This is a genomic window from Nocardioides sp. NPDC101246 (assembly GCF_044767415.1).
Lineage (GTDB): Bacteria > Actinomycetota > Actinomycetes > Propionibacteriales > Nocardioidaceae > Nocardioides.
In genome coordinates this window covers 198,273-253,337 of the sequence record NZ_JBIWNX010000005.1, presented here as the reverse complement: position 1 = coordinate 253,337, position 55,065 = coordinate 198,273, and the positions used below count along the sequence as shown (strand labels likewise).

General features: G+C 69.9%; 59 protein-coding genes (1 of these 59 cut by a window edge). 38 read left to right on the top strand and 21 right to left on the bottom strand.

The window, feature by feature from the left end:
* From ACIRON_RS11290 to ACIRON_RS11265, 6 genes are all read left to right on the top strand, one after another.
* Positions 1-618 carry the 3' portion of a YegS/Rv2252/BmrU family lipid kinase gene (locus tag ACIRON_RS11290; RefSeq protein WP_402992408.1) on the top strand. It extends 312 nt beyond the left edge of the window, so only the last 618 of its 930 coding nucleotides appear in the window; the start codon falls outside the window, past its left edge; the stop codon is at positions 616-618.
* Positions 619-648: 30 nt separating this feature from the next.
* Complete coding sequence (locus ACIRON_RS11285) at positions 649-3,429, top strand: DEAD/DEAH box helicase (protein WP_402992407.1); 2,781 nt, start codon at positions 649-651, stop codon at positions 3,427-3,429.
* Between the two features lie 57 nt (positions 3,430-3,486).
* Complete coding sequence (locus ACIRON_RS11280) at positions 3,487-3,939, top strand: PH domain-containing protein (protein WP_402992406.1); 453 nt, start codon at positions 3,487-3,489, stop codon at positions 3,937-3,939.
* Between the two features lie 33 nt (positions 3,940-3,972).
* Entirely contained in the window at positions 3,973-5,079 is a 1,107-nt protein-coding gene (locus ACIRON_RS11275) for a ferrochelatase (RefSeq protein ID WP_402992405.1), read from the top strand.
* Between the two features lie 25 nt (positions 5,080-5,104).
* Positions 5,105-5,965 carry an inositol monophosphatase family protein gene (locus ACIRON_RS11270; protein WP_402992404.1) on the top strand — a complete coding sequence of 287 codons (861 nt, stop codon included), beginning with the start codon at positions 5,105-5,107 and terminating at the stop codon, positions 5,963-5,965.
* A 266-nt stretch (positions 5,966-6,231) separates the two neighbouring features.
* Positions 6,232-6,522: a DUF4193 domain-containing protein gene (locus tag ACIRON_RS11265; RefSeq protein ID WP_040755057.1), complete on the top strand. Its 291-nt coding sequence runs from the start codon at positions 6,232-6,234 to the stop codon at positions 6,520-6,522.
* A gap of 145 nt (positions 6,523-6,667) precedes the next feature.
* Here the strand turns inward: ACIRON_RS11265 and ACIRON_RS11260 are convergent, their stop codons facing one another.
* Both ACIRON_RS11260 and ACIRON_RS11255 read right to left on the bottom strand, forming a co-directional pair.
* Complete coding sequence (locus ACIRON_RS11260) at positions 6,668-6,982, bottom strand: DUF4235 domain-containing protein (protein ID WP_160023040.1); 315 nt, start codon at positions 6,980-6,982, stop codon at positions 6,668-6,670.
* Between the two features lie 36 nt (positions 6,983-7,018).
* Positions 7,019-7,477, bottom strand: coding sequence for a DUF3093 domain-containing protein (locus tag ACIRON_RS11255; protein WP_402992403.1), 459 nt, complete (start codon positions 7,475-7,477; stop codon positions 7,019-7,021).
* A 73-nt stretch (positions 7,478-7,550) separates the two neighbouring features.
* Here ACIRON_RS11255 and dut point away from each other — a divergent pair, with 73 nt between their 5' ends.
* The 7 genes from dut to ACIRON_RS11220 all read left to right on the top strand — a co-directional run bounded on the left by dut (position 7,551) and on the right by ACIRON_RS11220 (position 12,955).
* Positions 7,551-8,003, top strand: coding sequence for a dUTP diphosphatase (dut, locus tag ACIRON_RS11250; RefSeq protein ID WP_402992402.1), 453 nt, complete (start codon positions 7,551-7,553; stop codon positions 8,001-8,003).
* A 127-nt stretch (positions 8,004-8,130) separates the two neighbouring features.
* On the top strand, positions 8,131-8,718 hold the full coding sequence (locus tag ACIRON_RS11245) for a DUF3710 domain-containing protein (protein ID WP_402992401.1): 588 nt from the start codon (positions 8,131-8,133) through the stop codon (positions 8,716-8,718).
* A 7-nt stretch (positions 8,719-8,725) separates the two neighbouring features.
* A complete protein-coding gene (locus tag ACIRON_RS11240) occupies positions 8,726-9,097 on the top strand; it encodes an OB-fold nucleic acid binding domain-containing protein (RefSeq protein ID WP_402992400.1) in 372 nt (123 codons plus the stop codon).
* Positions 9,098-9,108: 11 nt separating this feature from the next.
* Positions 9,109-9,852 carry a DUF3159 domain-containing protein gene (locus ACIRON_RS11235; protein ID WP_402992399.1) on the top strand — a complete coding sequence of 248 codons (744 nt, stop codon included), beginning with the start codon at positions 9,109-9,111 and terminating at the stop codon, positions 9,850-9,852.
* Positions 9,849-10,886 (top strand): hypothetical protein, encoded by a 1,038-nt coding sequence (locus ACIRON_RS11230; RefSeq protein WP_402992398.1) that lies wholly within the window; start codon positions 9,849-9,851, stop codon positions 10,884-10,886. Before ACIRON_RS11235 ends, ACIRON_RS11230 begins: the two co-directional genes overlap by 4 nt.
* Before the next feature lie 26 nt (positions 10,887-10,912).
* The gene (locus tag ACIRON_RS11225; protein ID WP_402992397.1) at positions 10,913-11,452 is read left to right on the top strand and encodes a cell division protein FtsQ; all 540 of its coding nucleotides are present in this window, start codon (positions 10,913-10,915) and stop codon (positions 11,450-11,452) included.
* 81 nt (positions 11,453-11,533) lie between these two features.
* On the top strand, positions 11,534-12,955 hold the full coding sequence (locus tag ACIRON_RS11220; protein ID WP_402992396.1) for a PepSY-associated TM helix domain-containing protein: 1,422 nt from the start codon (positions 11,534-11,536) through the stop codon (positions 12,953-12,955).
* A gap of 1 nt (position 12,956) precedes the next feature.
* Here the strand turns inward: ACIRON_RS11220 and ACIRON_RS11215 are convergent, their stop codons facing one another.
* Entirely contained in the window at positions 12,957-13,370 is a 414-nt protein-coding gene (locus tag ACIRON_RS11215) for a Fur family transcriptional regulator (RefSeq protein ID WP_378725894.1), read from the bottom strand.
* A 130-nt stretch (positions 13,371-13,500) separates the two neighbouring features.
* On the opposite strand from ACIRON_RS11215, the gene rpmB reads away from it, so the two are divergent.
* The 5 genes from rpmB to ACIRON_RS11190 all read left to right on the top strand — a co-directional run bounded on the left by rpmB (position 13,501) and on the right by ACIRON_RS11190 (position 16,361).
* Positions 13,501-13,737: a 50S ribosomal protein L28 gene (gene rpmB, locus ACIRON_RS11210; protein ID WP_402992395.1), complete on the top strand. Its 237-nt coding sequence runs from the start codon at positions 13,501-13,503 to the stop codon at positions 13,735-13,737.
* Entirely contained in the window at positions 13,737-14,042 is a 306-nt protein-coding gene (gene rpsN, locus ACIRON_RS11205) for a 30S ribosomal protein S14 (protein ID WP_402992394.1), read from the top strand. The genes rpmB and rpsN overlap by 1 nt, the downstream gene beginning before the upstream one ends.
* 74 nt (positions 14,043-14,116) lie before the next feature.
* Positions 14,117-15,103 carry a permease gene (locus ACIRON_RS11200; protein WP_402992393.1) on the top strand — a complete coding sequence of 329 codons (987 nt, stop codon included), beginning with the start codon at positions 14,117-14,119 and terminating at the stop codon, positions 15,101-15,103.
* The gene (locus ACIRON_RS11195; protein WP_402992392.1) at positions 15,100-15,810 is read left to right on the top strand and encodes a TIGR03943 family putative permease subunit; all 711 of its coding nucleotides are present in this window, start codon (positions 15,100-15,102) and stop codon (positions 15,808-15,810) included. The genes ACIRON_RS11200 and ACIRON_RS11195 overlap by 4 nt, the downstream gene beginning before the upstream one ends.
* A gap of 8 nt (positions 15,811-15,818) precedes the next feature.
* Positions 15,819-16,361: a hypothetical protein gene (locus ACIRON_RS11190; protein ID WP_402992391.1), complete on the top strand. Its 543-nt coding sequence runs from the start codon at positions 15,819-15,821 to the stop codon at positions 16,359-16,361.
* A gap of 176 nt (positions 16,362-16,537) precedes the next feature.
* Here ACIRON_RS11190 and ACIRON_RS11185 read toward each other — a convergent pair whose 3' ends face one another.
* A complete protein-coding gene (locus ACIRON_RS11185) occupies positions 16,538-18,091 on the bottom strand; it encodes an FAD-dependent oxidoreductase (protein WP_402992390.1) in 1,554 nt (517 codons plus the stop codon).
* A 72-nt stretch (positions 18,092-18,163) separates the two neighbouring features.
* On the opposite strand from ACIRON_RS11185, the gene ACIRON_RS11180 reads away from it, so the two are divergent.
* From ACIRON_RS11180 to ykgO, 6 genes are all read left to right on the top strand, one after another.
* Positions 18,164-18,721: a helix-turn-helix domain-containing protein gene (locus tag ACIRON_RS11180; RefSeq protein ID WP_378725872.1), complete on the top strand. Its 558-nt coding sequence runs from the start codon at positions 18,164-18,166 to the stop codon at positions 18,719-18,721.
* Positions 18,722-18,799: 78 nt separating this feature from the next.
* On the top strand, positions 18,800-19,060 hold the full coding sequence (locus ACIRON_RS11175) for a type B 50S ribosomal protein L31 (RefSeq protein WP_402992389.1): 261 nt from the start codon (positions 18,800-18,802) through the stop codon (positions 19,058-19,060).
* Entirely contained in the window at positions 19,060-20,178 is a 1,119-nt protein-coding gene (locus ACIRON_RS11170; RefSeq protein ID WP_402992388.1) for a GTP-binding protein, read from the top strand. Before ACIRON_RS11175 ends, ACIRON_RS11170 begins: the two co-directional genes overlap by 1 nt.
* 29 nt (positions 20,179-20,207) lie before the next feature.
* The gene (gene rpmF, locus ACIRON_RS11165; RefSeq protein ID WP_350658697.1) at positions 20,208-20,384 is read left to right on the top strand and encodes a 50S ribosomal protein L32; all 177 of its coding nucleotides are present in this window, start codon (positions 20,208-20,210) and stop codon (positions 20,382-20,384) included.
* Between the two features lie 14 nt (positions 20,385-20,398).
* A complete protein-coding gene (gene rpsR / locus ACIRON_RS11160; protein ID WP_091041405.1) occupies positions 20,399-20,635 on the top strand; it encodes a 30S ribosomal protein S18 in 237 nt (78 codons plus the stop codon).
* Positions 20,636-20,641: 6 nt separating this feature from the next.
* Positions 20,642-20,764: a type B 50S ribosomal protein L36 gene (ykgO, locus tag ACIRON_RS11155; RefSeq protein ID WP_045547214.1), complete on the top strand. Its 123-nt coding sequence runs from the start codon at positions 20,642-20,644 to the stop codon at positions 20,762-20,764.
* A gap of 57 nt (positions 20,765-20,821) precedes the next feature.
* Here ykgO and ACIRON_RS11150 read toward each other — a convergent pair whose 3' ends face one another.
* From ACIRON_RS11150 to ACIRON_RS11130, 5 genes are read right to left on the bottom strand one after another with little or no spacing between them, the layout of a single operon-like run.
* A complete protein-coding gene (locus ACIRON_RS11150; RefSeq protein ID WP_402992387.1) occupies positions 20,822-21,133 on the bottom strand; it encodes an HU family DNA-binding protein in 312 nt (103 codons plus the stop codon).
* Positions 21,134-21,190: 57 nt separating this feature from the next.
* Entirely contained in the window at positions 21,191-22,966 is a 1,776-nt protein-coding gene (locus ACIRON_RS11145) for an ABC transporter ATP-binding protein (protein WP_402992386.1), read from the bottom strand.
* Complete coding sequence (locus ACIRON_RS11140) at positions 22,963-24,858, bottom strand: ABC transporter ATP-binding protein (protein ID WP_402992385.1); 1,896 nt, start codon at positions 24,856-24,858, stop codon at positions 22,963-22,965. The genes ACIRON_RS11145 and ACIRON_RS11140 overlap by 4 nt, the downstream gene beginning before the upstream one ends.
* 41 nt (positions 24,859-24,899) lie before the next feature.
* On the bottom strand, positions 24,900-25,571 hold the full coding sequence (locus tag ACIRON_RS11135) for a TrkA family potassium uptake protein (protein WP_091041412.1): 672 nt from the start codon (positions 25,569-25,571) through the stop codon (positions 24,900-24,902).
* A gap of 2 nt (positions 25,572-25,573) precedes the next feature.
* Positions 25,574-26,236 (bottom strand): TrkA family potassium uptake protein, encoded by a 663-nt coding sequence (locus ACIRON_RS11130; protein ID WP_091041413.1) that lies wholly within the window; start codon positions 26,234-26,236, stop codon positions 25,574-25,576.
* Positions 26,237-26,357: 121 nt separating this feature from the next.
* Here ACIRON_RS11130 and ACIRON_RS11125 point away from each other — a divergent pair, with 121 nt between their 5' ends.
* From ACIRON_RS11125 to ACIRON_RS11115, 3 genes are read left to right on the top strand one after another with little or no spacing between them, the layout of a single operon-like run.
* Complete coding sequence (locus tag ACIRON_RS11125; protein WP_402992384.1) at positions 26,358-28,373, top strand: APC family permease; 2,016 nt, start codon at positions 26,358-26,360, stop codon at positions 28,371-28,373.
* Positions 28,370-29,566, top strand: a complete 1,197-nt coding sequence (locus ACIRON_RS11120) for a class I SAM-dependent RNA methyltransferase (RefSeq protein ID WP_402992383.1) — start codon at positions 28,370-28,372, stop codon at positions 29,564-29,566. Before ACIRON_RS11125 ends, ACIRON_RS11120 begins: the two co-directional genes overlap by 4 nt.
* A gap of 41 nt (positions 29,567-29,607) precedes the next feature.
* Positions 29,608-30,423, top strand: a complete 816-nt coding sequence (locus tag ACIRON_RS11115) for an arylamine N-acetyltransferase (RefSeq protein ID WP_402992382.1) — start codon at positions 29,608-29,610, stop codon at positions 30,421-30,423.
* Here ACIRON_RS11115 and ACIRON_RS11110 read toward each other — a convergent pair.
* Together ACIRON_RS11110 and ACIRON_RS11105 are read right to left on the bottom strand one after the other, a co-directional pair.
* Positions 30,420-30,851 (bottom strand): hypothetical protein, encoded by a 432-nt coding sequence (locus ACIRON_RS11110; protein WP_402992381.1) that lies wholly within the window; start codon positions 30,849-30,851, stop codon positions 30,420-30,422. The two genes, ACIRON_RS11115 and ACIRON_RS11110, sit on opposite strands and share 4 nt — an antisense overlap.
* The gene (locus ACIRON_RS11105; RefSeq protein WP_141804792.1) at positions 30,838-31,209 is read right to left on the bottom strand and encodes a hypothetical protein; all 372 of its coding nucleotides are present in this window, start codon (positions 31,207-31,209) and stop codon (positions 30,838-30,840) included. Before ACIRON_RS11105 ends, ACIRON_RS11110 begins: the two co-directional genes overlap by 14 nt.
* Before the next feature lie 254 nt (positions 31,210-31,463).
* Between ACIRON_RS11105 and acnA the strand changes: the two genes are divergently transcribed.
* Both acnA and ACIRON_RS11095 read left to right on the top strand, forming a co-directional pair.
* Positions 31,464-34,151: an aconitate hydratase AcnA gene (gene acnA / locus ACIRON_RS11100; RefSeq protein WP_402992380.1), complete on the top strand. Its 2,688-nt coding sequence runs from the start codon at positions 31,464-31,466 to the stop codon at positions 34,149-34,151.
* 251 nt (positions 34,152-34,402) lie between these two features.
* Positions 34,403-35,440, top strand: a complete 1,038-nt coding sequence (locus ACIRON_RS11095) for a hypothetical protein (RefSeq protein ID WP_402992379.1) — start codon at positions 34,403-34,405, stop codon at positions 35,438-35,440.
* Positions 35,441-35,540: 100 nt separating this feature from the next.
* Here ACIRON_RS11095 and ACIRON_RS11090 read toward each other — a convergent pair whose 3' ends face one another.
* Positions 35,541-36,227 carry a hypothetical protein gene (locus tag ACIRON_RS11090; RefSeq protein WP_402992378.1) on the bottom strand — a complete coding sequence of 229 codons (687 nt, stop codon included), beginning with the start codon at positions 36,225-36,227 and terminating at the stop codon, positions 35,541-35,543.
* Positions 36,224-36,451 carry a hypothetical protein gene (locus ACIRON_RS11085; RefSeq protein ID WP_091041446.1) on the bottom strand — a complete coding sequence of 76 codons (228 nt, stop codon included), beginning with the start codon at positions 36,449-36,451 and terminating at the stop codon, positions 36,224-36,226. Before ACIRON_RS11085 ends, ACIRON_RS11090 begins: the two co-directional genes overlap by 4 nt.
* A gap of 88 nt (positions 36,452-36,539) precedes the next feature.
* Between ACIRON_RS11085 and ACIRON_RS11080 the strand changes: the two genes are divergently transcribed.
* Entirely contained in the window at positions 36,540-36,845 is a 306-nt protein-coding gene (locus ACIRON_RS11080) for an MTH1187 family thiamine-binding protein (protein WP_402992377.1), read from the top strand.
* Positions 36,846-36,851: 6 nt separating this feature from the next.
* On the opposite strand, the gene ACIRON_RS11075 is transcribed toward ACIRON_RS11080, so the two are convergent.
* The 4 genes from ACIRON_RS11075 to ACIRON_RS11060 form a co-directional block, all read right to left on the bottom strand.
* Positions 36,852-37,343 carry a (2Fe-2S)-binding protein gene (locus ACIRON_RS11075; RefSeq protein ID WP_402992376.1) on the bottom strand — a complete coding sequence of 164 codons (492 nt, stop codon included), beginning with the start codon at positions 37,341-37,343 and terminating at the stop codon, positions 36,852-36,854.
* 9 nt (positions 37,344-37,352) lie between these two features.
* A complete protein-coding gene (locus tag ACIRON_RS11070; RefSeq protein ID WP_402992375.1) occupies positions 37,353-39,674 on the bottom strand; it encodes a molybdopterin cofactor-binding domain-containing protein in 2,322 nt (773 codons plus the stop codon).
* A 179-nt stretch (positions 39,675-39,853) separates the two neighbouring features.
* Positions 39,854-41,344 carry a long-chain fatty acid--CoA ligase gene (locus ACIRON_RS11065; protein ID WP_402992374.1) on the bottom strand — a complete coding sequence of 497 codons (1,491 nt, stop codon included), beginning with the start codon at positions 41,342-41,344 and terminating at the stop codon, positions 39,854-39,856.
* Entirely contained in the window at positions 41,341-42,660 is a 1,320-nt protein-coding gene (locus tag ACIRON_RS11060; RefSeq protein ID WP_402992373.1) for an MFS transporter, read from the bottom strand. The genes ACIRON_RS11065 and ACIRON_RS11060 overlap by 4 nt, the downstream gene beginning before the upstream one ends.
* Positions 42,661-42,809: 149 nt before the next feature.
* On the opposite strand from ACIRON_RS11060, the gene ACIRON_RS11055 reads away from it, so the two are divergent.
* The gene (locus tag ACIRON_RS11055) at positions 42,810-44,039 is read left to right on the top strand and encodes a PucR family transcriptional regulator (RefSeq protein ID WP_402992372.1); all 1,230 of its coding nucleotides are present in this window, start codon (positions 42,810-42,812) and stop codon (positions 44,037-44,039) included.
* Between the two features lie 10 nt (positions 44,040-44,049).
* On the opposite strand, the gene ACIRON_RS11050 is transcribed toward ACIRON_RS11055, so the two are convergent.
* Positions 44,050-44,259 (bottom strand): hypothetical protein, encoded by a 210-nt coding sequence (locus ACIRON_RS11050; protein ID WP_091041458.1) that lies wholly within the window; start codon positions 44,257-44,259, stop codon positions 44,050-44,052.
* Positions 44,260-44,439: 180 nt separating this feature from the next.
* Between ACIRON_RS11050 and ACIRON_RS11045 the strand changes: the two genes are divergently transcribed.
* The 4 genes from ACIRON_RS11045 to ACIRON_RS11030 all read left to right on the top strand — a co-directional run bounded on the left by ACIRON_RS11045 (position 44,440) and on the right by ACIRON_RS11030 (position 47,546).
* A complete protein-coding gene (locus ACIRON_RS11045; protein WP_402992371.1) occupies positions 44,440-44,784 on the top strand; it encodes a type II toxin-antitoxin system PemK/MazF family toxin in 345 nt (114 codons plus the stop codon).
* Between the two features lie 32 nt (positions 44,785-44,816).
* A complete protein-coding gene (locus ACIRON_RS11040) occupies positions 44,817-45,269 on the top strand; it encodes an NUDIX hydrolase (protein WP_402992370.1) in 453 nt (150 codons plus the stop codon).
* An 11-nt stretch (positions 45,270-45,280) separates the two neighbouring features.
* On the top strand, positions 45,281-47,179 hold the full coding sequence (dxs, locus tag ACIRON_RS11035; RefSeq protein ID WP_402992369.1) for a 1-deoxy-D-xylulose-5-phosphate synthase: 1,899 nt from the start codon (positions 45,281-45,283) through the stop codon (positions 47,177-47,179).
* Positions 47,180-47,324: 145 nt separating this feature from the next.
* A complete protein-coding gene (locus tag ACIRON_RS11030; RefSeq protein ID WP_402992368.1) occupies positions 47,325-47,546 on the top strand; it encodes a hypothetical protein in 222 nt (73 codons plus the stop codon).
* A gap of 90 nt (positions 47,547-47,636) precedes the next feature.
* Here ACIRON_RS11030 and ACIRON_RS11025 read toward each other — a convergent pair whose 3' ends face one another.
* Positions 47,637-49,730: a 3-hydroxyacyl-CoA dehydrogenase NAD-binding domain-containing protein gene (locus ACIRON_RS11025; protein ID WP_402992367.1), complete on the bottom strand. Its 2,094-nt coding sequence runs from the start codon at positions 49,728-49,730 to the stop codon at positions 47,637-47,639.
* Positions 49,727-50,926 carry an acetyl-CoA C-acyltransferase gene (locus ACIRON_RS11020; protein WP_141804773.1) on the bottom strand — a complete coding sequence of 400 codons (1,200 nt, stop codon included), beginning with the start codon at positions 50,924-50,926 and terminating at the stop codon, positions 49,727-49,729. The genes ACIRON_RS11025 and ACIRON_RS11020 overlap by 4 nt, the downstream gene beginning before the upstream one ends.
* 309 nt (positions 50,927-51,235) lie before the next feature.
* Here ACIRON_RS11020 and ACIRON_RS11015 point away from each other — a divergent pair, with 309 nt between their 5' ends.
* From ACIRON_RS11015 to ACIRON_RS11005, 3 genes are all read left to right on the top strand, one after another.
* Positions 51,236-52,195, top strand: a complete 960-nt coding sequence (locus ACIRON_RS11015) for a proteasome assembly chaperone family protein (protein WP_402992366.1) — start codon at positions 51,236-51,238, stop codon at positions 52,193-52,195.
* A gap of 15 nt (positions 52,196-52,210) precedes the next feature.
* Complete coding sequence (locus ACIRON_RS11010; RefSeq protein ID WP_402992365.1) at positions 52,211-53,089, top strand: acyl-CoA thioesterase; 879 nt, start codon at positions 52,211-52,213, stop codon at positions 53,087-53,089.
* A 150-nt stretch (positions 53,090-53,239) separates the two neighbouring features.
* On the top strand, positions 53,240-53,590 hold the full coding sequence (locus ACIRON_RS11005; protein ID WP_402992364.1) for an arsenate reductase family protein: 351 nt from the start codon (positions 53,240-53,242) through the stop codon (positions 53,588-53,590).
* On the opposite strand, the gene ACIRON_RS11000 is transcribed toward ACIRON_RS11005, so the two are convergent.
* Positions 53,532-54,827 carry a hypothetical protein gene (locus ACIRON_RS11000; RefSeq protein WP_402992363.1) on the bottom strand — a complete coding sequence of 432 codons (1,296 nt, stop codon included), beginning with the start codon at positions 54,825-54,827 and terminating at the stop codon, positions 53,532-53,534. The two genes, ACIRON_RS11005 and ACIRON_RS11000, sit on opposite strands and share 59 nt — an antisense overlap.
* Positions 54,828-55,065 lie beyond the last annotated feature (238 nt).

Below are 55,065 nucleotides of genomic sequence, written 5' to 3'. Positions count from 1 at the left end.
GGCGACCCGCTGGCGGCCGCCGACGTGGTCGTACGCAACCACTCGCGTCGCATCGATCTCGGCCGGGCTGCACGCACCGCCTCGGGTTCTGCTTCGGCGGGGGACACATGGTTCGCGACCGTCCTGGCCGCCGGGTTCGACGCAGCGGTCAACGAGCGGGCCAACGCGATGAGGTGGCCCCACGGCGACCTTCGCTACACGCTTGCCGCGCTCTCGGTGATCCGCAGCTGGAAGCCCGTGCCCTACCGGCTCGAGATCGAGGACGCGACCGGCGCGACGACCGTCCGCGAGCAGGAGGCGATGCTGCTCGCGATCGCCAACACCGAGTCCTACGGGGGAGGTCTGCGGATCGCGGCGGAGTGCGACCCCGCCGACGGCCTGCTGGACGCCATCCTCATCAAGCCGGTCTCGCGGCTGGAGTTCCTGCGCGTCTTCCCGGGCGTACGCCAGGCCAAGCACCTCACCCATCCTGCCTTCGAGCGCATCCGTGCCCGCCGGATCCAGGCCTCCGCTCCCGGCGTGATCGCCTACAGCGACGGGGAGCGCCTCGGGCCGCTGCCGCTCGATGTCGAGTGCGTGCCGTCCGCTCTCGGCGTACTCGTGCCGCCGCCATCTTGATTGTCGGTGTCGGTCGATAGGCTCGGCACCATGGACGCCTCGCCAGCGGAGAAGTACGCCGCGTATCAGCGTGACAAGGGCTATCCCGTCTACCGGGACTTCGCCTCGCTCTACGACTTCGGGCTCGACGACTTCCAGATCGAGGCGTGCAAGGAGATCGAGGAAGGCAAGGGCGTCCTGGTCGCCGCGCCGACCGGGTCGGGCAAGACGATCGTCGGTGAGTTCGCCATCCACCTGGCCCTCGCGACCGGTCGCAAGGCGTTCTACACGACGCCGATCAAGGCTCTCTCCAACCAGAAGTACAACGACCTGGTCAAGCGCTACGGCCCCGACCAGGTCGGCCTGCTGACCGGTGACAACGTCGTCAACGGCGAGGCGCCGGTCGTGGTGATGACCACCGAGGTGCTGCGCAACATGCTCTACGCGGGCTCACAGACCCTGATGGGCCTCGGATTCGTGGTGATGGACGAGGTCCACTACCTCGCCGACCGCTCCCGCGGCGCGGTCTGGGAGGAGGTCATCATCCACCTGCCCGAGTCGGTCTCGGTCGTCTCGCTGAGCGCCACCGTCTCCAACGCCGAGGAGTTCGGCGAGTGGCTCACCACGGTGCGTGGCGAGACCACCACGATCATCGAGGAGAAGCGGCCGGTGCCGCTCTACCAGCACGTGATGGCCGGCCGCCGGATCATGGACCTGTTCGCCTCCTCCGACGTCGACGCGGCGGCCGGGTTCGTCAAGGAGGGCGCCCCGGTCAACGGCGAGCTGATGAGGCTGGCGCGCGACGACTGGGCAGCCGGACGGATGACCGACCGGCGTACGCCCAAGGACAAGCGCAAGGGCAACGGGAACCGGCGCGTGGGCAACGGGCGCCGCGTCTGGATCCCCTCGCGGGTCGAGGTGATCACCGCGCTGCAGAGGGACAACCTCCTTCCGGCGATCAACTTCGTCTTCTCCCGGGTCGGCTGCGACGCCGCGGTCCAGCAGTGCATCCAGGCCAACCTGCGGCTGACCACGCCCGACGAGCGCGACGAGATCTTCGCCTACGTCGAGGAGGCCTGCGCCGACCTGCCCGACGAGGACCGCCACGTCCTGGGCTACCACGACTGGATCGACGGCTTGACCCGCGGCGTCGCCGCCCACCACGCCGGGCTGCTGCCGGCGTTCAAGCAGGTCGTCGAGGAGCTGTTCCTCCGAGGCCTGGTGAAGGCCGTCTTCGCCACCGAGACGCTCGCGCTGGGCATCAACATGCCCGCTCGGACGGTGGTGATCGAGAAGCTCTCGAAGTGGAACGGCGAGGCCCACGTCAACCTCTCCCCGGGGGAGTACACCCAGCTCGTCGGCCGCGCCGGCCGTCGCGGACTCGATGTCGAGGGCCACGGCGTCGTGCTCTGGCAGCAGGGGCTCAACCCGCGCGAGCTCGCCGGTCTCGCCTCGACGCGTACGTACCCGCTCCGGTCGAGCTTCAGGCCGTCCTACAACATGGCGGTCAACCTGGTGCACCAGTTCGGCCGGGCACGCTCGCGCGAGCTGCTGGAGCAGTCGTTCGCGCAGTTCCAGGCCGACAAGGCGGTCGTCGGGCTGGCGCGTCAGGTGCGCAAGGCCGAGGACGCCATGGAGGGCTACCAGGAGGCGGCGACCTGCGAGAAGGGCGACTTCATGGCGTACGCCGCGATCCGCCGCAAGATCTCCGACGTCGAGAAGTCCTCCTCCCGCGAGCGGCGTGCCGACCGGCGCGAGGAGATCATCGAGTCGCTCTCGAAGCTGAAGATCGGTGACGTGATCGACGTGCCGACCGGCAAGTTCGCCGGCTACGCCGTGATCGTCGACCCGGGCTTCGACCCGGACGGACCGCGCCCCTACGTCATCACCCAGGACCGGCAGGCACGCCGCCTGGCGATGATGGACTTCAACGTGCCGATCGCCGCCCAGACCCGGCTGCGGGTGCCGAAGTCGTTCAACGGCCGCAACCCGCAGATGCGCCGCGACATGGCCTCCCGGCTGCGGGAGAAGACCCAGGACCTGCGTCCGGTGCCCTACGAGGGGTCGCCGACCGCCCGCAAGGAGCGGAAGAGCTCGGCGGAGACCCAGATCTCCGAGCTGCGGCGCGAGCTGAAGATGCACCCCTGCCACGACTGCCCCGACCGCGAGGACCACGCCCGCTGGGCCGAGCGCTGGTTCAAGCTCTCGCGCGACACCGACACCCTGCGCCGTCGGGTGGAGGCGCGCACCAACACGGTCGCGCGCACCTTCGACCGGGTGTGCGAGGTGCTGGTCGCCCTCGACTACCTCGAGGGCGAGACCGTCACCGAGCGCGGCACTCACCTGATGCGGCTCTACTCCGAGATGGACCTGGTCGCCGCCGAGGCGCTCCGCGAGGGGCTGTGGGACGACCTGACCCCCTCCGAGCTCGCCGCCGCCCTCTCGGTGCTGGTCTACGAGGCCCGTCGCGCCGACGACGCCACCCCGCCCCGCCTCCCCGGCGGCCGGGTCAAGGACGTCATCGCCGAGACCGTGCGACTGTGGGGCCAGCTCGACGCACTCGAGCGCGACCACAAGCTCGACTTCCTCCGCCAGCCCGACCTCGGGTTCGCCTGGGCCGCCTACCGCTGGGCCGAGGGCGACGACCTCGACGACGTCCTCGAGGTCGTCGAGCTCGCCGCCGGAGACTTCGTACGCTGGATGAAGCAGCTCATCGACATGTGCGGCCAGGTCGCCGACGCCGCCGGCGACGTGCCTCTGCGGCGTACGGCCCGGCAGACCATCGATCTCCTCAAGCGCGGTGTCGTGGCGTACTCCTCCGTGGTCGAGTAGAGGGTTCGATCTCCACGTTTCGCGGACATGACTCGGGGGGATCGCTAGGGTCCGACCGTGCAGAAGCAGGAGACGGTGGTTGCGTTCGTCGGTCGGTCTTGGGCCGTCTTCATGGGAGCAGGGCTGGTGTGGGGGCTCCTGATCTGGACCGTGATGTTCCTGGACTTCCGAGGTGCGCTTCCGGTGCCGCTGGGGCTGTTCATGGGCATCCACATCGTGGCGGGAAGCGCAGTCTTCGGGGCTTGGTTCCTGCTCTGCCGTGGCCGCCTCGAGGTCAGGGACGAAGGGCTGGCGCTGTCTGGGCCGCTGGGGTCGCGAGTGGTTCCCTGGTCAGACCTCGCCAACGTCGAGCCGAGCTGGGCCTGGCAGTGGGTGCGCTGCCGTGACGCTGACGGCCGCATCACGCTCAGGCTCACGACATCGAGGTGGTATCCCCGTCTGCAGCACCACATCCGCGAGCACAACAAGAAGTTGGCCACTCAGCTCTGGTACTCCAGCCGGGTCGACTGAGGCTCGGTGGACCCGGTGAAATATGATGGCAAGGTGGATGTCTCTCCCTACGATGCTCTGCTGTTCGTCTCTTTCGGGGGGCCGGAGAAGACCGAGGACGTGGTGCCGTTCCTGGAGAACGTGACCCGGGGACGGGGGATCCCGCGGGAGCGGCTGGTCGAGGTCGGGCAGCACTACTTCGATCGGGGCGGGAAGTCGCCGATCAACGACCAGAACCGGGCCTTCCTGGCGGCTCTGCGCAGCGACCTGGCAGAGCACGGGATCGACCTTCCGGTCTACTGGGGCAACCGCAACTGGGACCCCTACCTGAGCGACACCCTCGCGCAGATGCGCGCCGACGGGATCGAGCGGGCGGCGGTCTTCGCGACCAGCGCCTACTCGTCCTACTCCTCGTGCCGGCAGTACCGCGAGAACCTCTTCGAGGCGTGCGAGAAGAGCGGCGACGTCGAGTCCGGCCCGGTGCTCGACAAGCTGCGGCGCTACTACAACCACCCCGGCTTCGTGGCGCCGGTCGTCGACGGCGTGCTCGCCTCTCTCGAGGACCTGCCCGAGGCCGAGCGCGATGGTGCGCGGATCCTCTTCGTGACCCACTCGATCCCGACCTCGATGAACGACAACGCCGGCCCCGACGGCAACGCGTACGTCGCCCAGCACCTCGACGTCGCCGCGGTGGTCGCCGAGCAGGTCGCGCAGCGGCGCGGGGTCACCCACGAGTGGGATCTCGTCTACTGCAGCCGCTCCGGGGCCCCGCACATCCCGTGGCTCGAGCCGGACGTGAACGACCACCTCGAGGCGCTGGCGGAGAAGGGCACCAACGCCGTGGTGATGTGCCCGGTCGGCTTCGTCTCCGACCACATGGAGGTCGTCTACGACCTCGACACGGAGGCGATGGACACCGCCGAGAAGCTCGGGATCCACGCCCGCCGCAGCGCGACGGCCGGCGAGGACCCGCGCTTCGTGGCTGCCGTACGCGAACTGCTCCTCGAGCGCGCCGCTGCAGAGCGTGGTGAGGTCCCTGAGCGGCCTACCGTCGGTGACCTGGGCCCCGGGCCCGACCGCTGTCCCGCGGGCTGCTGCTTCAACCAGCGCTCGCAGCTGCCGACGCTGTCGGGGGAGGACTCGCCCCAGTACTCCGAGTGATCAGCCGCGGCATAGGGTCGGCTTCATGACAGAGCATCCAGCGCCGGCTCAGCCCGCACCCAAGCCCGGAGACCTGCTCGCGCTCGCGGTGGCGACCGCTCGTGCGGCCGCCGATCTCGTCCGCGAGCGGGCCGCCGGCGTGGTCGAGGTCGCGGCCACAAAGTCCACCGCGACCGATGTGGTCACCGAGGCCGACCGGGACACCGAGGCGCTGATCCGGCGGCTGATCTCCCAGGAGCGTCCGGAGGACGCCTTCTTCGGCGAGGAGGGCGAGGAGACGATGGGCACCAGCGGCGTACGCTGGATCGTCGACCCGATCGACGGCACCGTCAACTTCCTCTACGGTCTTGCGAGCTACGCGGTCTCGATCGCGGCCGAGTACGACGGCGAGGTCGTCGCCGGAGCGGTCGTGGACGTGCCCCGCGGCACCCTCTACGCCGCCTTCCGGCAGCCGGACGGATCGGTCGCCGCGGTGAAGAACGGCGAGCCCATCGGCGTACGTCAGCCCGCCGAGCTGGGGCAGCGGCTGATCGCCACCGGATTCTCCTACGACGCCGAGCTCCGCCGGGTCCAGGCCGAAGCGCTGGTCCGCCTGCTGCCCGTCGTACGTGACGTTCGTCGCATCGGCTCGGCGGCCCTGGACATCTGCGGGGTGGCCGAGGGGACTCTCGACGGCTACCTCGAGGAGGGGCTGCATCTGTGGGACCATGCCGCGGCCGGTCTGGTGGCGGAGGCCGCTGGTGCTCGTTGGGAGGCGACGACCGGCATCAGCGGCCGCCGGTTCGTGATCGTCGCACCGGCCCATGGCTACGATGAACTACGGAAAGCGGCTGTTCAGGCTGGTTTTCTGCCAGTTGACTCGCTCCCGGGTGTCGTACCCGACTGAAAGCCGCTGGTTGATGTAGATCTATGACCGGCTGGCGGCCGGGAAGGTCCCGGAGACCCGTCGGCCGCAGCCGCGTTCACCCACCCGAAACTCGCTGATCATCTTTTCCCGTGATAGGGAATACCGCCAGATGACAGAACGTTTCGGCGACGCGGATCCGGTTGAGTGTGCGAAATGCACGTTGATGGTGCACAATCACGGGCCGTGCCGCTGCCCTCGGGGGCGCGCGGGGGGAATGAAGATGAGTGAGAAGGGGAGTGGCGCATATGGCGACGGACTACGACGCACCGCGTAAAAATGAAGAGGACCAGTCCGAGGAGAGCATCGAAGAGCTCAAGGCTCGTCGTCACGACAAGAACTCGGGCAAGGTTGACGAGGACGAGGCCGAGGCGGCCGAGTCGTTCGAGCTCCCGGGAGCCGACCTCAGCCACGAGGAGCTCGCGGTCGAGGTCAAGCCGAAGCAGGAGGACGAGTTCACCTGTATGAGCTGCTTCCTGGTCCACCACCGCAGCCAGCTGGCTGACGAGAAGAAGATGATCTGTTTTGACTGTGCGTGATGTGCAGTCGAAAAGCCGCCGAGTCGGCGCATTTGTATAGCTTGCGCTAGCAAGCGCTCTGTACAAACGCGCCGACTCGGCGGAAAGCCCGACGCAAGCCGGGCCAACAAGCGAAGGCCGTACGGATCCCGTACGGCCTTCGCTGTTACTTCTCGTCCTTCTCCAGCTGCTTCGGCAGCCGACCGACCGACTTCACGTAGTAGTTGGCCGCGCGGCGCTGGGCGAACATCCGCGCGAGCGCGACGGTGGCGCCGGTCGCAGCCGACCAGAGCACGGCCTCCACGAGGCGTACGTCGGGGTCGGCGGGGTTGGCCGGTGGTTTGCGTCCGGTGGACGCCTTCCAGCCGGTGGAGAGGACCTTGTTGGTGACCTTGGCGGCCCCGATTCCGCTGACGAGGGCCATGATCGCCCAGACCTTGTCAGCCTTGTCGGCTTTGTCAGCCTTGGTGGACTTGGACATGCCTCCGAGCCTAGGCCATGGCCGCGGGGTTGCCGCTCAGAGACTCGCTCGGAGGGCGTTGACGGTCTTCGCGAGCGCGACCGGGTGGCGGGTGAAGAGCAGCCAGTAGGGCGCCGGGTCGGCAGGGTCGTCGATGGTGACCCGCACCGCGCGCTTGAGGTAGGGACGAAGAAGCAGGTACGCCCTGGCGTCGGCGTCTCGCCCCGCCAGGTGATGTGCCTCGGTCTCGTCGAGAGCGACCGCCTCGCCGAGGAAGCGCGCCTCGATCCGGGCGGGCCCGGCGCGCAGGACACCGTCGGCGATCGTGATCTTGGCGTTGCCGAAGACGATCATGGCCAGCGCGAACAGGCCGCCGATCGCCGCGGTGATGCCCCAGGCGAGCGCGGCCGGCACCCACAGGATGACCGCGATCCACAGGGTCGCCAGGAACATGACGCCCTGGACCCACCACCGCAGCGGCACGGTCAGTCGCTCGTCGTACGCCGGGGTGCTCACGATTCGTGAGTTTTTCACGTCGATCAAGCCAGTCACGAATCGGGTGAGCCGTAGAGCATCTAAGGTGCGGGTTGTGTCTGATCTCGAAGTAGCCCTGGTCCGTCTCGATGCCGAGCTGCCGCCACCTGCGTACGCCCACCCGGGCGATGCCGGAGCCGACCTGCGGACGACCGTGGACGTGACCCTGAAGCCGGGGGAGCGCGCTCTGGTGCCGACCGGCATCGCGATGGCTCTGCCGCAGGGGTACGTCGGCCTGGTGCACCCGCGCTCCGGCCTGGCCGCCAAGCACGGGCTGTCCATCGTCAACGCCCCCGGCACCGTCGACGCCGGCTATCGCGGCGAGGTGAAGGTGGCGCTGGTCAACCTCGACCCTGTCGAGGCGATCGAGCTGCGCCGCGGCGACCGGGTCGCCCAGCTGGTGATCCAGCGCGTCGAGCAGGCTCGTTTCATCGAGGTGGCCGAATTGCCCGAGTCCGTTCGTGGAGATGGGGGCTACGGTTCTACAGGGGGCTTCTCCAACCGCTGAGGGATCAGTGTTAGATAAGTCTCCTCAGAGAGTCACCGCAACCTGAAAGCAGATGGTCGTGAAGTTCCGTCGCAAGTCCACGCCCTCCCACCGGGGAGAGCCATCTGCACGGGTCGAGGACGGGCCGATGGCCCCCGAGCGGCCGGTGCCGGCAGCTCCCGAGGTCGGGCCGTTCGACATCGACTCCGTCCCCGACGGGCTGATCACCGGCGACTGGGTCGACCTCGGCTCGATGATGCTCGCCCCCGCGCCGGGCAAGGAGCTGCGCCTGCAGGTGGATGAGAAGTCCGGGCAGATCGCGGCCGTGATGCTGACCGCCGAGGACGGCGCCATGGAGCTGCGCGCCTTCGCCGCTCCCCGCAACGGCGACCTGTGGACCGAGTCGCTGCCGATGCTGCGCGACGACGTCCAGCAGCGCGGCGGCGCGACCGCCGACCTGGCGGGCCCGTGGGGCACCGAGCTGATCACCCAGATGAAGGTCAAGCTGCCCGACGGCCAGCCGGCCGTCCAGCAGACTCGCATCATCGGCGTCAACGGCCCGCGCTGGATGCTGCGCGCCACCATGATGGGTCGCCCCGCGATGGAGCCGACCGTCGGCAAGGAATGGGAGAAGCTCCTCGAGCGGGTCGTCGTGCGCCGCGGTGAGGGGGCCAAGCCCAAGGGTGAGGCGCTCGAGGTGAAGCTGCCGCCCAACGCGCGTCGCGTGGAGAAGTGAGCCGGTAGTGTCCAAGGGCCGGCTGCGCGCGAAGCTCAGCGAGTGGGCGAACACCGCCTCGATCGACGCGAGCGAGATCCGGGCGGCGTACGTCGCCAAGGATGTCGCCTCGATCGCCGACGCGCCCGACCGTGAGTCGGTGCGGCTACGGGGGACGTTGCGTACGATCACGCTGCGGCCCCTTGGCGGCGTTCCGGCCCTGGAGGCCGAGCTGTTCGACGGCTCCGGCACCCTGACGATCATCTGGCTGGGACGTCGGCGCATCGCCGGGATCAGCCCGGGCCGGTCCCTGCAGGTGCAGGGACGGATCGGCCGTACCGATGGCCAACGCATCATGTTCAATCCCCGCTACGAGCTGATACCGGACCCCAACGAGTGAGCCAACCACACGTGAGCCACACCTCTGAGACCCCTGCCGGCGACGGCCAGGACGGCGAGCACGACCACAACCATCCGACGGTCGACACCGTCGAGGCGGTCGTACGCCGCCAGATGTCCGCCGGGCTGGGCGGTGTGCGCGGGATGCTCGAGGCCGGTGTCCCCGGCCTCGTCTTCACCGTCGCCTGGCTGGTGTTCAAGGACCTCAAGGTCGCGCTGATCGCCTCGGCCGCGACCGCGGCGGTCTTCCTGCTGGTCCGGCTCGTGCAGCGCTCGAGCCTGCAGTACGTCGGCAACGCCATCTTCGGCATCCTCATCGGCTTCGCGGTGGTGCGGCTGGCCCAGTCCATGGGCGGCTCGGCCGAGGAGCAGGCGCTGGCCTACTTCCTGCCCGGCATTCTGATCAGCCTCGGCTACACCGTCGTGGTCGGCGGTCTGTGCCTGATCGGCTGGCCGATCTTCGGCTTCTTCATCGGCGTCGCCAGCGGCGATCCGCTCGAGTGGCACCAGGACAAGCAGATCGTGAAGCTGTGCTCGCGGCTGACCTGGCTGTTCCTGGCTCCGGGGGCGATCGGCGCCGCCATCCAGGGCCCGATCTGGTTCCTCGCCTGGAGCGGTGCGATCGACCGCGACTGGGCGATCCTCGCCCTCGGCATCCTCCGCACCGGCCTCGGCTGGGTGCTGCGGATCGCCTGCTACGGCACCATGATCTGGCTCCTCGCCCGCAACCACACGCCCGTCAAGCAGTCTCGGTGAACCTGCGCGGGCTGGTCGCCGGTGCGCTCGCGCTCGCGTTGACCGGATGCGCCACCGCGACCATGGGTGGCAAGGAGCCCTTCTCGCTGCCCGTGGGACCGACCGAGTGGGACGCCACCGCCCCGGCCTGGTACGCCGAGGGCACCTTGCACGTGGGGAAGCGCACCGTCGAGCTCGGTGACCGGGTCGACCACTTCGTGCTGGGCCCGACCGGCGTCTACTGGATGCGTGGTGGGACGCTGATGTTCACCAGCGCCGAGGGCAAGACGGAGACGGTCGAGAAGGTGGTCTGGGACAACCTGGCGGTCTCGGCGGATCGGTCGGTGTTCGCGACCGTGGACCAGTCGCGAGGCCCGACCGACGAATACGACACCCATGTGCTCCAGGTGGCCGCCTTCGACACCCACACGGGCGAGCAGCTCTACCGGACCCCCGACCAGGAGCCCGAGGACGGTGCCGACCTGGCGGATCTCTATGGCGAGATCATGCCCCTGCTGAAAGGGGTGAGCAACGAGCGCCTCTTCTTCGGCAGCGCCACCATCGATCTCACCGACGGCTCCACGACGCCGTCGACCGAGGACGGGGACGGGATCGAGGTCTACGAAGGCTTCGCCGAGACGCTGTTCCCCGAGGGCTTCCATGTCTACATCAGCGGTGCGGGCAGCCGCCGGGTGCTGAGCGAGACCTGGATCGACGGCGTGGGGCTGCTCTCGCCGGACCGGAGCACGATCTTCGACACCTCGCAGTGGCCGACCGAGGCGGTCGCGTACGACGCGAAGACCGGGCGCCAGCGTCAGATCGACGCACCCTGGGGTCACTTCAACCTGGTCGCCTGGAGCGATGAGGACACGTTCTTCGGCGTCGCGCAGCGCATCGACGAGAAGGCTGTGAACGTGCTGCGCGAGCAGCAGGTCGTCACCTGCGAGGTGCGGACCCTGGCGTGCACGCCGGTGAGCCCGGTGATCGCGACCGACGACGAGGACGAGGGTCAGGACGCGGCCTTCCTGGTCGAGGGCACCAGCACCATGCTCTGATCCCGGTTCGGGATACGGTGCTGCGCGTGGAGCTACGAGTGGTGAGGCCGACGCGCGGAAGCGTGTGGCTCTCCTTGCTCGCCACACTCGAGATCATGACCGGTGCGGCCCTGGCCCACCTGGCCGCGGGTGGCGCGCTGCCGAGCGCGGGCTGGCTGGCCGCCGCAGCCCTGGCCGTCTTCGGCACCGGTGTCGTGGTGCTGCAGCGCCGGGTCGGTCTGTTGACCGGTGCCGTCCTGGCCGGCCTGTCCCAGCTGGGTCTCCATGAGGTGTTCGCGGCGTTCGCCGCGGCCCCCGGCACCGAGCACCACCATGCTGTCGGCAGCTCGCTCGGCTCCGCCGACGGCGCCGCGATGCTCCTGGCCCACGCCTGTGCCGCGGTGCTCTCCGTCGTCGTCTGGGTGCTGCACCGCAGAGCCCTCGCCGTGGCCATACGCAGCCTCCCGATCCCACGGATCGCGCCCGCCGGCCGCCTCCTTGCCGAGGCCCGGCAGTTCGTCCCTCGACCGGCCCTGTGGGCCCATGTCTCTCCGCGAAGGGGACCGCCGAGGCCGGCCGGCCTCTGACGTCCCACGCTCAAGCACCACCGGGTGACCCCCGGTGGCTGTTGTGCGTACCCGAAAGACTCGCGAGAAGAGAAGCTTCGAATGTCAGTTCCCACTCAACTCCGGACCGCAGCGCCGGTCGAGACCCGCAGGCTCGGCTGGTGGCCGACGATCCGCCCGCTCGTGCTCCGGCTGCACTTCTACGCCGGGGTGCTCGTCGCCCCGTTCATCCTGGTCGCCTCGGTGACCGGGCTGCTCTACACGATCGCCCCACAGGTCGAGCAGATCGCCTACCACGACCTGACGCATGTGACCCCCGCCGGCGAGACGGTCCCGCTCGCCGAGCAGGTCGCCGCCGCCCGGTCGAGCCACCCCGACGGCGAGATCCTGCGGGTCGACGTCCCGGAGGCCGCCGACCGCAGCACCCGGGTGGTCTTCACCGACGAGAGCGTCCCGGCCGACTACGCGATGTCGGTCTTCGTCAACCCCTACACCGCCGGCGTGGAGGGCCAGGTACGCAGCTACGGACAGTGGCTCGGCTTCCGGGCGTGGCTCGACGAGCTGCACCGCAACCTCCACCTGGGCGCCTTCGGCCGGCACTACAGCGAGCTCGCCGCCAGCTGGCTGTGGGTGGTCGCCCTGGGCGGCCTGATGCTGTGGCTCGGCCGACGTCGCCGCGACCGGCGGCTCCGCCGGCTGGTCGTCCCCGAACGGGAGGCCACCGGACGCTCTCGGGCGATGTCCTGGCACGCCGTCATCGGCGTCTGGCTCCTGCTGGGTGTGCTGGCCCTGTCGGTCTCCGGGCTGACCTGGTCACGCTTCGCCGGTGCGAACATCGGCGAGGTGCGTACGGCACTGTCGTGGACCGAGCCCACGCCGGCCACGTCGCTGGAGAGCGGCGCAGCGGCGACCGAGCACGCCCACCACGGCTCGTCCGGCGCCGCCGGGTCCGAGGACCCGGATGCGGTCTTCTCCGAGGGTGCCGGCATCGACGGCGTACTCGACGCCGCGAGGGAGGCGGGCCTGGGTGACCCGCTCTACCTGGTGCCGCCGGCCGAGCCGGGCAGCGCCTGGACGGCCGCGGAGAACAAGCGCGACTGGCCGACCCGCTACGACGCGATCAGCGTCGACCCGAAGACCGGCGAGATGGTGGACCGGGTCGACTTCGCCGACTGGCCGCTGATGGCCAAGCTGACCGACTGGGTCATCGGCGCGCACATGGGCATCCTGTTCGGCGTCCTCAACCAGCTGGCACTGGCGGCGCTGGCGCTCGGGCTGATCCTCGCCACCGTGCTCGGCTACCGGATGTGGTGGCTGCGGCGGCCCCGAGATGCTCACGGCCCGAGGTTCGGGCGGCCCGCGCCGCGCGGTGCCTGGCGGCGGCTGTCCTGGCCGGCCCTGGTGGCCCTCGTCGCGACCACCGCGGTGGTCGGCTGGTTCGTCCCGATGCTGGGGGTGACCCTGATCGGGTTCCTGGTGGTCGACGCCGCGATCGGCCTGGCGCGCAGCCGCGGTCGCGGCTGAGTCAGGAGGCGGCGCAGGCGGCGCAGAGGCCGAAGATCTCCACGGTGTGGTTGACGTCGGTGAAGCCGTTCTGCGCCGCCACCTTGTCGGCCCAGGTCTCCACGGCCGGGCCCTCGATCTCCACCGCCTTGCCGCAGCCGCGGCAGACCAGGTGGTGGTGATGGGTCGTGGAGGCGTCGCCGCACAGCCGGTAGGTGGACTCACCGTCGGGCTTGTGGATCACGTCGGCGAGCCCGTCGTCGACGAAGATCTGCAGGTGGCGGTAGACCGTAGAGAGGCCGATCTTCTCGCCGTTGGCTCGCAGCGTGGCGTAGACGTCCTGGGCGCTGCGGAAGGTGTCCTCGGCGGCGAGAGCCTCCTTCACCGCGGCGCCCTGGTTGGTTGCGCGCCGCTTGACCTGCTGGGTTGGTGCCATGAGCGACATGTTAGTCGGTATCGGTATGGATCCCCCTGCCCGGTGTGCGCCGTCAGCAGGGCGGTCGATGCCACGGCGTGAGACGCCTGTGTCATAATGGGAACGATTCCCAATAAGACGAAAGGCTGCCATGTCACGCACGTGTCAGGTCACCGGAGCCCGCCCCGGCTTCGGCAACAACCGCCCCTGGTCCAAGAAGGCGACCCGGCGACGCTGGGAGGTGAACCTGCAGAAGAAGACCTACTACGTCCCCAGTCTGGGCCGGAAGGTCACGCTGCGGCTCAGCACCAACGCGATCAAGCGGATCGACGTACGCGGCATCGACGCCGTCGTCGCCGAGATGCTCGCCCGGGGGGAGAGGGTCTGATGGCCAAGAAGTCCAAGATCGCGGCGGAGGCCAAGCGCCGCGACATCGTGGAGCGGTACGCAGCGCGCCGTGCTGAGATCAAGGAGCGCATCCGCACCGCCGAGCCGGGCTCGGCCGAGCAGGCCGAGGCGGTCCGTGCCCTCTCGCGCCTGCCGCGCGACTCCTCTCCCGTACGACTGCGCAACCGAGACCAGGTCGACGGCCGGCCGCGGGGCTATCTGCGCAAGGTGGGGGTGTCCCGGATCCGGTTCCGCGAGCTCGCGCACAAGGGGCATCTGCCGGGGATCACCAAGTCCAGTTGGTGAGTTCCTAACGAGAATCGTTCCGAGTCGGCGAGGCGCAACCCAGCCGTCGTCGGCCTGTGCTAAAAACACGCTCCATGAGTACGAAGACCCCGGTGCGGGCCGTCGAGAAGCCTGGTTTCAGGCTGGGGCAGACAGAGGTCGTGGCGATCGTCCTGCTCGTCATCCTGCTCTCCCAGCGCTGGCTGCTGCCGCTGTTGGACCACGACCTGTTCAACACCTGGGGCACCATCTTCGTCGCCATCGTGGTGCAGTCGGCTCCGTTCCTGCTCGGTGGCGTGCTGCTCAGCGCCGTCATCTCGACCTTCCTCTCCGAGAAGGCGCTGAGCAAGATCGTGCCCAAGAGCCCTGCACTCGGTGTCCCGATCGCCGGCCTGGCCGGGATCGGGCTGCCGGGCTGCGAGTGCGCCGCGGTGCCGGTGACCAACTCGCTGATCCGACGCGGGGTGGCGCCCGCGGTCGCGCTGACCTTCCTGTTGGCCGCGCCCGCGGTCAACCCGGCGGTGCTCGTCTCGACTGCGGTCGCCTTCCCGGGACAGCCGGTGATGGTGCTGGCGCGCTTCCTGGCGTCGCTGATCACGGCGGTGGCGGTCGGCTGGATCATGCTCGCCCGCGGCAAGCTGCTGCTCGAGCGGCTGGCCAACCTGGGCCGCGACGAGCACGCCCACGACAGGTCGTTCCTCGGCAACGTCAGCCACGACTTCCTGCACGCCTCCGGCTTCCTGGTGCTGGGCGCCATGCTGGCCGCGGCGGTCAACACCTTCGTACCCCGCTCGGTGGTCAACACCGTCGCGGGCCAGGCGGTGCTCGGGATCGCCACTCTGGCGCTGTTCGCGTTCATCGTGGCGCTCTGCTCGGAGTCCGACGCCTTCGTGGCCGCCTCGTTCACCGCCTTCTCCGACACCGCGAAGCTGGTCTTCCTCGTCGTCGGCCCGGCGATGGACATCAAGCTCGCCTCGATGGAGGCCGGCCAGTTCGGCATGGGCTTCGCGCTTCGCTTCGTACCCTTGGTGATCATCACGGCGGTCGCCTCCGCCGTCGGCATCGGATGGTGGCTGCTGTGACACGTACGACCCAGGCCCTGGTGGTCGGTTTCCTCGGCGCCGTCCTGCTCCGGCTCGCGCTCGGCGACGGCTATCTGCGGTACGTCACCAGCTGGATGAAATGGCCGCTGGTCGCCACCGGCGTGGTGCTGCTCGGACTGACCGTGTGGATGCTGCTGCGTCCCGCCCCTGGCGACCACGACGGCGACGACGATCACGACGACGCCCATGACCACAAGGTCCCGGCGATGACCTGGCTCGCGATCGTGCCCGGCGTGATCGTCTTTGTCGCCAGCCCGCCGTCCCTGGGCGCCTACCTCGCCGAGCGACGTGCCGACGACCCGGTCGCGGCGGCCCCCGATGCCGAGATCCTGCCGCTGCCCGCCTCCGACGGACCGGTCGACGTGGAGGTCGCCGAGTTCATGTGGCGTGCCGGGGTCGAGGACGGCTCGACGATCAAGGACCGCGACGTACGCCTCACCGGCTTCGTCAGCACCGACGAGAACGGCAACTGGTACGTCACCCGCATCGCCATCGCCTGCTGCGCCGCCGACGCGAGCGCATCCCGGGTGCGGGTGGAGGACTACGACGACGCTCCCGAGCGCGACTCCTGGGTCGCGGTCACCGGTCGCTGGGTCGAGGGCACCGCGCCGGGCGGCAAGTCGGAGACGGCCATCGAGGCAGCCTCCGTCGAGCCGCGCGAGGCGCCGGCCAACACCTACCAGTGAGCGCCCCCGTGAGTCGCGGCCCGAGTGACCCGAGGCGCTCCGGCAACCCCGCCCGCCGGGCCGAGGCGCAGCGTGAGCCGACCTGGCGCGACCGACTCCCGCACCCGCCGCGTGCGCTCATCATCGGCACGCTCATCGCGGTTGCGATCGGTGTCGTGGTGCTCACCCGCGACCTCGGCAGTGGAGACGCTCCGGCAGCCACTGCGCCCTCCGGCGAGACCTCCTCGGCCGCTCCGTCAGCTGCGGGGCCGGTCGCGTCGCTGGAGGAGTTCTGCGGCGCCGTCCAGACGATGGCGAACGCGCACGCGACCCAGATGTCCACCCCGAACGACGAGAACGAGACCGCGCTCGGCCTGGCGGCGACCGGCCTGCAGTCGACGGGCGTCCCGGAAGGTACGCCGGCGGCAGCTGTCGAAGGCGTACGGATGATGATCGAGGACGCGCTGCGCACCGGCCGCGGCCAGGACCCGCTGGAGCGCAACGAGGCCCAGAACCTCGCCTACGAGCGCCTCGGCGAGTTCCTGACCGAGAGCTGTGGCGCGGCGAGCTGAGGGTTCTGCCTCTCGGCGGCGGGCAGATTCCCGCCATGGCGGAATCTGTAGGGCTTGCGCCTGGGGTTGGGCGGAACTTTCCCGCCATGGCGGGAATCTGTGGGGCTCGCCCGAGTCAGAGCGGCACTTTCCCGCCATGGCGGAAAATGAAACCGCCCCGGTGGCCACGGGTCGAGTCAGCGACGGCGGAGCAGGACGACCGAGTCCTCGAGGGTGGCGTCCTCGCCGGACGGGCTGATGACGGGACGGTCGCGGTGCTCGAGTACGACCGTCTCCCAGCTCTCCTCGGGCAGGTCGAGCGCGGCCAGCTCCTCCTTGGCGTCGAGGAAGCGGTGCTCGTGCGCGGCGGCGTCCGCCCACGGCGGCGCGGCCGCGTGGGAGGTGACCAGAAGGTGTCCGTCCGGGCTCACCAGCTCGGCGGCCCGGCGCAGGATGTCGGTGCGCGGCAGCTCGACGGGGGAGTGGAAGAAGCTGGCCGTGACCAGGTCGTAGCTCCCGTCGAGGTCCGCAGACGAGGAGAGGTCGGAGACCACGAACCTCGCCCGGTCCTCGCTCAGCCCGGCAGCTCGCGCGGCCTCGCGTCCGCGTGCGGCGGCGTTCTCGGAGATGTCGATGCCGGTGGCTCGCCAGCCCTGCTGCGCCAGCCAGATCACGTCGGCGCCCTCGCCGGAGCCCAGGTCGAGAGCCGTCCCGGGCTGAAGGCTGGCGGCGATGTCGCCGAGCACGGTGTTGACCTTGCCGGACCAGATCTGGTCGCTGCCGGCGTACCTGTCCTGCCAGAAGTCCACCGGAGCGGGCCCGCCGAGAGCGCGGTCGAAGTCCTCGGTGACCAGGGTCATGTTCACGACGCTGCCGGCCATGGCGCCGGCGCTCATGCTGATCGGGACGTTGGCCATCGGGTTGGAGACGTTGCCGACCGCCCAGATCCGGTCGCTGCTGGTCTTGCCGGTCGCGTCGACGGCGAGGACGCTGCCGACGGGTGTGTCGGTGCGGTCGAGGCTGAGGTGGGTCAGGAAGCCGTCATGCGGGCGCAGGGTGCCGGCGGTGAAGATGGCGCCGACCTCCGTGGTCTGCCCGTCCGCGGTGCGCACCGCGGTGACCTGGTCGCCGTCGCCGAGAACCTCGGTGACCGGCGAGTTCACAAGGGTGATCCCGCGCGACAGCAGCCGCTGCTCGTCGGCCTCGTCGAGGTGGCCGAGCCCCGCCGTGAAGACGACGACGTCGTCGCTCCACTGCCGGATCAGCTGCGCTTGGTGCATCCCGAGGGGTGAGGTGGTCAGGACCCCGAGCCGCCGCTCGCGCACCTCCCAGCCGTGGCAGTAGGGGCAGTGCAGGACGCTGGCGCCCCAGCGCTCGGCCAGGCCCGGGATGTCGGGAAGCTCGTCGGTGACGCCGGTCGCGACGATCGCGGCCCGGCCGGTGAGCCGCTCACCGTCCTCGAGGAGGACGCTCACGCCGTGCTCGGTCTCGTCGAGACGGACGACGCGCCCGGGGCGGACCCCCACGTCGTACGCGGCCAGCTCCTCGCGTCCCTTGCGCAGCAGATCCGCGGGGTCGATGCCCTCGTGGCCGAGGACGCCGTGCATGTGCGCCGCGAAACGGTTGCGGGGGAGGCCGGAGTCGATCACGAGGGTGCGGCGGCGGGAGCGGCCGAGCATGAGGGCGGCGGAGAGGCCGGCGGCGCCGCCGCCGATGACGATCGCGTCGAAGTGTTCGGTGTGTTGGGTCATGCATCCAGTTCAGTGGCACAATGAAAGAACGGCAAGGGTTCTTGCTGAAATGGCAAATGGGAGATGGAGCACATGATCGACGAGCTCAAGCAGGTCGGGCCCCGGATCCGGGCGATCCGGCACAGCAAGGGCTGGACCCTGGATCAGCTGGCCGCGATGGCCGAGATGTCGCCGAGCACGCTGTCCCGGCTCGAGTCGGGCAAGCGGCAGGCGAGCCTGGAGCTGCTCATCCCGCTGACCCGACACCTCGGCGTGGGGCTCGACAGCCTGGTGACGCCCTCGGTCCCGGATCCGAGGGTGCGCCGGCCGGTGATCCACAAGGACGGCATGGTGATCGCGCCGCTGACGCCGGAGGGCTCGCCGGTCAGCACCTTCAAGATCACCTACGAGCCGGTGACCGAGGTGCCGGAGCCGCGGGTGCACGACGGCTACGAGTGGCTCTACGTCATCTCCGGCAAGCTGCGGCTGCTGCTGGGCGACCGCGATCTGGTGCTGACCCGCGGCGAGGCGGCCGAGTTCGACACCCGGGTGCCCCACGCCATCTTCGCGACCGGGTCGCGCCCGGCGCAGGTGCTGAGCATCTTCAACAGCGACGGCGTACGCATGCACACGCACACCGCCGAGGAGTGAGACGCCTCTCGGTGTGAACGAGGGCCGACCTTTGTGTAAGATGAGAATCGTTATCATTAACCACAGCGGGAGGTCCCCATGAAGCAAGGCATCCACCCCGTCTCCGGGCCGGTCGTCTTCCGCGACCGCTCGGCGGACACGCTCTTCCTGATGCAGTCGACGATCCTCGGGCGTCTCGCCGAAGACCACGAGCGCGTCACCTGGGAGAACGGCCAGACCTATCCGGTCGTCGACGTCGACGTCTCCAGTGCCAGCCACCCGTTCTGGACGGGACGCGGCCGGGTGGTCGACACCGAGGGACGAGTCGAGCGGTTCAAGCGCCGCTACGGGCGCGGCTGATGAGCGCGCCTCGTCCGCGATCGCCCCGTAAGCTCTCGGCCCCCAAGACGCCGGTGATCCTGGTGAGCGGGGTCGAGGAGGGCGCGATGCTCTCGGCGACCATCTCGCTCCATCTCGGCCTTCCGGACGCGGTCATGGTGCGTCACGTCATCGACCCCGGGCGCCAGCTCCTCACCCGCGTCGTCAGCGACCTCACCGGCGTGATCGAGCACGAGGAGATCAACCTCGCCCACGCCTGCGTGGCCTGTGCGATCCGTGAGGACATCGTGCCGACGCTCGAGCGCCTCGCGGCCCAGGGGCGCTGGGGGAGCATCGTGGCCTGCCTGCCGGTCGCCGCGGAGGCGGTCCAGGTCTGCCGGGTGCTCGCCTGGGCGCCGCGGATGGCCCCGCACATCGGCATCTTCGCCGTCGTTGCCGCGCTCGAGGGCACGACGGTCGCCGAGGACCTGCTCGGTCCCGACCTCCTCGACGAGCGCGGGCTGGCCACCTCCGAGGACGACCGTCGTGGTGTCGCCGAGGTCGGCAGCGCGATCGTCGAGTACGCCGACGTCGTCTGCATCACCGAGGCCCCAGAGCCCGAGGAGCGGTCGCTGGTGGCGACCCTGGCCCGCTCGGGTACGCCGGTGGTGACCGACCCTTCCCTCCTCGATGCCGTCGGCCTGGTCGCCGGCGTGCACCGCCACCACGCGGTGGAGGCCTGGGTCGCCGAGGTGCGCCGCAACGCGCTGCCGCCGCTGCCCGAGGGCGGCGCCTGGCGGCTCGACCTGCGCTCGGAGCGCCCGATCCACCCGGTCCGGTTCCAGGAGGAGCTGGAGATCCTCGGCGGCGGCCCGCGCCGCTCGCGCGGCTGCTTCTGGGTCCCGACCCGCCCCGACGACATCTGCGTCTGGGATGGCGCCGGCGGCCAGGCGAGCGTCGGCTCGACCCAGAAGTGGGGTCGCACCGAGCGGCTCACCCGGATCGTCGTGATCGGCATCGACGACGAGGCCGCGGAGATCCCGCGTGCCTTCGAGCGCGCCCTGCTCACCGACCAGGAGATCGCCCGGCGCGGCCAGATCTGGGAGGAGTCCTGGGACGGGCTCGAGGACTGGCTCGGCCCCATCGGCCGGGCCGCCTGACCTGCATCAACCACGAGAAGGAGGCCTCCATGGCCGTACCCAAGCGCAAGATGTCGCGCAGCAACACCCGCCACCGCCGCTCGAGCTGGAAGGCGACCCCGGTCGCGCTCGTGCCGGTGACCGTCGACGGCCAGAGCTACGACGTGCCCCGCCGCCTGGTCCGCGCCGTCCAGCGCGGCTACGTCGACCCCGCCAAGCTCCGCTGAGAGGAACGACCCCGATGCCGAAACGACCGCCGTCCCCGATTCGCAAGCGGCGCAAGCCGCTGCTGGCCCCGGACGTGACCTACGTCGACTACAAGGACGTGCAGCTGCTGCGTACGTTCATCTCCGACCGCGGCAAGATCCGCTCCCGCCGCGTCACCGGAATCACCCCGCAACAGCAGCGCGCTGTGACCAAGGCGATCAAGAACGCCCGCGAGGTCGCGCTGCTGCCCTACACGAGCACGAAGGGATAGATCCTCATGAAGGTCGTCAACTCCATCCGGTCGCTGAAGAACCAGCCGGGTTCCCAGGTCGTACGCCGCCGCGGCCGGGTCTACGTGATCAACAAGCTGAACCCGCGCCTCAAAGCCCGTCAGGGTTGAGTCGGGATGCACGAAGGGCCGGGTCGAAACGACCCGGCCCTTCGTGTGATCAGGAACTCAGCCCTTGTTGACGCGCTCCTTGAAAGCGGAGCCGGGCTTGAACGCCGGGCCACGCGAAGCCGGGATGTTGAGCTCCTTGCCGGTCTGCGGGTTCCGGCCGGTGCGAGCGGCGCGCTCGCGCGACTCGAACGTACCGAAGCCGGGCAGCGTGACCTTGTCGCCGTCAGCGACAGCTGCGCTGATCGCCTCGATGGCGGCACCCAGGGCGCCGGAGGCCTGCGTCTGGGTGATCTCGGCCTGCTTGGCGATTTCGCTCACCAGGTCGGTGCGGTTCATGCGATCTCCTTTAATCGTTGATCCGAGCCGCAAAGGTTGACGAGATGCGGCTCGTCGCCAGCGTAGGCCAGACCTGGGGATCTTCAACGTTCACGCGCCGCGTGTCCCGCGTGGTTGCGGGCTCTGCGGGCCTTCGAGGAGCCGCCATCCTTCTGCTTGGGTACGTTCGCGCCAGAAGTCGAGGTAGCGCCCGTCGTGGGCCAGGAGCTCGGAATGGGAGCCCCGCTCGACGATCCGACCGCCGTCGAGGACGACGATCTGGTCGGCGGCGACGACGGTCTGGAGCCGGTGGGCGATCACGATGACGGTCCGATCGGCGGAGAGCGCGGTGAGCGCCTCCTGGACCGCGGCCTCGTTCTCGGCGTCGAGAGCGGCGGTGGCCTCGTCGAGAAGGACGACGGGTGCGTCCTTGAGCAGCGCCCGCGCGATCGAGACCCGCTGCTTCTCGCCGCCGGAGAGCGTTGAGCCGGCCTCGCCGATCCGCGTCTGCCAGCCGTGCGGTAGCCGCGAGACGATGTCGTCGACGCGGGCCAGTCGGGCGGCTTCGTGCAGCTCGTCCTCGGTGGCGTCGGGGCGCGACATCATCACGTTCTCGCGCAGGGTGCCCTCGAAGAGGTAGACGTCCTGGAAGACGATCGAGACCCGCCGCATCAGCGCCTCGGTCCCCAGATCGCGTACGTCGACCCCACCGAGCATCACCGAGCCCGCGGTGACGTCGTGGAACCGGGCGACCAGGCGCAGCAGGGTGCTCTTCCCGGACCCCGAGGGTCCCACCACGGCGGTCAACGAGCGCGGGGGAGAGGTGAGGGAGACCTGGTCCAGGACCAGGGTGGTGCTGTCGTACGAGAAGGCGACGTCGCGGAGCTCGAGGCCGCTGTCGGCCGGTTCTCCAGGGGTGGCCGGCTCGGGGAGCGGCGGGAGGGCGAGCACGTCGAGGACACGTCGCAACGAGCCCTCGGCGATGCGCAGCGCGCTGGAGAGCTCGCCGTAGTCGATGAGCGACTCCACGAACCGCACCGTGAGGACGAGGAGCCCGATCGCGGTCGCCGGGGCGAGGGTGCCGCCGAGACTGAGGTGGACGGTCAGCGCGATCACCAGGGTCAGCAGCGCCTGGATGGAGAGCAGCTGGATCCCCAGGCCGCCGAACCCGGTCACCAGCAGCCGCCGTGAGGCCCGCTTCTGCTCCTTCAGCGCGGTCTCGACGAGCTCGTTGCCGTGGACGGTGCGTCCGAACACCCGAAGCGCCGGCTGGTTGAGCGCGAACTCGACCACCCGTGCGGATCCTTCGGCCATGGCGGCGTCATAGGCGCCTTCGCCACGGCCGACGATCGTCGCCAGGAGCCGGGTGGTGGCCAGCACCGCGACGACGCCGACGAGGAGCGCGAGCGCCAGGCGCCACTCCAGGAACGCCATCGCGACGACCACGGTGATCGGGCTGACCACGGCGGCGATCAGCGGCCGCAGCAGATGCCCCGGCACCGAGGCGATGTCGGTCGCGCCCTTGGAGGCCATCCGGGACAGCTGCCCGGTGCGGTCCCGGTCGTACCAGCCCAGCGGCAGCCGCACGGTGTGGTCGCCGAGCCGGGCGAGGGTGATGTCGAGCAGGTCGCAGGCCAGGTCGTAGCCGTCCAGGTTGCCCACGGTCAGAGCCACGTGATGGGCCACGAAGAGCCCGGCGAGCACACCCAGCCAGGTGGTCGCGGCGTCCCAGTCCTGGCGCAGCGCGGCATCCAGGACCGGCACGACGCAGGCGAAGGCCAGACCCTGGAGTAAGCCGGTGGTGACGAACATCGCGACGACGCGGGCGAGCTGGCGGCGGTGGGGGAGATCGACGAGCGCGGCGAGCAGACGGACGATGGTGATCACGCGCACTCCTCGTCGCCGCCGTCGGTCGAGCCGTCGTCGTGAGGAACGAACGACGGCGTGTCGAGACCAACACGGTCCCCTATCGCGCTCGAGCCGACCGTGTTGGTCTCGACACGCTCGGCCGTAGGCGGCCTCGCGGCTCGACCGACGTGAGCCGGGTGGGCGCGCTGGTCGGCGGCCCAGAGGCGGGCGTAGCGCCCGCCCCGGGCGAGGAGCTCCTCGTGGGTGCCGAGCTCGGCGACCCGACCCGCGTCGAGGACCACGATCTGGTCGGCGGCGGTGACCGTGGAGAGCCGGTGGGCGATCACCAGCAGCGTACGTCCGGCGGCGAGGCGGGACAGGGCTCGCTGGACGAGCGCCTCGGACTCGGGATCGGCTGCGGCGGTGGCCTCGTCGAGGACCAGGATCGGGGTGTCGGACAGCAGGGCGCGGGCGATCGCGACCCGCTGCCGCTCACCACCGGAGAGCTGGCCGTCCTCACCGACCACCGAGTCGTAGCCGCGTGGGAGCTCCTCGATGCGGTCGGCGATCTGTGCGGCCTCGGCCGCGCGGCGTACGTCATCCTCGGGAGCCTGTGGGTGGGCGAGCCGGATGTTGTCCCGGATCGAGGTGCGCAGCAGCCCGGTGTCCTGGAAGACGAAGGAGACCTGCTCGTAGAGCTGGGCGCTGGTCATCTCCCGAAGGTCCACCCCGGCGATGGTGATCCGGCCCGTGGTGGGGTCGGCGAAGCGGGGCAGCAGCTTGGCCAGCGTCGACTTGCCCGAGCCGGAGTGGCCCACGAGTGCGGTCACGGTGCCCGGCTCGAGGACCAGGTCGATGTCGTGGAGCACCGGTGGCGCGCCGGGGGAGTAGGCGAAGGAGACGTCCTGGATCTCGACGCGGGAGGTCGCGGGAGCAGCCGCGGTCACGGCCGGCTCCGGCAGTTCGGGCTCGGCCAGCAGTCGCTGGATGCGGCGGGCCGCCTCGGTCGCCTCGCGCAGCTCGCGAGCGGCGTAGCCGGCGACGGTGACCGGCGCGGTCATGGCCAGCCCGAGGACCAGGAACGGCACCAGGTCAGGACCCGTGATCCAGTCGGCTCGGAGCATCCAGACCCCGGCGCCGAGGACGAGCACCAGGGTCAGTGCCGGTGTCAGCGCGAGCTCCATCAGCAGCATCCCCAGGGCCGAGTGTCGCATCCAGGCCCGGTTGAACCCGCCGAACCGGGTGGCGACCTCGGCCAGCCGCCGATGAGCCTGACCGGTGGCGCCGAACGTCTTGATCTCCGCGATCCCGCCGGTGTTCTCGACCGTGGCCGCCGCGAGCTCGGCCAGACCGGCGTCGTAGTCACGGTAGAGAGCCGCGGCGCCCCGCATCGAGATCCGGAACCCGACCAGCCCGAGCGCGAGCGGGACCAGGGTGACCAGAGCGAGCGGCGCGGAGACCACGAACAGGTAGACCGCGACGACAACAGGCAGGGTGATCGCCGCGGTGAGCTCCATGACCGAGTGCGCGACCAGGTGGTGCAGCGCGGCGACGTCGTCCTGCACCGCCTTCTTCACCGTGCCGGAGTTGCGTTCGGTGAACCACGCCAGCGGCACCCGGCCGAGCCGGGCGACCATCAGCCGACGCAGGTGGATGGAGAGGTCGAGATCGGCGAGGTGGGAGAGCCACGACGAGCCGAGCACCGTCGCGAGGCGTACCAGCAGCGCAGCCACGCTCACCCAGACGACGACCCAGGCGCGGTCGCCGTCGACGGGGGAGCCCGACAGCGCGGGCAGCAGGATCCGGGCGAGCTCGACGATCCCGACCAGCGGCACCAGGCCGGCGAGGGTCGAGACGACCATCAGCAGCAGGCTGGCGACCAGCCTTCCCCGGACAGGACGAAGCGTCTGGAGGAGGGGGGAGCGAGCCAACTGTTGTCCTGCCGAGATCGAGGGGTTGCTGCGTACGAGACCTAGCCGCCGTGGCCGGTGGGGGCGAGCAGGCGCTCGAGCTCGTCCTCCTTCTCGGTGGGCACGACGAAGAGGAGCTCGTCGCCCTGCTCGAGAGGCTGCTCGGGGGTGGGTACGTAGACCTGGCCGTCGCGCAACAGCGTGACCAGCGCGCAGTTCTCGGGGAACGGCACCAGGCCGGTGGGCTTGCCGACGTAGGGCGAGTCGGCGGGCAGAGTGATCTCGACCAGGTTGGCCTGGCCCTGCCGGAAGGTGAACAGGCGCACCAGGTCGCCGACGGTGACGGCCTCCTCCACCAGCGCGGACATGATCCGCGGGGTGGAGACGTTGACGTCGACGCCCCAGGCCTCGGTGAAGAGCCACTCGTTGTTGGGGTGGTTGACCCGGCCCACGGTGCGCGGCACGCCGAACTCGGTCTTGGCCAGCAGCGAGCAGACCAGGTTGGCCTTGTCGTCACCGGTCGCGGCGATCACCACGTCGCAGTTGTCGAGCCTGGCCTCCTCGAGCGAGGAGAGCTCGCACGCGTCGGCGAGCAGCCACTCCGCGTCCGCGACCCGTTCGGGCTTGATCGAGCCCGGGTTCTTGTCGATGAGGAGCACCTCGTGGCCATTGGTGATCAGCTCACGGGCGATGGACCGGCCGACAGCCCCGGCCCCGGCGATAGCAACTCTCATCGTCAGTCTTCCTGGGGGCCGTTCTTGATGGTCTTGTACGCCTGCGCGGTGTTCTCCTCGCGCATGACGATGTGGAGCACGTCGCCCTCCTGGATCACGCTCTCGAGGACCGGGAGGACGCCCTCGCCGAGCCGGTCGATCCACGCGATCCGGCTGCCGGACTGGCGCTGGAACTTGATGGTCCGCTGGCCGACCCAGGACTCGGGCATGATGACCTGGTCGATGCGGATGTTGCCCGACATGTCGCGAAAGTCGGGCTCGGCGCCGGCCGGCAGGAGCCGGCGGAGCACCTGGTCGGCGGTCCACTTCACGGTTGCCACGGTGCTGATCCCGAGACGCTGGTACACCTCCGCGCGGCCCGGGTCGTAGATGCGGGCCACGACCTGCTGGATGCCGAACTCCTCGCGCGCCACCCGGGCGGAGATGATGTTGGAGTTGTCACCGCTGGAGACCGCCGCGAACGCCTCGGCCCGCTTGATGCCGGCCTTGAGCAGGACCTCGCGGTCGAAGCCCATCCCGGCGACCTTGTCGCCGTTGAACCCTGGTCCGAGCCGCCGGAACGCCTCGGAGTTCTGGTCGATGACCGAGACCGTGTGGTTGCGGTCCTCGAGGCTCCTGGCCAGGGTCGAGCCGACGCGGCCACAGCCCATGATCACTACGTGCACCGTGTCATGATTGCACTCACCCGGGCCGCGCGTCGCCTACGGCCTCGAAGTTGGCGTGTTCAGGTGCGCGTGGCGATCCGGAAGCGCGCGGAAGCCGCGATGTGCCGTAGCGTCTGCCGTTGTGGGTGTTGGTGATGTCTCCAAGCGGATCCTGATCGGTCGCAAGCTCCGTAGCTCGCAGCTGGGCGAGACGCTGCTGCCGAAGCGCATCGCGCTACCGGTTTTCGCCAGCGACGCGCTCTCCTCGGTGGCCTATGCACCCGACGAGATCTTCATCATGCTGGCGGTGGCGGGAGCCTCGGCCTACGCCTGGTCCTGGAAGATCGGCCTGGTCGTCGCCCTGGTGATGCTCACCGTGGTCACCTCCTACCGGCAGACGGTGCACGCCTATCCGAGCGGCGGTGGCGACTACGAGGTCGCGACGGTCAACCTGGGGCGTAAGGCGGGCGTGACCGTGGCCAGCGCCCTGCTGGTCGACTACGTGCTGACGGTGGCGGTCTCGATCTCCAACGCCGCCCAGTACGCCGCCAGCGCGATCCCCGGCCTGATCGGCCACGAGGTCCTGGTCGCAACGATCGCGATCGTGCTGCTCACCGCGATGAACCTGCGCGGCGTACGCGAGTCCGGGACGTTCTTCGCGGTCCCGACCTACCTGTTCATGTTCGCCATCCTCGGTATGGGTGTCTACGGCCTGGTGCTGCTGGTGACCGGCAACCTGCCGCAGGCCGAGAGCGCTGCCCTCCACATCCGCCCCCAAGAGGGTTGGGAGGGCACGCTCAACCAGGTGGCGCTGGTCTTCCTGCTCGCCCGCGCGTTCTCGTCCGGGTGTGCGGCGCTGACGGGTGTGGAGGCGATCTCCAACGGCGTACCGGCCTTCCAGCGGCCGAAGAGCAAGAACGCCGCCACCACGCTGCTGCTGCTCGGCCTGATCGCGATCACGATGATGATGAGCATCATCGTGCTGGCCAACCAGATGAGCATCCGCTACGTCGACCCGCACTCTCTCGAGAACCTCCGCACCGCCGCCGGCAACGCGGTGCCGGAGGGCTACGAGCAGCACCCGGTGATCTCCCAGATCGCTGCCGGGGTCTTCAGCGACTTCCCGCCGGGCTTCTACTTCGTCATCACCGTCACCGGGATCATCCTGGTGCTGGCCGCCAACACCGCGTTCAACGGCTTCCCGGTCCTCGGCTCGATCCTGGCCAAGGACGGCTACGCGCCGCGGTCTCTCGGGGCGCGTGGAGACCGGCTCGCCTACAGCAACGGCATCGTCTTCCTGGCCGTGCTGGCGATCGCGCTGATCGTCATCTTCGAGGCGCAGACCACCAAGCTGATCCAGCTCTACATCGTCGGCGTCTTCGTCTCCTTCAACCTCAGCCAGCTGGGCATGATCCGCCACTGGACCCGGCACCTGGCCACGGAACGAGACCCGGGCGAGCGGCGCCGGATGCAGCGTTCGCGAGCGATCAACACCTTCGGTCTCGGGCTGACCTCGGTCGTGCTGGTGATCGTGCTGATCACCAAGTTCCTCGCCGGGGCCTGGATCACCATCCTTGCGATGGGCTTCTTCTACGTGGTCATGTTGGGGATCAGGCGCCACTACGACAACGTCGCCCGCGAGCTGGCCGCCGACGAGCAGGACAAGGTCATGCCGACCCGGGTCCACGCGATCGTGCTGGTCTCCAAGCTCCACAAGCCGACCCTGCGGGCACTGGCCTTCGCCCAGGCGACCCGGCCCAACGCGCTCGAGGCCGTCACGGTCTCGACCACCGACTCCGACACCGCCGACCTGCTGAAGCAGTGGGACGAGCGCAACCTGCCGATGCCGCTGAAGGTGCTCCACTCGCCCTACCGCGAGCTGATCCGCCCGGTCGTCGAGTACGCCTCGGCGATCCGTGACGCCAACCCGCGTGGCGTCGTGGCCGTCTACATCCCCGAGTACGTCGTCGGCCGCTGGTGGGAGCAGCTGCTCCACAACCAGACCGCGCTGCGGCTCAAGGGCCGGCTGCTGTTCACCCCGGGCGTCATGGTCATCTCGGTGCCCTACCAGCTCGCCTCCGGCAAGGAGCGCGCCGAGGAGCTGCGCGAGGACTACTGGCTCGCGCCCGGCCTGCGCCGCGGAAGCGGACGACGATGAGCCGTCCTCAGCGTCCCGCGCATCGCGGGCGGCGGCCCCGTCCGAAGGCGTCGAAGGGCGAGTCGTACGTCGGTCGCCGCTTCGAGGTCGAGGTCGGCCCGGTCGCCCACGGCGGCCACTTCGTCGCCCGCGTGCCTCTCGAGGACGGGGCCTCCCGCGTGGTCTTCGTACGCCACGCCCTGCCCGGTGAGCAGGTGGTCGTCGAGATCACCGAGGGAACGGCCGGTGACCGGTTCTGGCGCGGGGATGCGGTCTCGATCGCCTCCGCCGCACCGGAACGGGTCGTTCCGCCGTGCCCCTACGCCGGCCCGGGTCTCTGCGGCGGCTGCGACTTCCAGCACGTCGCCTTGTCCGGCCAGCGCGAGCTGAAGGCGGCGGTGCTGCGCGAGCAGCTGGTCCGGCTCGGCGGTCTGTCCGCCACCGACCCGCTGGTCGCTGATCTTGTCGTCGAGGCCGTACCCGGTGACGAGGACGGGCTCGGCTGGCGCACCCGTCAGCGCTACGCGACCGCGCCGGGCGGCGGCCGAGGGATGCGGAAGTACCGATCGCACGAGGTCATCCCGATCTCCGAGTGCCTGATCGCGTCGCCCGATGCCCGTGAGCCCGGTGCAGGCACAGTCGTCGAGACGGTCGAGATCGGGGGAGCGGAGCACTCCTTCGAGGTCGCCGCCGACGGCTTCTGGCAGGTCCACCCCGGCGCGCCCGCGGCCCTGGTCTCCGCCGTGCTGTCCGCCCTCTCCCCGGCCCCGGGCGACACCGTTCTGGACCTCTACGCCGGCGTCGGCCTCTTCTCCGCCTTCCTGGCCGACCGTGTCGGCCCCACCGGGCGTGTCCTCGCCGTCGAGGGCGACCCGACCGCCTCCGCGCTCTCGGTGGGCAACGTCGTGTCCGCCGAGGTCATCGCCGGTGACGTCGCCACCGTGCTGCGAGGTCTCGAGGAAGGTCCCTTCGACCTCGTCGTCCTCGACCCGCCCCGCGAAGGCGCTCGCCGACCGGTCGTCGAGGCCGTCGTCGCGCGCTCGCCGCGGAAGGTCGCCTACGTCGCGTGCGATCCTGCTGCCCTCGCTCGTGACGTCGCGATCTTCGCCGACCATGGTTACCGGCTGAGCTCGCTGCGTGCCTTCGACCTGTTCCCGATGACGCATCACGTCGAGGCCGTCGCGCTGCTGGAGATGTCCGACTCCCGCGCCTGATATCGGTTGCGCGTCGCGCGCATCGGCGTTGAGATGCTCCCGTGAGCGATGACCTGTGGGGGACCGACCGGCTGGACCTGACGGCGTATCTGGAGCGGATCGGGGTGAGCGAGCCGCCCGGCCCGTCGCGGGAGGCACTGGAGGAGATCTACGACGCCCACCTGCGCGCCTTCACCTTCGACAACATCGACGTGCTGCTCGACCAGCATCCGGGTGTCGGCCTGCCCGAGGTGCAGCAGAAGTTCGTGGGCCGGGGGAGAGGCGGCTACTGCTTCGAGCACGGGACGCTGTTCGCGGCGGTGCTGGACCGGCTGGGTTTCGCCGTCGAGCGGCGGCTCGCGCGGGTGGGTGCCGACCCGACCGCGGCGGGACGTACGCATCTGGTGGTCGTGGTCGAGCTGGACGGAGAGCGGCTGCTGGCCGATCCCGGGTTCGGGCTGAGCGTGTGGCGCCCGATCCCGCTGGTCGACGGCGCGGTCGACGAGGTCCGGGGCATCACCCACCGGGTGCGATGGGGCGAGCACGGCTGGGCCCTGGAGCGGGCCAAGGACGACGGCTGGGAGCTGATGCACACCCACGACGAGGCGCTGGTGGTGCCCAGTGACGTCGCGATCGGCCATCACTTCACCAGCACCTACCCGACGGTGCACTTCCGTCACCGGCTGATCACGACCCGGCTCCTGGAGGACCGACACCTCAGCCTCACCCACAACACCGTCACCATCCGCCGCGAGGGCGAGGAGACCGAGCACCGCGAGATCGGGCTCGACGAGGTGATGGCCTACGTCGAGGAGCTCGCGGTGCCGCTGACCGACGACGAGCGGGACCGTTTGCGCGAGCGCCTCGAGACCCTCTAGCGCACGGTGTCGTCGACGACGATCCGCATCGCGATCGTCGGGTCCTCGGAGAGGTCGGTGATCAGCTGCCGGCGGTCCAGGACGGCCTCGTCCAGGTGCGGGCCGAGCGTGCCGAGCAGCTCGCCGGTCGTGGTGGCCGGCATCGCGTTGAGCACGCGCGGCGCACGCCGGCCGGAGTAGGGAACCACCCGAGCCAGTGCGCCGGCCACAGACCGGGTCGCCTCCGCGAACGGTGCCGTGATCGGGTCGGTGATCGGGCCGAGCCAGTCTGCGGCGCGCGCGGCCTCGGCGCGGGACGTGCGCGCCTTCAGATCCGCGAGACGTACGTCCTCCAGCGCCTGCTCCAGGCGACGCTGCTCCGCGAAGGCGAGGCCTACGACGACGGCGCAGCCGAGAGCGCCGAGAAGCGCGAGGCTAGCGACCAGCATGGACCTTGACCTCCGCCACCACGCCCTCGTCGGCCAGCCGCTCGCGCAGCGACTCGGCGGCCTGGTCGTAGACCATCTTGGAGAGCAGCGCCGGCCGCACCTTGTGCAGCATCGTGGCCGCCTTCGTCTGCGCCGAGGCGAGCTCGAGCGGGTTGAGGATGCGGATGCTCAGCAGCCTGTCCTCGGGCGGGAGCTCGGCGTAGGCGGTGCGCGGAGCGGAGATGTCGGCCTGCTCCAGCCGCCACAGCAGTCCGATGGTCTCGGCACGCAGCGCCTTGTTGGCGCGCCGCAGGCGCCAGGCGACTGCGGCGGCGGCCACGGCGATCACCAGCGCCACGACGGCGATCAGGGTGCTCAAGGCTCTCCTCAGTTCATCGGGGTCGGGCCAATCATGGAGCATCCGAGGATCGCTGTCAGCGGCGGTGGTCACAACGCGGCGCGCCGGGCCGATTCGAAATGTCGTTCGACATCATGTATCTTGATATCAAGAGATCGACGGGCTCGCCCGTCGTAAAAGGTTAGGTGAGCCTTTGTTTTCCCGGCGTACGTCGCCGGGGCAGGATGGGCCTCAAAGACTTGAATTCGTACGTCACTGTGGACGCGAGCAAGGAGATGAACGCGTTGGCCAGCAAGGACAGCTTCGGTGCCAAGAGCACCCTGGACGTGGACGGTAAGTCCTACGAGATCTTCCGCCTGGATGCGGTCAAGGGTGAGGGCCTCGACGTCGCGTCGCTGCCCTTCTCGCTGAAGGTGCTGCTGGAGAACCTCCTGCGCACCGAGGACGGCGCGAACATCACCGCCGACGACATCAAGGCGCTGGCGGGCTGGGACGAGACCGCCGAGCCCGACAAGGAGATCCAGTACACGCCGGCGCGCGTGATCATGCAGGACTTCACCGGCGTGCCCTGCATCGTCGACCTGGCGACCCTGCGTGAGGCCGCGGCCGATCTCGGCGGCGACCCGACCAAGATCAACCCGCTCTCGCCCGCCGAGATGGTCATCGACCACTCCGTGATCGCCGAGGTCTTCGGCACTCCCGAGGCCTTCGAGCGCAACGTCGAGATCGAGTACGAGCGCAACCGCGAGCGCTACCAGTTCCTGCGCTGGGGCCAGACCGCGTTCGAGGACTTCAAGGTCGTCCCGCCGGGCACCGGCATCGTCCACCAGGTCAACATCGAGCACCTGGCCCGCACCGTCTTCACCCGTGAGGTCGACGGCGAGCTGCAGGCCTACCCCGACACCTGCGTCGGCACCGACTCCCACACCACCATGGTCAACGGCCTGGGCGTCCTCGGCTTCGGCGTCGGCGGCATCGAGGCCGAGGCCGCGCTGCTCGGCCAGCCGGTCTCCATGCTGATCCCGCGCGTGGTCGGCTTCAAGCTCCACGGCGACCTGCCCGAGGGCTCGACCGCCACCGACCTGGTGCTCACCATCACCGAGATGCTGCGCAAGCACGGTGTGGTCGGCAAGTTCGTCGAGTTCTACGGCGCCGGCGTGACCGCGCTGCCGCTGGCCAACCGCGCCACGATCGGCAACATGAGCCCCGAGTTCGGCTCCACCATCGCGATCTTCCCGGTCGACGAGGAGACGCTCAACTACCTCAAGCTCACCGGCCGCTCCGAGGAGCAGTTGGCCCTGGTGGAGAAGTACTCCAAGGAGCAGGGCCTCTGGCACGACCCGGACGCCGAGCCGCGCTACTCCGAGACGCTCGAGCTCGACCTCTCCACGATCGTCCCCTCGATCGCCGGCCCGAAGCGCCCGCAGGACCGCGTGCAGCTCACCGACGCCAAGACCTCCTTCGAGGGTCACCTGCCGACCTACACCACCAAGCAGGACGCGAAGGTCCCGGTCAAGCTGGCCGACGGCACCGAGTTCGAGCTGGAGAACGGCGCGGTCACGATCGCCTCGATCACCTCCTGCACCAACACCTCCAACCCCTCGGTCATGATCGGCGCCGCGCTGCTGGCGAAGAAGGCCGTCGAGAAGGGCCTGACCCGCAAGCCGTGGGTCAAGACCACCCTCGCGCCGGGCTCCAAGGTCGTCACGAACTACTACGACAAGTCGGGCCTGACCCCCTACCTGGAGAAGGTCGGCTTCAACCTCGTCGGCTACGGCTGCGTGACCTGCATCGGCAACTCGGGCCCGATCATCCCCGAGGTCTCCGCCGCGGTGAACGACAACGACCTCGCCGTCGTCTCGGTGCTCTCCGGCAACCGCAACTTCGAGGGTCGTATCAACCCCGACGTGAAGATGAACTACCTCGCCTCGCCGCCGCTGGTCATCGCGTACGCCCTGGCCGGCAACATGAACGTCAACCTTCTCGAGGACTCCCTCGGCAAGGACCACGACGGCAACGACGTCTTCCTCAAGGACATCTGGCCCTCGCCGGCCGAGGTCGAGGCGACCATCGCCACCGCGATCGACTCCGACATGTTCACCAAGGACTACGCCGACGTCTTCGCGGGCGACGAGCGCTGGCAGAACCTGCCGACCCCGACCGGTGACACCTTCACCTGGGACGAGGAGTCGACCTACGTCCGCAAGGCTCCCTACTTCGACGGCATGGCCAAGGCTCCCTCGCCGGTCACCGACATCGAGGGTGCTCGCGTGCTGCTGAAGCTGGGCGACTCGGTCACCACCGACCACATCAGCCCCGCGGGCAACATCAAGAAGGACTCGCCCGCCGGCAAGTACCTCATCGAGCACGGTGTCGAGCAGCGTGACTTCAACTCCTACGGCTCGCGCCGAGGCAACCACGAGATCATGATCCGCGGCACCTTCGCCAACATCCGGATCAAGAACCAGGTCGCCCCGGGCACCGAGGGTGGTTACACCCGCGACTTCACCCAGCCCGACGCTCCGGTCAGCTTCATCTACGACGCGGCGCAGAACTACGCCGCGGCCGGCACCCCGCTGGTCGTCCTCGGCGGCAAGGAGTACGGTTCCGGCTCCTCGCGCGACTGGGCCGCCAAGGGCACCTCGCTGCTCGGCGTCAAGGCCGTCATCACCGAGTCGTTCGAGCGCATCCACCGCTCCAACCTCATCGGCATGGGCGTCATCCCGCTGCAGTTCCCCGCGGGCCAGAACGCCGACAGCCTCGGCCTGACCGGTGAGGAGACCTTCTCGATCTCCGGCATCACCGCGCTCAACGAGGGTGTCACCCCCAAGACGGTCAAGGTCACCACCGACACCGGTGTCGAGTTCGACGCGGTCGTCCGCATCGACACCCCCGGTGAGGCCAACTACTACCGCAACGGCGGCATCCTGCAGTACGTCCTGCGCAGCCTGGTCAACGCCTGATCCTTCGCGGTCACCTACGGCCCGTCGTCTCCCCCGGGAGACGACGGGCCGTTGCCGAATCGTGAGCAGAAGGTGCCCTGACGTGGCGTGCGCCCTGGCAGTCTGAGCCGAATTTGTCGAGCTGACCGGAATCGGGCCGGACGAAGGGGTTGTGAAGAGTGCGGTCTCCGATTCGTACGTCTGTGGCGCTGTGCCTCGTAGCCGCCTTGGCTCTGATGGCGGCCTGTGCGACGCCTGGTGGGGATGATCCCGTGGCGCCGCCGGGTGGAGCACTTCCGACCCGGCTCCATGACGTCGACCGCGACCTGCCCGGAACGGACGAGGTGGGGCCGATCGGACCCCTCGCGGTCGCCTGGACCGCCGGCAGGGGGCGGATGATCGGCGGCATCCCACTCCTCCGGCCGCTCTACGAGCGGGCAGTCGTGGGCGTCTCCGCGGAGACTGGAACGTACGCGTTCCTCGACATCCCGATGGAGCCGGACACCTATCGCTGCGGCTTCGTCGAGCTCTCGCCGGACGGACGGCGGATGGCGTTCTGGATCAGCCCGGTGTCCCGGCCATGGGTGCCATGGATGTGCGACGACGCCAATGCTCTCGGGGTCTACGACACGGTGACGGGCGAGGTTGTGCGGCTGCCGATCACGCCTGGGATGAGCGTGGCATGGATCGACTCCGATCGGCTCGTCATCGGACCCTTCGAGTCCCTGCGGCCGCGCACCGATGACCTGCGGGCTGCGCCTGTCCGGGTCTGGGACGTACGTCGTCCCGCGCCCGTGCCCCGCGACGGTCTGCCGCGACCTTTGAGCGGTGCGCAGTTGCCGCTGCGGAGCGTTGATCGGGTCGCTATCGACGGCACGTCGACCAGAGCCGTACGTGTCCGACACGACCGCGGGCCGCTCCTGGTCTCGTCGTGGGACAACAGACTGGGCGAGGAGAGTCGGCGGGTACCTGGTCCGGAGGACTATGTGGCGGTCGTGGGCTGGCGTGACGAGGGCTCGGTGGTCGCGCTGACACAGACCGCGGACGATGCGCCCCGGCGTCTGGTGGCCACCGAGATCGAGACTGGCCGGCGGAAGGTCCTGACCAAGATCGACGACACGTCTGCGGACCCGATCAGCTTCGCCGGCGATCTTCTCTCGGTCCCACCCGTACCTCGCCCCGCCCCGCGCGCCTCCGGGTGGTTCCACGGTCCTTTCGCCGCGGCGGGCCTGTCACTGGCCACGATCCTGCTGGTCGGTACGGCGCTGCTCGCCGCCGCGGCGCGGAGAAGTCGCGCGGGCGCGAACTGAAGAGCCCGCCGAGGCGTGACGTACGTCGGTCGAGACGGCACGGCCATGCCCGGTCGAGCGACGGGAGTGACGTCTCGGCCGACGGGGGTGACGTCTCGGCTCAGGTCAGGGAGGCGATCCTGGCGCGGCTGTCCTCGTGGAGCGCGGCGAGGAGGGCGTCGGCGGCCTCGCCGTGATCGGCCGTCGCGGCGGCGATCTCGGCGACGGTCTCGTCGGGGAGGCCGGCGAGGATCGGGTCGACCACGGAGGGTTCGTCGATGAAGAGTGCGAGCTGGAGGATCTGGGCGCCCGAGGCGCCGTCGACGACCTCGAGCGAGGTCTCCGGGCTGACCACGCCGGTGAAGCGGGCCAGCGCCATCAGATGACCCTGGGCGAGCAGCCGGCGACCGACCTCGACGACCAGAGCACTGTCCAGCTTGGCGATGATGCCCTCGACCCGGCTCGGGTCGAGATGGACCGAGAGGTCGGCGAGGAACTCCGGCTTCAGGTGGCCGGCCAGCTTCGCGGCGTCGGCCGGGTCCATGACCGCCGCGACCCGGGCGCTGAGCATGGGGCCCATCGCGATCTCGGTGATCTTCGCGGTGACGGCCGCAGGGAGCTTCCTGCTGACCGCGGCGAGCCCCTTCACCCGGGACTCGTGACGGCTGAACATCGCGTGCGAGACGATCCCGCGCAGGTCGCGGAGGTCGTCGGGGGAGGTGGTGGCGAGGAAGGCGAGCTCGGACTCGTCCACGTGCATCTCGTGGGCGAGCTTGGTGATCTCCAGCGAGCTGGTCAGGGCGGTCATCGACTACCTCCGAGCATCTTCTGGACGACTCCGCGCAGCATCTTCGGCACCAGCTTCAGGGCCTCGTCGAGAGAGGCGTCGAACGCCTTGTCCTCCGCGGTCATCGCGCCCTGGACCAGATCGTCGAACCGGCCCAGCTGCTGGTCGTCGTACGCCTCCAGCGGCGCGAGCCGCGTCGCCGGCACACGCAGCGTGGCAGCGAGCCGGTCGAGTCCCTCACTCATCGACTTCCTTCCCGCCGGCTGTGGCACATTCGGCCCCCGGCGGCGCCACTATATGCGGCCGCTGGACACGTTTGGATACGGTGTCGACATGCTCGTCGCCTTCTCGATCGCCCCGACGACCACCGACGACCCCGATGGTTCGGTGGCCGCCTCCGTCGCGGAGGCGATCCGTATCGTCCGCGACTCCGGACTGCCCAACGAGACCAATGCCATGTTCACCAACCTGGAAGGGGAGTGGGACGAGGTCATGGGTGTCATCAAGCAGTGCGTGGACGCGGTCGCCGCCGTCTCCCCGCGGGTCGGGCTGGTGCTCAAGGCCGACATCCGGCCCGGATACACCGGCCAGCTCACCGCGAAGGTCGAGCGGATCGAGCAGAAGCTCTCCGGAGACTGACCGAGGCTAGAGACCGCGGGCCATCGCATCCTGTCCGGTCTTGATGGCCTCCCGGATCCGGGAGTACGTCCCGCAGCGGCACACGTTGCGGATCGTGTCGAGGTCCGCCTCGGTGATGGCGCGGCCCTCCTTGCGGACCTTGTTGACGAGGGCGACCGCGGTCATGATCTGGCCGGGCTGGCAGTAGCCGCACTGGGCGACGTCGTGCTCGAGCCAGGCCTCCTGCATCGGGTGCAGGCCGTCGCCCGGAGCGGTGTCGGCGAGCCCCTCGATGGTGGTGATCTCGTCGTCGGCGCCGATGTCGGCGACCTTCACCGAGCACGGGTTGAACGCCTTGCCGTTGATGTGCGAGGTGCAGGCCTTGCAGACGTTGATGCCGCAGCCGTACTTCGGGCCGGTGACCCCGAGGACGTCGCGCAGGACCCACAGGATGCGGACGTCGTCCTCGACGTCGACGGTGACGGTCTCGCCGTTGAGCTGGAAGGTGTGAGAAGGCATCGCAGGACCTCAGAACGTGTAGGCGAGGCCGTCGGTCGGCGACTCGGGGACGGATGGGATGAAGGACTTGGGCTCGAAGTGGAGCGGCTCGTGGAAGTTGATCGGGAACTCCGTGGGCATCTCACCGGTGGCGCGGGCGTAGGCACAGGCGACGGCCGCCATCGAGGCGGCCACGCCGGCCTCGCCGACACCGCCCGGCTGGCTGCCGTGCGACTCGATCACCTCGCACTCGAACTCGAACGGCGTGTTCCACTGCCTGGTGTAGGCCGAGTTGTCCCAGCTGGCCTCCAGGAACTGACCCTCGACCAGGTGGTTGCTGTAGGTCAGCGCCTGGCACATCCCGTCGGAGAAGCCGCCCATCATCTGGGCCTTCACTCCGGCCGGGTTGATGACCAGGCCGACGTCGGCGACCACGAGAGCCTTGGTGATCCGAGGTCCGGTGACTGCGTCGCGCACCTCGCGGTTGACCGTCTCGGGACGGCAGTCGATCTCGACGAGGACCGCGGTGGCGCCCTTGTACTCCTTGTGGATGGCGATGCCCTGGGCCGTGCCGGCGGGCATCGAACGACCCCAGTCGCCGAGCTCGGCGGCGCGGTCGAGCACCCGCTTGACGACATCGCTCTTGAGATACCTGCGCCGGAACGCGACCGGGTCCTGCTTCAGCTTCTTGGCGAGCTGGTCGACCATCAGCTCGCTGGCGGTGGCGACGTCGGGGGAGTAGATGTTGCGCACCGAGCTGGTGTTGAACCGGTCGACGGCCGGCTTGGGCTCGTTGAGCAGCTGGGTGACGACCCCGAAGTTGTAGGGCATCTCGGTGGCGAGCAGGAAGATCGACTCCGAGAAGGTCAGGTTCGACAGACCGGTCGGCAGCGCCGCCGCCTCCGCCGTCAGCCGTTCCCCGAGACCGTGGGTGAAGTCGGTGGCCACGCTGGCGTGGCGCTGCTCGAAGGTGAGCACGCTGCCGGCCAGCACCGTCGCCCTGACCCGGGAGACCGCCATCGGGTGCACCCGGCCCTGGCGCGGCTCGTCGGCCCGGTGCCACATCAGCTTGACCGGCGCTCCGAACGCCTTCGACGCGTGGGCCGCCTCGAGAGCCGCGTCGAAGAACAGCTTGCGCCCGAAGGAGCCACCGCCCTGGACGACGTTGACCTTCACGTCGGTCGGCAGCAGGCCGAGAGCGGCCGCGATCTTCTCCTGGGCGGTGATCGGCGACTTGAGCCCGCCCCAGATGGTGGCCTTCCCGTCGCGTACGTCGGCGACGGCGCAGTTGGGCTCGAGGGCCGAACCGCTGCGGAAGTGGAAGGTGAACTCGCCCTCGACCGAGGTGGCGCCGATCTTCGGCACCGCGAGCGGGATCTGTCCGGCCTTGAGCTCGGCGCGGATGTCCTTGGCCGACATCGTGGTCACGGTGCCGGAGTTCCAGGTGATGTCCAGGGCGCGAACGGCGTCGATGCATTGTCCGAACGTCTTGGCCCGGACCGCCACGCCGGTGGGGATGATCGCGACGTGGGTGACGCCGGGCATCGTCTCGACGTCGCCCTTGTTCTTGATCTCGACGGCGGTGCCGTTGAGCTCGGGGGCGCGGCAGACCATCGTGGGCAGCGCGTCGGGGACGTCGAGGTCCATCGCGAACTTCTTCTTGCCGGTCACCGCCTCGCGCGCGTCGACGCGCCGGTGAGGCTTCCCGACGACGGCGTGCTCGGAGGTCTCCTTCAGCTCGACCTCGACCTTCTCGGTCGTCGGCTTCGCCGCCTTCGCGGCGGCCTCGCCGTAGGTCACCGAGGACCCGTCCGGGGCACTGATCACGCCACCCTTGGAGACCAGCTGCGCCACCGTGCCACCGAGCAGGATCGCGGCCGCCTCGAGCAGCGCCTTGCGGGCGATGGCGGCGGCGACGCGGACCGGTGTGTACATCGAGATGATCGTGTTGGAGCCGCCGGTCAGCTGGTTGAAGAGCAGCTCGGGGCGGGCCGGTGCCAGCGTGACGTGCACGTGGTCGACCGGGAGGTCGAGCTCCTCGGCGATCAGCATGGACATCGCGGTGGTGATGCCCTGGCCGACCTCCATCCGCGGCAGCGCGAAGTGGGCGTGCCCCTTCTCGTCGACCTCGATCGCGATCAGGTTCGAGGTCGGCATCGCGCAGTGGCTCAAGAAGTCGTTGAGGTCGTAGAGCTCGGGGACCTGGGGCACCGACGGGATCGGCACCGCGTGGGCCGCGGACGGTGCCAGGCCCAGGTCGGCGGCGGCGATCAGGGTCGCGCCGCCGATGACGTATCCGACGAACGAACGTCTGGAGACCCGAGACGGGCCCTCAGTGGGGTGGTTCTCCATGGTGTGCTCACTCCTGGTTGGGCAGGCCGAGATATTTGTGACCCACGACACATAGCACCATTCAGCAGCCGTGGCGCGTTTGGGAAGGGCGCGTCGGGAAATGTGTGACTTCGCTATAAATCACCTGGTGACGGGCTATAAATGGGTCCGGATGCCGGCCTGGGTATCTGGTTTCGGTATCAGTTCAGGACGGTCGGCGGATCGATCTCGCGGCGCAGGATCTTGCCGGTCGGGCCCTTGGGCAGCTCGGGCATGATCCAGACGTGACGCGGGTACTTGTACGCCGCGACCCGCTCCTTCACGAAGGTGCGGATCTCCTGCGCCGAGGCCGTCGCTCCGGCTCTGAGCGCGACCGCGGCGGCCACCTCCTCGCCCAGATCGGCGTGCGGAACGCCGATCACGGCGGCCTCGAGCACCGCCGGGTGCTCGTAGACGACCTCCTCGATCTCGCGCGGGTAGACGTTGTAGCCGCCGCGGATGATCAGCGACTTCTTCCGGTCGACGACGTAGTAGTAGCCGCCCTCGTCGCACCGGCCGAGGTCGCCGGTCCTCAGCCAGCCGTCGACGATCGTCTCGGAGGTCACCTCGGGCAGCTGCCAGTAGCCCTTCATCACGTTGGGACCCTTGATGAGGATCTCGCCGACCTCGCCCGGGGCGGTCTCGCTGCCGTCGTCGGCGACCAGCCTGAGCTGCACCTCGCGCACCGGGACCCCGATCGATCCCGCCTTGCGCTCGATGTGCGGGTGGTTGAAGCAGGCCACCGGCGAGCTCTCGGAGAGGCCGTAGCCCTCGAGGATCGTGCAGCCGAAGGTCTCTTCGAACTCGTGGAGCAGCTCGACCGGCAGCGGTGCCCCGCCGCAGATGCAGGTGCGCAGGCTGGACACGTCGTAGGAACCGCCGTCGGCGGCGTGGAGCATGCCGGCGTACATCGTCGGGACGCCCTCGAAGACGGTGACCCTGTCCCGGCCGATCACCTCGAGCGCGGCGGCGGCGTCGAAGCGGGGGATGAGGGTCAGGCAGGCGCCCGCCTGGACGGCGGCGTTCAGGCCGCAGGTGAGGCCGAAGACGTGGAAGAGCGGCAGACACCCCATCACCACGTCCTCGGGCCCGATCTCGACGAGCGTGTCGCGGGTGAGTGCGGCGTTGCCGCCGAGGTTGTCGTGGGTCAGCTCGGCGCCCTTCGGGCGGCCGGTGGTGCCGGAGGTGTAGAGGATCACCGCCGTGTCGGAGGGATGACGTGGCACGGGCCGGCTCGTCGTCTCCGCTGCCGGGAGGTGGGTGGTCCCGGGGGCGACGGTGACGGCCCTCACCCCGTGGGAAGCCGCCGCGGCGTACGCCTCGTCCTTCAGCTCTTCGCCGACGAACAGGAAGCGGGCGCCGGAGTCCTCGAGGTAGAACTCGATCTCCCTTGCCTTGAGCAGCGGGTTCATCGGCACCACGACGCCGCCGGCGAGGAGCGCCCCGTAGAAGTGCACCGGCCAGGCCGGGACGTTGGGCAGGACCAGGCCGACCCGGTCGCCTGGCTCCAGGCCTTCGGCGCGCAGCCATCGGGCGACCGCCGAGGCCTGCGCCAGGAGGGCGGTGTAGTCGAGGACGTCGTCGTCGAGGCGTACGGCCGGACGGTCCGGATGCCGCTGTGCCGCCTCGATCAGGTGGTGGGCGAGGTTCACCGGAGGACTCCTGCGGGTTCGGCGTCGAGGACCTGGCCGCGGGTCTCGCGCAGGGCGAGGAGGCACGCGGTGCTGAGCACGGCCAGGACCGTCACGAAGCCGGCGAGGCCGCTGGTGCCCCAGCGCTCCAGCAGCGCACCGCCGATCACGAGCGGCAGCGCGCCGCCGATGATCCCGGCCAGGTTGTAGGCCATCCCGGCCCCGGTGTAGCGGTACTCCGCCCGGAAGAGCTCAGGAAGGTACGCCGCGGCCGGCCCGTAGGGGATGCCGATCGCGATCATCAGGACCGCCATCGCCAGGGTGAAGGAGCCGGCGTCACCGGGCGTCAGGATCGCGAACGCCACCGGGCCGGCGACCAGGCCGAAGACCGTCCCGCTCATCAGCACGGCTCGTCGCCCGACCCGGTCGGAGAGCAGTGCGGACCCGATCACCGCGAGGCAGAGGACGAGGCCCGCCACCATGTTGGCCCTCAGCATCTGGTTGAGGGTGAGACCGAGCCCGTTCTCCTCGGGCGGCCTGGTGGCGATGCCGCCGAGGAAGACCACGGCGAGGTAGAAGGCGCCGAACGTCATCGCCAGCATTCCGCCGCCGAGCAGGATCTGCCTCCACTGGTCGCGCAGCGCGGCGGCGAACGGGAAGGACACCTTGGTCCGGGCGGCGGTGACCTTCGAGAACGACGGCGTCTCGGCGATGTTGAGCCGGACCCAGAGGCCGAGCGCGATGAGCACGATGCTGACCAGGAACGGCACCCGCCAGGCCCACTGCTGGAAGGCCGCCAGGCCGATCACCTGGATCGTGAGCAGGAAGGTCCCGCTGGCGAGGATCACACCGAGGCCGGGGCCGAGTTGCGGGAACAGGCTGTAGCGCCCGCGCTTGCCCTCCGCCGCGTACTCGGAGGTGAGCAGCGCCGCGCCTGCCCACTCACCGCCGAGGGCGGTGCCCTGCGTCGCCCGCAGGAGCACCAGCAGCAGCGGTGCCGCCGCGCCGATCGCGGCGGCCGTCGGGATCAGGCCGATCGCGAAGGTCGCTCCGCCCATCATGAGCAGCGTCGTCACCAGGGTGCGCTTGCGGCCCAGCCGGTCGCCGAAGTGCCCGAACACCACGGCGCCCAGCGGGCGGAAGACGAAGGCGACACCGAAGGTCGCGACGGATGCCCAGGTGCCGGCGGAGGTGCCGAGCGAGGGGAAGAAGAGTGGTGCGAAGACCAGCGCGGCGGCGTAGCCGTAGATCAGGAAGTCGTAGAACTCGATGGTCGTGCCGACCAGCGATGCCATCGCGATCCGTGACATCGACGGGGTCTGGGTCGTTGTGCTCATATGCCTGCCTCTGCGTCCGTCCTGCCCTGGTGCGGCAGGATGTCGGGTGTGACAGGCATCACTGTGCGGCCGCGACCGGCCTCGACGCCACGAGAACGAGCCACAGACCTCGTTGTGGTCGGCCCACAACCTCGGACGAGGGGATCCAGGTGAGCACCGATTCGATCAGGCGCATCGTCTCCGGTGTCCGAGACGGCCTGCCGGGGACCGTCGAGGTCTTCCTGACGCGCACCTGGGAGCAGGTGCCGGCCTACGCGGCCAGCCCCGACCCCAACCTGCGCAGCGATGTCGCCAGCCATGCCGAGGCGGTCTTCCGGGCGGTGCTCATCACCCTCGAGGAGGGGCGCGACGCGGTCCGTGAGGACTTCCACCTGAGCGCTGACCAGGCGGCCAACCGGGTGCGCCAGGGCGTCGCGCTGGCTGACTTCCTGCAGGCGTTCCGTCTCGGTCAGGTCGCGTTGTGGGAGCGCATCGTCGAGATCGCCGCCCCCGACCCGGAGACCAGTCAGGCGGCGCTGGCCGCGGCCGCGCACGTGATGCAGGTGATCGAGGTGGGCAGCACGGTCGCCGCCGAGGCCTACCTGAACACCCAGCAGCTCGAGCTCGCCGAAGGCGACCGGATCCGGCGGGACCTCGTCGAGGATCTCCTGGCCGGACGCGAGGTCCCTGCGGGGCCCCGGCTCGAGGTCGCCCGCTCGTGCGGGCTCGAGCGCGACGGACGGGTGGCCGTGATCATCGCGGTCCCGGTGCGCCCGCTACGTGTCGGCCAGAGTCTGCGCGAGGCGCTCCGGATCATCCGCACCGAGCTCGGCCCGGCCCAGGAGGGCGTCGCGGTGATCCAGCAGGAGCAGATGATCGGGATCCTGCCGGTGGCCACCGACGACGTGCAGGCGCTGGTGCCCGACCTGCGCCGGGTGCACCGCCAGCTCGCCCGTCAGGGCATCGACCTGGCGGTCGGTGTCAGCACGGTCCACCCGGGGTGGGCGTCGGCCCCGGCGGCGTACGCCGAGGCGGGGATCGCCCGGGACTCCCTGGCGGGGGAGCCGGGTGTGGTGGCCCTGCCCATGCTCTCGACGGTCGACTACCTGGTGCTGCGCGAGGACCCGACGGTGCGTCGGCTGATCCGCCCCGAGCTGCGTCAGTTCGTCGCCGACGACCTCGCGCGCGACGGGGCGATGATCGAGACGATGCTCGCCTACGTCGCCAGCGACCTCAACGCCAAGCTCGCCGCCGAGCGGCTGCACATGCACGTCAACACCGCCTACTACCGGCTCGAGCGGATCGCCGAGCGCACCGGCTGCGACCTGCGCCGGTTCGCCGACGTGGAGGAGCTGATCTTCGCGATCCGGCTCCTCACCAAGCCTCGCGGGGTGTCGTGAGGGACAGGCCCTACGCGGAGGCCGGCTTGCGGCCGTAGAACCAGTAGACGGCCGCGCCGAGCAGATTGGTGCTTCCCCAGAGCCGCCACAGGGTCCGCGGCCCGCGGATCTCGTCGTCGGAGCGCGTCTGCAGGTCACGCAGGATCACCGGAGCGACTGCCGCCTGGGCCACGAGCGCGCTGGTGGTCAGGATCGCCTTCTGCTTCTTGGTCAGTGCCATGGAGCCAGTCTTTGCCTTGGCTTGTGTCCAGTCAAGGAACCTGCGTTTCACAAGAGTGTCGGCAGGTCGGCGGTGGAGGGGACCGCGGGCAGCGGTGCGTCCGCGCAGCGACTAGTGCCCCAGCCGTGAATCGCGGTTCTACCGGCAGGGTCTAGGCTGCGACGTGGGTCTGGAGGACATGTGCAACGTGGCGAAGTCTGGTGGGTGGAGTTCGACGAGCGGCGGCCGGTCGTGCTGCTCTCGGGAGAGGACGCCTCCGGGATCCAGGTGATGCAGGTCGTCGCTCCGGCGGGTGTCGACATCACCGGTCTGGGCGTCGAGGTGGCGGTAGGCGCGAGCGAAGGACTGCCCTTCGAAGGTGTGCTCCGGGTCGCGCTGCCGCGCCCGGGCGCGACGCCGTGCACCTGGCTGACGACCCTGTCCCGGGACGACCTGATCGAACGAGCAGGTGTCCTGACCTCTGCGAAGCTCGACGAGATCGACGACGCCCTCCGTCTCGGTGGCGTGGTCGGTCCGGCCAGCTGATCGACCGGGCCGGAGTACTAGGCTCGCACCCCATGACCGAGTTCGCCGCTGTGATCCTTGTCGACCGTCGTGGCTGGGTGCTGCTCCAGGAACGTGACGAGCGCCCCGTGATCGCGCCGGAGAAGTGGGCCTTCTGCGGCGGCCACCTGGAGGCGGGGGAGGACCCGCTGACCGGCGCGGTGCGCGAGCTCGAGGAGGAGACCGAGGTCCGGATCAGCCCTGAGGACCTGCAGCTGCTCGGCGTCCACGACGTCCACCACCCCGAGACCGGGACCGACGACAAGCTCCACCTGTACGCAGCGGGCATCGACCTCACCGACGCCGACATCGTCTGCCACGAGGGCCGACAGATCGTCTTCGTCGACCCCGCGACAGTGCCTGACCTGGACCTCAGCGACTCGGCCCGGATCGGGCTGACGCCCTTCCTCGGATCACCCCGGCACGCGGCCCTATCCGGGTCGAGGGCGCTCAGGGTGGAGACGTAGAATCCCCTCCTATGGGTCTCCTCGAACGCATCGCCGCGCCGCAGGATCTTCGTGATCTCTCCGACGACCAGCTCGAGCTCCTCGCGAGCGAGATCCGGGACCTGATGATCCGGACCGTGGCCACCAACACCGGCCACCTGGGGCCGAACCTCGGCGTGGTCGAGCTGACGCTGGCCATGCACCGGGTCTTCGACAGCCCGCGCGACAAGATCGTCTTCGACACCGGCCACCAGTCCTACGTCCACAAGCTCGTCACCGGACGGGCCGGCGACTTCGGCACGCTGCGCCGCGAGGGCGGGATGAGCGGCTACCCCAGCCAGGCCGAGTCCGACCACGACGTGGTCGAGAACTCGCATGCCTCCACCGCCCTCTCCTACGCCGACGGGCTGGCCAAGGCCTTCACGATCCGCGGCGAGGACCGCCACGTGGTCGCCGTGATCGGCGACGGCGCGCTGACCGGTGGGATGGCCTGGGAGGCGCTCAACAACATCGCGATCCAGCACGACTCCAAGCTGGTCATCGTGGTCAACGACAACGGCCGCTCCTACACCCCGACCATCGGTGGCCTCGCGACGGCGCTGACCTCGCTGCGTACGAATCCCCGCTACGAGGTGCTCCTCGACATGGTCAAGCGCCGCCTCAACGCGGTGCCCGGGATCGGCTCGATGGCCTACGACGCGCTGCACGCGGTCAAGAAGGGGCTCAAGGACGCGGTCGCGCCCCAGGGCCTGTTCGAGGACCTCGGCCTGAAGTACGTCGGCCCCGTCGACGGCCACGACCGGCACGCCGTCGAGCAGGCGCTGGCCTCGGCCAAGCGCTTCGGCGGTCCGGTGATCGTGCACGCGATCACCCGCAAGGGCTACGGCTACGACCCGGCCGAGCGCCACGAGGCCGACCAGTTCCACTCGCCGGGTCCCTTCGACGTCCAGACCGGAGCCGAGAAGCCCAAGGGCCGGATCTGGACCGACCACTTCTCCGACGCGATGATCCGGCTGGGGGAGAGCCGCCAGGACATCGTCGCGATCACCGCGGCGATGATGCACCCGGTCGGACTCGACGCGTTCCAGGCCAGGTTCCCCGAGCGCACCTTCGACGTCGGGATCGCCGAGCAGCATGCCGCCACCTCGGCGGCCGGCCTGGCGATGGGTGGCCTGCACCCGGTCTTCGCGGTCTACGCGACCTTCCTCAACCGCGCCTTCGACCAGGTGCTGATGGACTGCGCCCTGCACCGGGCAGGGGTGACGTTCGTCCTCGACCGCTCCGGGGTCACCGGCGACGACGGCGCCTCCCACAACGGGATGTGGGACATGTCGCTCCTCCAGGTCGTCCCGGGTCTCCGCCTGGCCGCGCCGCGCGACATCGCTCGCCTCAACGAGCTCCTCGACGAGGCCGTCGGGGTCGACGACGCGCCCACCGTCGTACGCTTCCCGAAGGGCCCGCCGCCCGAGGACATCCCCACCGTCGCCAAGCTCGGTGAGGCCGACGTACTCGTGCGCAACGGCACCAAGGACGTCCTGGTCCTCGGGGTCGGCTCCATGGCGGAGGTCGCCGTGGGCGTCGCCGAGCGGCTCACCGCCCAGGGCATCGGCGTGACCGTCGTCGACCCGCGCTGGGTCAAGCCGATCGACCCGGCGCTCATCGAGGCGGCCGCCGACCACAGCCTGGTCGTCACCATCGAGGACAACGGCGTCGCGGGCGGCGTGGGCGCCTCCTTCCTGCAGGCGCTGACCGCTGCCGAGGTACGCACGCCGGTGAAGATCCACGGCATCCCGCAGGAGTTCCTCGACCACGCCAAGCGCCCCAAGATCCTGGAGGGCATCGGCCTGACCCCCCAAGCGGTCGCGCTCGACACCATCGAGCGCCTCGGCTCCCTGGCCCCCGCGCCCCTGCCCCGAGACGTCAGTATCTGACCCCGAGACGTCGAATTTTGACTCGGGGAGTCGGTCTCTCTGGTCGAGCCCCTGGCGAAGTTCGGCTGATGTGGGCTTAGAGTGGGGTCTGTCGGGGGCGACGAGGGCTCTCGGTAATGTCACCACACAGCACTCGGGGGATCCAATGCTCTATGACGACCTCGTGGCCGAATTCCGTTGGTCACCTGAGCAGATGTCGGCGCCGTTCGATCTCAGGGCGGCGGATGAACAGATCCGCAAGAGGATCGAGGGCCGGCGCGGATCGGCGCAGGCCTCGGGACGCCAGCAGCGGCCCCGCGCGCGGCAGAACGTGGGCACGCCGGAGACGGCGATCGGCGGCGGCAAGGTGACCACCGACAAGGCCTGAGTCGCTGCTGACGTACGTCCGGGCCCGACCCGGCCCCAGCATGGGACCGCCCCCGACCGATCAGATCGGTCGGGGGCGGACTTGCGTCGGTCAGTGGAACTTCTTGCCGGTGACCTTCTCGGAGATGCCCTCGCGGTCGAGGAGCTGGGTGATGCCGCCGTTCCAGAACTGGAAGCCGGCACCGGTGATCATCGCGAGGTCGATGTCCTCGGCGGCCTGGGCGACGCCCTCCGCGAGCATCCGACCGATCTCGTCGGCGATCGCCTCCAGGGACTGCTGGCGGGCCTCCTCGGCGGTCTTGACCACGTCGCCGGAGACCAGCAGGGCCTCGACCTCGGGATCGAGGGTGCGCCCGTCGGGACCGAAGAAGGAGCTCTTCTTGGCCTCGACGACCCGGTGGAGGTTCTCGGAGAGGTAGAACCGGTCCGGGAAGGCCTTCGCGAGGGTCTCGTTGTTGTGGTACGCGATCGCCGGACCGACCAGACCGATCAGCGCGAACGGGCCCATCGGCGCGACCCCGGCGAAGGCGGACTCGACGACGTCGACCGGGGTGCCCTCGTCGGCGACCTTGGAGACCTCGCCCATGAAGCGGCCCAGGAGCCGGTTCACGATGAAGGACGGGCTGTCCTTGACCAGGATCGAGGTCTTCTTCAGCGACTTCGAGACCGAGAACGCCGTGGCCAGGGCCGCGTCGGAAGTCTTCTCACCGCGGATGATCTCGAGCAGCGGCATCACCGCGACCGGGTTGAAGAAGTGGAAGCCCACGACCCGCTCGGGGTTCTTCAGGTCGGCCGCCATCTCCGTGATCGAGAGGCTCGAGGTGTTCGTGGCGAAGACCGCGGTCTCCGGCGCGACGGCCTCGGCGTTGGCGAAGACGGTCTTCTTGACGCCCATCTCCTCGAAGACGGCCTCGATGATGAAGTCGGCGTCGGAGAAGGACTCCGCGTAGTCGACGGAGGCCGTCACGAGCGCCTTGAGGCGGTTGGTCGCGTCCTGGCTCGCCCGGCCCTTGGCCAGCTTCTTGTCGAGCTCGGCGTGGACGTACGCCACACCCTTGTCGGCACGCTCCTGGTCGAGGTCGACCATGACGACCGGCACCTTGAGGCGCTGGACGAAGAGCAGAGCGAACTGCGAGGCCATCAGCCCGGCACCGATGATGCCGACCTTGGTGACCTTCTGCGCGAGCGCCTTGTCGGGGGCGCCGGCGGGACGCTTGGCGCGCTTCTGCACCAGGTCGAAGGAGTAGAGCGAGGCGAGCAGCTGCGGGGTCTTCGACATCGCCACGAGGGCGTCGTCCTCGGCCGCGAAGCCCTCCTCGCGGGTCGCCGTCTTGGCCAGGGTGAGCAGCTCGACGGCCTTCTTGGCGGCAGGGGAGGCGTCGCCGGTCTTGGCCCAGGCGAAGAAGCCGGCGTTCTTGGCCGCCTCGTCCCAGCCCTCGCCCCGGTCGATCTCCTCGCGGGTGACGGTGACGTCACCGGTCAGCACCTTGTCGGCCCACAGCAGCGACTGCTCGAGGTAGTCGGCGCCGCCGAACATCGCGTCCGCGATGCCCAGCTCGTACGCCTCGGTGCCCTTGAGCACCTTGCCGTTGTTGAGCGGGTTCTCGATGAAGACCTTGGCAGCCCTGGCCGGCCCGATCAGGTTCGGCAGCAGGTAGCCACCGCCCCAGCCCGGGATCAGGCCGAGCATGACCTCGGGCAGGCCGACGGCCGGCACCGAGTCCTGGATCGTGCGGTAGTCGGCGTGCAGCGCGACCTCGAGGCCGCCACCGAGCGCGAGCCCGTTGATGAAGCCGAACGACGGCTTCTTGACCCCGTCGGCGCCGTCGCCCAGCTTGCGGAAGACCGCGTGACCGAGCTCGGCGATCGTCCGGATCCCGTCGGGGCCGCCGGCCTGCAGAGAGGTCAGGTCGGCGCCGGCGGCGAGGATGAACGGCTTGCCGGTCACCGCGATCGCGTCGATCTCGTCGTCGGCCAGAGCGGTGTCGTACGCCGTGTTGAGCTCGACCAGCGACTTGGGCCCGAAGGTGTTCGGACGGGTGTGGTCGTGGCCGTTGTCGAGGGTGACCAGGCCGAGGACCTTGCCGGAGGGCAGGGTGACCTTGGCCAGCTTGGCCGCGGTCACGACCTCGTCGTCGGAGAAGAGCTTCTCGACATCAGCGAGCAGGGTGTTGATGCCAGTCACTTGGCGTCTCCGTTCCAGTGAGGGTTCTCCCAGATGACCGTGCCGCCCATACCCAGGCCGATGCACATGGTGGTGAGGCCGTAGCGGACCTCGGGGCGCTCCTCGAACTGGCGGGCGAGCTGGATCATCAGCCGCACACCGGAGGAGGCCAGCGGGTGACCGAACGCGATCGCGCCTCCGTAGGGGTTCACGCGCTCGTCGTCCTCGGCGATGCCGAAGTGGTCCAGGAACGCGAGCACCTGGATCGCGAACGCCTCGTTGACCTCGAAGGCCTCGATGTCGTCGATGGTGAGCCCGGCCTTGGCCAGCGCCTTCTCGGTCGAGGGGATCGGGCCGACGGCCATGACCTCGGGGGCGACGCCGGCGAAGGCGTACGACACCAGCCGCATCTTGATCGGCAGGCCGAGCTCGCGGGCGACGTCCTCGGAGGCCAGCAGCGAGGCGGTCGCGCCGTCGTTGATGCCCGCCGCGTTGCCCGCGGTGACGCGGCCGTGCGGGCGGAACGGGGTCTTCAGCTTGGCCAGGTCCTCGGTGGTGGTGCCGGGACGCATCGGCTCGTCGGTGGTGGCCAGGCCCCAGCCGTTCTCGGCCGAGCGGGTGGCGACGGGGACCAGGTCGGGCTGGATCTTGCCGTCGGCGTACGCCTTGGCCGCCAGCTCCTGGGAGCGGACGGCGAACGCGTCGGTGCGCTCCTTGGTGATCGCCGGGTAGCGGTCGTGGACGTTCTCGGCGGTGTTGCCCATGACGAGCGCGGAGGGGTCGACGAGCTTCTCGGAGATGATCCGCGGGTTGGGGTCGACGCCCTCACCCATCGGGTGGCGGCCCATGTGCTCGACACCGCCGGCGATGACGACGTCGTAGGCGCCGAAGGCGATGCCGCCGGCGGTCGTGGTGACGGCGGTCATCGCGCCGGCGCACATGCGGTCGATCGCGTAGCCCGGGACGGACTGCGGGAGCCCGGCGAGCAGGCCGGCGGTGCGGCCGATCGTGAGGCCCTGGTCGCCGATCTGCGTGGTCGCGGCGATGGCGACCTCGTCGATCCGCTCGGGGGGAAGCTCGGGGTTGCGGCGCGTGAGCTCACGGATGAGCTTGACGACCAGGTCGTCTGCGCGGGTCTCGGCGTACTGGCCCTTGGCCTTGCCGAAAGGTGTGCGTACGCCGTCGACGAAGACGACTTCTCGCAGCTGTCGGGTCACCGTGTCACTCCATGTGGGTTGCCGGTCGTTGCCGCCGGGCGGCGCTGTTGGTGCGGGCACGGGTGGTGCCCGTCGCCTACATTACCCGCTAGTAACAACGGCCGCACCGAGGGGGAGGTCACACCGCCTCTCGCAGCGGAGGCCGCTGGTCTCCGCGCGTCGGCTTGGGAATAACCTGGGCGTCCAGGATGCTGCGCTGTCGTCATGTGGAAGCGTGTATTGAGAAGGTTGAGCCCCAGGGTCGAGATCCCTGGCGAGGCAGGCGACGACAAGGTCCGCGAGGGCCTGACGCAACGGGAGGAGACACCGATGGCCGGATCACGACTGGTGCACATCGTGGACGACCTGCCCGAGGAGATCATTCTTGCTGGTGGGGACCAGCTGCCGCTGGTGGTCGTCCTGGACGGTTTCCTCGACGCGGGCAAGGCCGCCGAGCGGGCCGCGGCCCATCTGATCCAGACCTCGAGGCGAGCGCCGGTGGTGGCGACCTTCGACGTCGACGAGCTCCACGACTACCGGGCCCGACGCCCGGCGATCTCGTTCGTCAGTGACCACTACGAGTCCTTCGACGCGCCGCGGCTGGTCGTCCGGCTGCTCAAGGACACCGGCGAGACCCCCTACCTCCTGCTGCACGGCCCTGAGCCGGACAACCGCTGGGAGGCCTTCGCCGGCGCCGTACGCGAGGTCGTCGAGCGCCTCGGTGTGACCGAGGTGATCGCGCTGGCCTCGGTGCCGATGGCGGTGCCGCACACCCGGCCGCTGACCACGACCAGGCACGCCAACGACCCGGCGCAGGAGCTCACCGGCCAGGTCTGGGAGAGCCCCTGGAAGGGCGAGATCCGGATCCCGGCCTCGGCCCAGGCCCTGGTGGAGGTACGCCTGGGGGAGTGGGGCCACCCGGCCGGCGGCTTCGTGGTGCACATGCCGCACTACCTGGCGCAGAGCGACTACCCGGCAGCGGCGGTCGTGCTCGTCGAGGCGCTCGAGCGCGCGGCCAAGCTGACGATCCCGGTCTCCGACCTGGAGGCTGAGGCCCAGCTCCGCGAGGAGGAGATCGCCTCCTACATCGAGGACAATGCCGAGGTGCGGGAGGTCGTGGCCGCTCTCGAGCAGCAGTACGACACCTTCCAGCGCGGCGAGGAGTCCGGACGCTCGCTCCTGGCGCCCGACGAGCCGCTGCCGACCGGCGACGAGCTCGGCGAGCAGTTCGAGCAGTTCCTGGCCGGGCTGAACGGCCCCGACCCCGATGACAGCTCTGAGAAGGATTGAGAGACACTCACTCACATGACGACCGACGCCGTAGCGGCGGATCAGGCAGTGGCCGAGCTGGTAGGCGTGCTCGACCTGGTCGAGATCGACAAGGACCTCTTCCACGGTGCCACCACGACCCGCAACTCGCGGGGCCGCGCCTACGGCGGCCAGGTGGCAGCCCAGGCGCTGATGGCCGCGGTGCGGTCGGCCGACCCCGCGTTCACGGTGCACTCGATGCACTCCTACTTCCTGCTGCCGGGCGACCCGTCCTACCCGATCGTCTACGACGTCGAGCGGATCCGTGACGGGCGCTCCTTCGAGACCAGGCGGGTGAGCGCGCGCCAGAAGGGGCGCGACATCTACTACCTCACCGCCAACTTCCAGCGCGAGGAGACCGGCTTCGAGCACCAGGACGCGATGCCGTCGGTGCCGCCGCCGGAGAAGTGCATCGACTTCCTCAAGATGATGGCCGATTCCGGCAGTCCCGAGGCGGTCTCGCTGGCGCGCGAGTGGGAGGCGGTCGAGATCCGCGCCGTCGGCAACTCGCTGCTCGGCCTCGAGCCCGACCCGACACGCCCCTCGCAGCAGCGCCTCTGGATCCGCCTGGGCGCCTCGCTCCCCGACGACCCCGACACCCAGCGCGGCGCCTTCACCTGGGCCTCCGACATCTCCCTCCTGGGTGCCTCCCTGGCCGCCCACTCGCTGGACCACAAGGGCATCCAGATGGCCTCCTTGGACCACACCATCTGGTTCCACCGCCCCTTCCGCGCCGACGAGTGGTGGCTCTACGACCAGGAGAGCCCTTCGGCGTTCGGTGGCCGTGGCCTCTCCATCGGCCGCGTCTTCACCGCCGACGGGGTGCTGGCGGCGACCGTCGCCCAGGAAGGCCTCATCCGCCCGCCGCGCGCCTGACCCTCGCCGACTCGGCGCGTCTGTCCCGGATTCCGGCGCCGAGTCGGCGCATCTGTCTCGCCGTGGCGCCCGTGGTAGGGCAGCGCGCTATCGCACACCTTGGTTGCCCGCCGCGATAGCGCACCCGACCGGCGGGCTAGGGTGACGGGCGTGGATCAGATCACCGTGTACGAGAAGCCGACCTGCACGACGTGTCGGAACCTGTTCGTCCTCCTCAAGGAGGAGGGGATCGACTTCGAGAAGGTCGACTACCACGTGCTCGGCCTGCGGGCCGAGGAGGTCAGGGACATTCTGGCGAAGACCGGCCTGAGCGCTCGCGACGTGCTGCGGAAGCGCGAGCCGGTCTACAAGGAGCTCGACCTGGGCGACCGCGACCTCTCCGAGGACGAGCTGGTCGAGCTGATGGTGAAGCACCCCGCGCTGCTGCAGCGCCCGATCGTGATCAAGGGCGACCGCGGTGTGCTCGCCCGGCCGATCGAGAAGGTCCGCGAGCTGTTCTGAGCCGGCTCCCGACGGCGCCCAGGAAGGTCCCGATCCGGGCACGGTGGTCCCAGGCCATCGTGCCCAGCGACCAGAGGCTGAAGGCGAGCACCGCAGCGCCGGCGAGGCTGAGCGCCGCGGGGCCTGCCGCGGTCCAGCGCAGCTGGGTCACCAGCAGCACCGCCGCTCCGGCCGCGCCGGCGAGTCCGAAGAGGCGGTTGGCCCAGCCGCGTACGCCGCTCTCGCCGCCGCCGGTCACCGCATCGATCGCTCCGGTGATGATCGTCAGCGGCAGGAAGATCCAGCCGACCCCGCGAGCCAGCCGGGCGCCGATGAGAAACCGTAGGAACCCGCCGTTGGCGCTCCCGCGGGCGAACTGCCGCAGCGCGCCGAGCGAGCGTGACCGGGTCAGCCCGAGCAGGGTCGTACGCAGGAAGCGGACGTACGCGCTGCCCTTGCCGACCACGCCGCCGGCGCTCTTGGCGACCTTGCCGACGGCGAGCGCCCCCGCGCCCTCCTCGCCGAGCGAGGCGACGACCTGGCGGGTCGCCATGACCCGGGCCAGGTAGGCGGCGATCCGCGAGGTCAGACTCTCGGCGAACTCGATGCCGTGGAGCGCCGCGGCGGTCGCGGCATCGGCCCGGGCGACCCGGGCGAGGGCTGCGGCGATGCTCGCCGGGTGGGTCTCAGGGTCGTCGAGCAGCGGGTGGCCGGCGGCCACCGCGAGCGCGGTCGCCTCGGTGAGCTCGGCCAGCGCGGCATCCAGGTTCGCGGCCCCGTCGTGCATCGCCCAGCGGGCATGGCGCAGTGCCTTGAGGAGCAGCTCGCCGCTGCGTACCTCGGCATCTCTCTGCTCCGGCGTGGCGGCGGTGAGCAGATCCGGGACCTCGTGCAGGCGTGACTCGACGGTGTCGGCGGCATCGCGTACGCGACGGGCTGCCTGCGTCAGGGCCGCGGTCGACCAGCCGCCGACCTCGGCGAGGCCCGGTGGACCCGTCGGTGGGAGGTAGTCGTTCTCGGTCAGGCGCGGGCCGATCTCGGACTCCTCCGAGACGGGCGCGCCGAGGTCGGCCAGCCCGTCGACATAGGAACCGACCGCGGCGGCCAGCCGGGTCGAGAGCCACAGCGTCGCCTGTGCCGTCAACGAGCCCGGGAGGCCGCCGAGCACCGGCTCCATCGGGCCGGTGACATCGAGCTCGCCGAGCGTGGTCAGGAGGGTCGTCCGGTCGCCTGCAGACTGGTGGGGGTCAGCGTGCATGCGGATGTTCTATCGGCCCCGAGTGCGACGGGCAGCCGGCCCCCGTCCATCGCCAGCGCGGCGCGCTATCGCACACCCTGGTCGACGCTCGCGGTAGCGCACCCCGACACCAGCCCAAAGCACCCGTGGGGGGGGGGGGGGGGGGGGGGGGGGGCGGGCGGGGCGGGGGGGGGGGGGGGGGGGGGGGGGGGGGGTCGGGGGGGGGGGGGGGGGGGGGTGGTGTGTTGGGGGGAGAGGC

What these genes read in the sequence shown, in the direction of transcription:
- ACIRON_RS11070 (WP_402992375.1), bottom strand. Translation starts at nt 39,674, where the DNA reads ATGGAGAACCACCCCACTGAGGGCCCGTCTCGGGTCTCCAGACGTTCG.
- rpsR (WP_091041405.1), top strand. Translation starts at nt 20,399, where the DNA reads ATGCCGAAACGACCGCCGTCCCCGATTCGCAAGCGGCGCAAGCCGCTG.
- ACIRON_RS11285 (WP_402992407.1), top strand. Translation starts at nt 649, where the DNA reads ATGGACGCCTCGCCAGCGGAGAAGTACGCCGCGTATCAGCGTGACAAG.
- ACIRON_RS11180 (WP_378725872.1), top strand. Translation starts at nt 18,164, where the DNA reads ATGATCGACGAGCTCAAGCAGGTCGGGCCCCGGATCCGGGCGATCCGG.
- ykgO (WP_045547214.1), top strand. Translation starts at nt 20,642, where the DNA reads ATGAAGGTCGTCAACTCCATCCGGTCGCTGAAGAACCAGCCGGGTTCC.
- ACIRON_RS11175 (WP_402992389.1), top strand. Translation starts at nt 18,800, where the DNA reads ATGAAGCAAGGCATCCACCCCGTCTCCGGGCCGGTCGTCTTCCGCGAC.
- ACIRON_RS11185 (WP_402992390.1), bottom strand. Translation starts at nt 18,091, where the DNA reads ATGACCCAACACACCGAACACTTCGACGCGATCGTCATCGGCGGCGGC.
- ACIRON_RS11040 (WP_402992370.1), top strand. Translation starts at nt 44,817, where the DNA reads ATGACCGAGTTCGCCGCTGTGATCCTTGTCGACCGTCGTGGCTGGGTG.
- dxs (WP_402992369.1), top strand. Translation starts at nt 45,281, where the DNA reads ATGGGTCTCCTCGAACGCATCGCCGCGCCGCAGGATCTTCGTGATCTC.
- ACIRON_RS11135 (WP_091041412.1), bottom strand. Translation starts at nt 25,571, where the DNA reads ATGAGAGTTGCTATCGCCGGGGCCGGGGCTGTCGGCCGGTCCATCGCC.
- ACIRON_RS11260 (WP_160023040.1), bottom strand. Translation starts at nt 6,982, where the DNA reads ATGTCCAAGTCCACCAAGGCTGACAAAGCCGACAAGGCTGACAAGGTC.
- ACIRON_RS11075 (WP_402992376.1), bottom strand. Translation starts at nt 37,343, where the DNA reads ATGCCTTCTCACACCTTCCAGCTCAACGGCGAGACCGTCACCGTCGAC.
- ACIRON_RS11120 (WP_402992383.1), top strand. Translation starts at nt 28,370, where the DNA reads ATGAGCCGTCCTCAGCGTCCCGCGCATCGCGGGCGGCGGCCCCGTCCG.
- ACIRON_RS11010 (WP_402992365.1), top strand. Translation starts at nt 52,211, where the DNA reads ATGACGACCGACGCCGTAGCGGCGGATCAGGCAGTGGCCGAGCTGGTA.
- ACIRON_RS11215 (WP_378725894.1), bottom strand. Translation starts at nt 13,370, where the DNA reads ATGGCACCAACCCAGCAGGTCAAGCGGCGCGCAACCAACCAGGGCGCC.
- ACIRON_RS11265 (WP_040755057.1), top strand. Translation starts at nt 6,232, where the DNA reads ATGGCGACGGACTACGACGCACCGCGTAAAAATGAAGAGGACCAGTCC.
- ACIRON_RS11085 (WP_091041446.1), bottom strand. Translation starts at nt 36,451, where the DNA reads ATGAGTGAGGGACTCGACCGGCTCGCTGCCACGCTGCGTGTGCCGGCG.
- ACIRON_RS11000 (WP_402992363.1), bottom strand. Translation starts at nt 54,827, where the DNA reads ATGCACGCTGACCCCCACCAGTCTGCAGGCGACCGGACGACCCTCCTG.
- rpmB (WP_402992395.1), top strand. Translation starts at nt 13,501, where the DNA reads ATGTCACGCACGTGTCAGGTCACCGGAGCCCGCCCCGGCTTCGGCAAC.
- ACIRON_RS11170 (WP_402992388.1), top strand. Translation starts at nt 19,060, where the DNA reads ATGAGCGCGCCTCGTCCGCGATCGCCCCGTAAGCTCTCGGCCCCCAAG.
- ACIRON_RS11110 (WP_402992381.1), bottom strand. Translation starts at nt 30,851, where the DNA reads ATGCTGGTCGCTAGCCTCGCGCTTCTCGGCGCTCTCGGCTGCGCCGTC.
- ACIRON_RS11270 (WP_402992404.1), top strand. Translation starts at nt 5,105, where the DNA reads ATGACAGAGCATCCAGCGCCGGCTCAGCCCGCACCCAAGCCCGGAGAC.
- ACIRON_RS11200 (WP_402992393.1), top strand. Translation starts at nt 14,117, where the DNA reads ATGAGTACGAAGACCCCGGTGCGGGCCGTCGAGAAGCCTGGTTTCAGG.
- ACIRON_RS11050 (WP_091041458.1), bottom strand. Translation starts at nt 44,259, where the DNA reads ATGGCACTGACCAAGAAGCAGAAGGCGATCCTGACCACCAGCGCGCTC.
- ACIRON_RS11220 (WP_402992396.1), top strand. Translation starts at nt 11,534, where the DNA reads ATGTCAGTTCCCACTCAACTCCGGACCGCAGCGCCGGTCGAGACCCGC.
- rpmF (WP_350658697.1), top strand. Translation starts at nt 20,208, where the DNA reads ATGGCCGTACCCAAGCGCAAGATGTCGCGCAGCAACACCCGCCACCGC.
- ACIRON_RS11080 (WP_402992377.1), top strand. Translation starts at nt 36,540, where the DNA reads ATGCTCGTCGCCTTCTCGATCGCCCCGACGACCACCGACGACCCCGAT.
- ACIRON_RS11090 (WP_402992378.1), bottom strand. Translation starts at nt 36,227, where the DNA reads ATGACCGCCCTGACCAGCTCGCTGGAGATCACCAAGCTCGCCCACGAG.
- ACIRON_RS11030 (WP_402992368.1), top strand. Translation starts at nt 47,325, where the DNA reads ATGCTCTATGACGACCTCGTGGCCGAATTCCGTTGGTCACCTGAGCAG.
- rpsN (WP_402992394.1), top strand. Translation starts at nt 13,737, where the DNA reads ATGGCCAAGAAGTCCAAGATCGCGGCGGAGGCCAAGCGCCGCGACATC.
- ACIRON_RS11245 (WP_402992401.1), top strand. Translation starts at nt 8,131, where the DNA reads ATGGCCCCCGAGCGGCCGGTGCCGGCAGCTCCCGAGGTCGGGCCGTTC.
- ACIRON_RS11015 (WP_402992366.1), top strand. Translation starts at nt 51,236, where the DNA reads ATGGCCGGATCACGACTGGTGCACATCGTGGACGACCTGCCCGAGGAG.
- ACIRON_RS11060 (WP_402992373.1), bottom strand. Translation starts at nt 42,660, where the DNA reads ATGAGCACAACGACCCAGACCCCGTCGATGTCACGGATCGCGATGGCA.
- acnA (WP_402992380.1), top strand. Translation starts at nt 31,464, where the DNA reads ATGAACGCGTTGGCCAGCAAGGACAGCTTCGGTGCCAAGAGCACCCTG.